We start from the raw sequence: 57671 nt of genomic DNA, 5'->3' as shown, positions 1-57671 counted from the left end.
TGAGAATTATATTGAAGGCGACTGTAACCGTCTTGCACGCAGTGCGGGCTTTGCAGTAGCTAATAAACCCGGCGGCACAGCCTTTAACCCCCTTATGATATTTGGCGGTGTAGGCTTGGGAAAAACACACTTGCTGCATGCCATAGGCAACCATATTAAACAGCTTAATAAGAATAAGTTTGTTCTATATGTATCGGCTGAGAAGTTTATCAACCAATTTATTGAATCGGTTAGAAACAACAACAACAGCGATTTCATCAACTTCTACCAATACCTTGATGTATTGATTTTAGATGATGTGCAGTTTTTTGCCAAAAAAGAAAAAACTCAGGAAATATTCTTTCAGATTTTTAACCACCTGCACCAAAACGGTAAGCAGATAATATTGAGTTCTGACCGTCCTCCAAAAGATTTGAAGGATATGGACGAACGCCTGTTGTCTCGCTTCAAGTGGGGATTAAGTGCTGATTTGCAAACTCCTGACTTTGAAACCCGCGTGGCTATATTAGAGCATAAAATGTATGCCGACGGTATATCATTGAGCCACGACGTTGTGGAATATGTTGCCCATAATATAGACAACAACATCCGCGAACTGGAAGGTGCATTGGTATCATTGCTTGCACAAGCCTCTCTTAACCGCAAAGAAGTGGATATTGAGCTGGCCAAGCAGATGATGAAGAACTTTGTGAAGAATGTATCGCGTGAAATTTCAATCGATTACATTCAGAAATTGGTATGCGATTACTACGGCATATCCGTTGACCAAGTGAAATCAAAAACCCGTAAACGCGAAATTGTTCAGGCTCGCCAAATATCAATGTTCTTTGCCAAAGACCTTACCAAGGCTTCGCTAAAAAACATAGGTATGCACTTTGGTGGTCGTGACCACAGTACTGTGATACACGCTTGCCAAACCGTGAATGATTTGATTGAAACTGACAAAAAATTCCGCGGAGATGTTGAAGAAATCTCTAAACGGATTAAAATAAACACCATGTAAGTGTTTATTTATAAAAGTATAAGAATGCTGCCCCGCAAAGGCAGCATTTTTTATTTTTGGAATATGGAAACCCTACCCCCTATTAAGCACGTGGCTACTATTAATGCCCCTATTGAAAAAGTGTACGAAACCCTTACCACAGGAAAAGGCTGGGACGGTTGGTTTACAGACGGGACTGTTTTGGATTTGGAAACCAAAAGAATACAACTGGTTTGGACAATGAACGGCCCCTACAAAGCCAACGGAATTGAAACCGGTCCAATACTTAGTGCAATACCTGATAAAGAGTTTTCCTTTAAATGGCACGAGGGCTCACACGATACGACGGTGACATTTACACTTGAAACCAAAGACAATAAAACAAAGATTACAGTAACTGAAACAGGCTACCTGCCTACCGATAAAGGCATGTGGCAATTATTGGATTGCGCTATCGGTTGGGGCGAAGCCATCACCCTGATGAAGTTTTATTTGGAACACGGAATTAGGTACGACAGCGGTTGGTAATTAATCTGTCTAAGTCGTTACTGTGCCTGCTTAGTTAAGCGAAAGTTGCATCGTACCGTCGCTGTTTACCTCAAAAGTAATGTGCTGCTGCAAGGTGGTAGCTAACGAAATGCCTGTATAATCGGCAGAAACAGGGAAAATCTTGTGGTTACGGTCGGCCAATACCACCGTTTTTATCTCAGCCGCACCGCCTTTAAAAAAGGGGTAGATGGCAAACACCATCGTGCGGGCAGTATTAAGCACATCGTCAACAATTATAGCATGCAGGCCTTTAATATCAGCCATATCAATACTTATAGCCGTGGTATGCTCACTGGGTTTTTCTTTTTCAATCTCAATCTTAGCCACTGTTACCGTTAAAGGCGATATAGCCCTCAATTCAGCACCAATCTTCTCGGCCAGCAAATAACCGTGCTCGGCAATACCGGCCACAATTAGCGCGCTTTGCTCCACGTGTTGCTCATATATCTGATAAGCAATACGTTTAATCTTCCTTTCAATTTGTTCGTGGGTAAGGATTACCATGCCTAAAATCTTAAAAACAATATTACACAAAATAGGCAGTCCCCGCAAAAGCCCTTTTGGTTTTAGTTTAAAAAAAGTGCATTTTGCACCATTAACCTTACAACTAACTGAAGAAACTATTACAGGCTTATGAGCAAGCAGAACGAAAAATGGGGTAGCCGATTAGGACTTATTCTGGCAATGGCAGGGAACGCTGTGGGATTGGGAAACTTCTTGCGATTCCCCGTGCAGGCTCTTAATAATGGTGGTGGGGCATTTATCATCCCTTATTTGGTTTGTTTTATATTAATGGGTATCCCTTTGTTGTGGATTGAGTGGAGTATGGGACGTTTTGGGGGCAAATTCGGCCACCACAGTACTCCTTTTATCCTTGACAGTATGGACAAACGTAAGTTCTGGAAATACTTCGGGGTATTTGGAATCTTCACCAACGTTGCAGTTGCTGCCTACTATTGCTATATAGAGTCGTGGACAATGTCGTACGTGGTGCATTCGGTTACCGGCACTTTTGATGGCAAACCGATGACTTGGGTAGCCGGATTTTTTAATAACTACCTTGATATTTCTACCAGTACCACAGGCATTCCATACGAAGCTGTTATCTTCTATATCCTGTGTTTAGTACTTAATACCTATATCTTATCACGTGGATTAAGCGGAGTTGAAAAGGTTGCCAAAATAGGTATGCCGCTCCTAATTCTTTTTGGTGCTTTCCTTGCCTTTAGAGGGCTAACCTTAGGCACTTCAGGTGCATCTGCCGAATATCCAAATGCAAGTGCTATTGATGGTTTAAATTACTTATGGACACCGCAATACGGTAAACTAACCGACTTGAAAGTTTGGCTAAGTGCTGCTGGACAAATATTCTTTACACTTTCAGTAGGTATGGGTACTGTACATTGTTACGCGGCATACTTACGAGCTAACGATGATGTGGCTCTTAACGGTATCTCAGCAGGTTTCACAAATGAGTTTGTTGAAGTTATTTTAGGTGGTGCTATAGTAATACCCATTGCAGCCGGTTACTTAGGCTTGGATTGGGTAAAAGAAAATGCTGGCTTTGGAATGGCCTTCCAAACCATGCCTTACTTGTTTGAAAAGTGGGGACCGATACTTTCAGCCTTGGCTGGTGTGTTTTGGTTTGGGTTGCTGTTTTTTGCCGGTATCACCTCCTCCCTTGCAATGGGTACGCCACTAATGGGCTTTTTGCAGGACGAATTTGCCGTAAGCCGAAACAAATCGGCAATGGCCTTTGGTTTATTAGTATTGGTAATGGGCTTGCCTACCGTACTGTTGTTTACAAAATCGGCCACAGGAGGGGTTAGTCTTATTGCGTTTGATGAATACGATTATTGGGCGGGTACGGTATCGCTGGTGGTATTTGCCATGGCCGAAACCATCTTATTCTCTTGGATATTCGGTATTAAAAAAGGTTGGGCAGAGATTAACGCAGGAGCGGATTTAAAAATCCATATTGTATTCAAATACATTATAGGATACGTTACCCCTGTAATGTTGATTATAGTTTTCTTTGGGGCATTAATCACTCCTGAAGGAAACGATTGGGGTGCAGCTTGGCAAAGCTTTACATCTGGTGGCGGCTGGCCGTTGGATAACGGTTCAGTACTTAGCATGCTAACCATGACTGGTTTGAATGAAAAACTTGCTGCTGCTACTGACCCTACAACCATCGAAACTCTTAAAACAGCTAAACTATATACATACATAGCCCGTTTCTTATTAGTGGGTCTGTTTGCAGGTATTAGCTGGTTGGTATTTATTGCCTACCGCAAAAGGCAACGTGCTGAATTAAAAACTGCTTAAAAAGAATTTTATGAATACAGAAGCATTGGTGATAATGATTTCATCGCAGGTAATTATAACGGCTTTTACCGTATATTTCTTTTATAAGGTGTTCAAGAGTCCTATTAATAAAGACTAACACTTTACCGGTAATGAAAAGAATAGTACAGCTTGTAGCAGTATTGCTTTTTACGCTAACCCTAAATGCGCAGTACACCGAAAGGTTTCCGCTTTCGGATGAGGTTAAGGTTTTTAATAAAACTAACAAAATAGCCTCTGTTACCGCTGCTGTAACTTCTGATACTAAAACATCAACACTGTTTGAACAGTTTGATAAAAACGGCATGCTGGTCTATAAACGCCAATCGGGAAGTAATATCCGCTCCTACACTTATAAGTATGATAAGAAATTACGCCTTACCGAAATTATAGACAGCACCAACGATTTAGTATTCAATAAAATTACTGCCGGGTTTATCACGTTTAAGTATCACGATAACGGCTTGCTAAAAGAGCGTAATCTTGACGGAAAAAAGATTGAGTTTGTGTTTGATAAAACACAAAACAAGCTGGCCGAAAAATACCCTGATGAGGAGGAAAGCACTACGGTGCTTGATTACTACTACGACTCAGTATTACGTTTGGTAAAAGAATTTGCCAAAGACGAAGAAGTGGAAGAAACCATATTTATTGAATACGATAATCTGGGCAGGGAAGTAAAAATGCTTTTAGTTTCCAAATACACCGGTGGTTACGATAGTATTACCACCATTACTACCTACAATGCCCAAGGGTTGATTGAAAAAGAAAGCCGTCATAAAATAAACGGAGCTATGCTGTTTAACGACGATGGCACGGTGGAGGAAGGCTCTTTAGAAGTTTCTGTAACCGATAGTTACTGGGCATACGAGTACGACAATAAGGGAAGAAAAACCCGCATTACTGCCTTTGAAGGAACATCAGTAAAACCGCTATACGAAGAAACCCATACTTTTGCGACCGCCAATAACATTGAAACCGAAACCATTATTACAGTTAGCGGCGCATCTAACCGCTCTGAAGAGGTGATTATTTACAACGGCCCCAAAGGTTTAAAGGGAGAAAGTACCTTAAAAGACACTCGCTTGGGTAACACAAAAGAATCTTCAACCAAATACACATACACCTTCTATTAATCTCTCCTAAGTTTTAACCTCGTTGTTTGATTTACACCATGAACTTTCAAATTATTTTGAAAATTCGATATTATTGTTTTACTTTGTTATGTGAAACACGAAGAAGCCAAACAAAAGTTTATACAAGGCTGGGGCAGCTTGGGTACCAATTGGGGTATTAACCGCACAATGGCGCAAGTTCATGCGCTGTTGCTTATATCTCCTACCTCATTAAGCACGGAACAGATTATGGAAGAACTGCAAATCTCTCGCGGTAATGCCAACATGAATGTACGTGAGCTAATCAATTGGGGATTGGTTCGCAAGGACTTAAAGCCGGGTGAGCGTAAGGAGTTTTTTTATGCTGAAAAAGACATTTGGAAGGCTGCTATGCAAATTATTAAAGAGCGCCGTAAGCGTGAGTTAGAGCCGCTGATGCAGGTATTGGGCGAGATAAAAACGCTGGACAAAGACGATGACAGTGCCGAAGCAAAAGAGTTTACCAAAATGATGGGCAATATTGAAGACGTAATAGGCAAAGCCGACGGGGTACTTGATAAACTTGGCCGCGCACAAGACAATTGGCTGATGGGAACAATGATGAAACTTCTTAAGTAATAACTGATGAATTTTAAGTTTGCTGATATATGGGTACAAGTATTAGTAGTTATTGCAACTATTGTTGCCCCCTTTATTATTAAAGATAGTTTAGGAGCACTTATAATTTGTTGCGCTATCTTTTACTTAGGCATGGGCATTTGGCAGTTAATCAGTACCCTTGTTCATTTCATTAAGCCACAGTTGGTTCGTTTTCCTCGATTACGCAAAGTATATCACTTATTACTGCTTCCTGCTCTTGTATTGTGTGTTATTTTACCACTTGGCGACATGAGCAATTTTACTGTATTTACGGCAATGACAACCGGTTTCCTTATGGCTGCTTTTTATTTCAGCATCACCATTGCTGAATTTAGAAAAATGAAAAAGGAATAATTTTTTTATATTACATTTCAAATTTTACTGAAAATACAAAAATAAAATTTAACAACATGAAAACTCTTAAAGTTATTGATTTCTCAATCCAAGCATTGATTATAGCAGGTAGTATTTTATATATACTCGTAAGCCAAAACTTTTTCGGACTTATCCTTATCTATATAGGATTAGGAATATACCAACCTCTTAGCTTCTTTATTCAGTTCATGACATACACAAGCGTAACAAAGCCACGACAACGTTACGGCTTGAGTGTACTGGCATTTTTTGGACTTCTATTTGTTACTCACTACGTATTGAAAATTGATAACGAGATATTTACGCTCACATTTTTCGGTATTGCAGCGGGCATCCTTGCAGTCTATTATCTGCTTATAAGTTATGAAGAAACGTTTGAGAAATAATGCAACCGGGCTGAACCAACCACGTTAAAACATCTTACTGCGTTTCACAAAAAACGGAATCAGTATTTGCATAAAATCCTTGTTCACATCGGCCTCAACAAACTCAATACGGTATTGGGCGCAACGCTGGCGCAACTGCATCATATAATCATTCACTTGCGCCAAATAAGCGTCCTTCACCTCATGGGGTTGCAGCTTCACCTCTTGGCCGGTTTCTTTATCAATAAATATGTACGGACGGTTTTCAAACTCAAAGTTCAACTCGTGTTTGCCGTCGTTCACATGAAATAATATCACCTCGTTTTTACTGAATTTGAGGCGTTGCAAGGCTCTAAAAAGCTCTTCACTGTTTTGTCCGGCCTGAAACATATCGCTAAACACCACTACCAATGATCGGCGGTGTATTTGGTCGGCAACGGCAGTAAGTGCATTGGCCAACGAAGTGTTGCGGTTTAGTTTTTCTTTCAGCAACAACTGCTCTAATTGCGCCAGCATCAACTGATGGTGCACGGTTGACGATTTGCATTGCGAATGAAACTCTAACTCTTGCGCAAAAAGGCTAAGCCCGAAAGCATCGCGTTGTTGCCTCAGCAAACTCATCAATACCGCAGCAGCGTAGATAGAAAATCGTATTTTGCTCATCCCCTCTTCGGGGTAATACATACTGCTGCTGGTGTCTATCACTATTTGGCAACGCAGGTTGGTTTCCTCCTCATAGCGTTTCACAAACAGTTTTTCAGTACGGGCAAATAATTTCCAATCAATGTGGCGGGTACTTTCGCCCTTGTTGTATAATCTGTGTTCGGCAAACTCTACCGAAAACCCGTGAAAAGGGCTTTTGTGCAAGCCCGTTATAAAACCTTCAACCACTTGCTTGGCAAGCAACTCAAGGCTTCCGTATTGTTCTAACTCTTTTTGTGTGATTACTGCCATGTGTTATCGTTGTATAGGGTAAGTTATCCAACTCATCCCCATGGTATCGTTTTCTTGTGCTGTAAATTTTAGTGTACCTTCAAACCTATTATTTTCTTTGCTAAAAGCTATATTATAATAGCAAAGATTTCCGCCGCGCCCTCTGTAGTTCATTACAAAATCATAAATACCTTTTTTGGGTTTTAAAGTAAACAGTTGAGATACCCACGTTGAAGCCGTTGTATAAGGCTTGCTTAGTGCCGAATCTAAATCAGTCTCTTCTAATACCACTGTATAATTGATTAAGCTATCCGCTTTTTCGTTGTATCCAAACAATGTACTAAAACAAGATATACAGCCCATTTGCTCGTACAAAGCAAACTCGTGTTTTTTACCATCGCCATTGTAATCGTCTAAATACAAAACATCAGCCCTGCCATCTTTTATACTATCACCGCCCAAAGCATGGTATTTTAATTGACCCAATTCAGACTTATATTTTGGATTGGCAATACAAAAGGGAATTGTAAAACAATCGCGTATGCCCTCCCACGATGCCCCGTATATAGGTATTGTGTTTATTATTTTCTGATTTTTAATATCAATTAACGAAACCCTTGCCCTGCCTTGAAAAAAACCCTTACCCATTGTAACCGATGGACAAGAATAAGGCTCACTTTCAAAACCAACCCTGCCACTATCTACCCACAAGATAAATGCCCTGTTGGGATAGCCTAATATAGTTTGTTGCTCAACAATCAGTGCTTGAGACGACAATCCTAACTTTTTTGCCAATGGTTTGCGAGCCAAAATATCCTGTTTAACGATTTGAAATACATGAAACGATTCGTTTTGTAAATAATATTCGATAGAGGGGTCTTTTTTTAATAATTGTTTGGCCGTTTTAACATCCAATACCGAATCGAAATTCAAATGCAGGTTATCAAACTCGCAATAGGTAATAGCCTGTATTTCGTCATCAGTCAAGTTATTTACCGTATTAACAGAATCAGCGCGAGGACCGGTTTCTATGGATACCGTATTTTCACTTTGCTTTGTATGGCAAGAAAATAAAGTTAAACTAAATATGACGAAGGTAATAGCGCGCATCATACTGCTAACGAAAATACAAAGGTTTTAGTTTCTTATACAGGTTTGGTCGATAAAGTAAATGTTCGGATACTACAAAGAATTGTTTGGCGTTTCTAAAGCATGAAAACTTACCTATTAATCATTGTTGCTGTATGCTTGTTTACAACAAGTTGCAAAAAAGAAACTACGCACACACAAGCACCTGTTAAAGACCTTACTATTGGTGCTGATCTTGCTGCTTACCATATTTTTAAAAAGGGCTCGTATTGGGTTTATAAAGATTCGATAAGCCAACAAACAGATACTATAACTGTTATTAAGAGCCATTTAGGAATTAAAGACGAAAAGGAATTTGATTCGGATACGCTCATAAGGTATCAGGTAGGCGGGGTGGTTTATTCACACAGCAGTTCTTTAAAAAACAGTGTTTATAGTATTCATGGTCCCACATATCATAATTATACCTCTGAGGTTAACACGGCAGGAATATTTATGGCTTTCCCCATGCTTACTACCAAGGTAATAGGATATGATGGTAAACTACATTTACCCCCTACTGAACAAGCTGTTTCGGTGGGAACATTTTCGTTCCCTTTGGGAATTGAAACCGATTGGATTGCTTTTGGTACGTCTGATTATAATCAACATACAAATAGGTTTACCTACCAAAAATTTGTGTTGGCAAGGGATGTGGGAATTATCAAACGGTCGATTAAGAACGATACACTCCATGTTGTTTGGGAGTTGGTGGATTATAAAATAGCCCAATAGACAAAACAAAAAAGGGGAGCTTTAGTAGCTCCCCTTTTTAATTAATTGCGTTACTTATTATCCCAATTGGGCATCTAGTTTAGCCGTTAGTACGTTTTTGGGTACTGCGCCCACTTGGCGATCAACCACAAAACCGTTTTTAAAGTATAGCAGGGTGGGTAAATTTCTTACCCCAAACTGTGTAGAAACAACAGGGTTATCATCTACATCCAATTTGCCTATTACGGCTTTGCCTGCATATTCGTGGTGCATTTCGGCCAAAAAAGGTTCTATCAACTTGCAAGGAGGGCACCATTTGGCGCCAAACTCTACCAGCGAAGGAACATCGGCATGCAACACCAGTTCTTCAAAGTTACTGTCGGTTATTTCAATAGCTGCCATTTATGCAGGATTATGCCAATTGGGCATCTAACTTAGCTGACAAAATGTTTTTAGGTACTGCACCTACCTGACGGTCAACCACTTCACCACCTTTAAAGTATAACAACGCAGGTATATTGCGTATGCCGTATTTAACGGTTACGTTGGGGTTGCTATCCACATCAAGTTTACCAATAATGGCTTTGCCTTCGTATTCTTTCGACATCTCTTCAACCAAAGGACCCACCATGCGGCAAGGGCCACACCATTCTGCCCAAAAATCAATCAATACAGGTTTGTCTGAGTTCAAAACAACTTCCTCAAAGTTGCTGTCGGTTATTTCAATTGCCATGTTATTATATATATGTTTTAAAAATAAGGTTCTAATCTTTCTTAGAACATTGCTATAGTTGCAAAGTTCATTCCACATCACAAAATTGAAGTATTACCCCAACGTTACCAAATCGTAGTTATGCACTTTTGGGGATTGCTATTGCATTTTTTGTTGGCTCATACTAATAAGGCAGTACACTGAATGCTGCTCTTTTGCAGCGCATATGCCCGTTATTTCGACAGGTATAAAACCTGTCGTTATTGAGAGTGTTCCCATTTATTTTACTTCTGCTGAACAAGCAATAACATTAGCCTGAATATAAAATTCAGGTCTTTTGAAGGTATTGTCCCGAATGGTTTAAAACCATTCGGGACAATATATCGAACAAGGAGCAGGCGTTATGCCCATCGTTAGAGCGACAGGTATAAAACCTGTCGCTATTGAGATAGCCGCCTTTAAACAAAAAAAGCGGAGCTCATAAGCCCCGCTTGTGTAACCTATTCCTTAAAAACCTGATTAACGAAGAAGTATGTTAAAATCCCTTCCGTTGGGCAAAGTAACTGTAGCTACTCTATCGCAAGCGCCGGTACCGTAGTTAATACTTGCACTACCGTTGCGGCTTCCTTTGCGTACATAATCAATAATACCGCTTACAATGTTGTGGCAGCTAAACTCAACACGCAACGAGGTGCGGATGGTGCAAGTAAACTCGTCGCCTTTGGGGCCAACGGTGGTTGTGCTGCCATCAATCAAATACACATCGTCCTGTAAATTACGGGGGGTATTAAAGCCGGCTATCCAAGTGCGGGTACGGCTGGCTATGTGGGTAATAGTACCCCTGCCACCTGATAGAATTACTGAACCGTTTACCGATATATTAAATGTAGGCTGACCTTGTGGGTTAGTTCCGCTGTTGGTAACGGTACGTGTCCCTTTTACTTCGTTATCATCTACAAAATAGTTATCAAAAGTAGTGGTGATAACAGTACCCAGGTCGCGGTAACGGCCGGTATAAGTAACAATTATTTTACCTCTGCGGGTTTTGTTATCGTTACATAAACAGTTAGTAGTACCGAAATCAACGGTTATTTTACGAGGGGTTGAGGTTGAATCGTGCGTAACAGTAGCACATCCTGTTTTATACGATGATAAATCACCCTCACTGGCTTCATCGGCAATATTACCCGCATCGGTATAGTTGGCTTCGCTAAGTGCCATGTGTTCGCTCATTTCTTTTTCGGTAGTATAATCTTCTTCTACCTTATCTTTTTTGCAAGATGCCAAAAAGGTTGTAGCAGCTGCGGCTACCATCATCAATACTAAACTTACTTTTTTCATATTGGCAGTTATTAGTGGTTTTATACTTTACTTTTTTACAATTATTACCCGGTGTAATTTTATAGTTTGACGGGGCAACTTTTAAATGGTTTGAATTTTTTTCCAAACTTTTTTCCAAATTTTGATGACACACATACCCATTTAAACAGACATCACTATTAATCAACACTTTGCTTTAAAAAACAACGCTTGAGTTTTTTAAACCTTTTTAGTTACACGTAATAAATAACTGCGTAAACGTTTTGTGTATCTCTAAAATTGCTTTGTTTGTAGTATGATTTCGATAACCCTGCTGATTATTATAGTTACTGCGGCACTAAGCATAATGTCCTTTGAACGTCCCGACAGGATGGATAAGATGATTTTTAATGCTTATATAATAAACCGACACAAAGAGTGGTACCGTTTCATTTCTCACGGCTTTATACACGCCGATTACCCTCACCTGATTGTGAACATGCTTACGCTTTACTTTTTTGGTGAGTTGGTTGAGAATACGTTTGTGGGTTTCTTTGGACCAATTGGTAAGCTGCTGTACATTTTTCTTTACCTATCGGGCATTGCAGTGGCATCGTTATATTCATTCAATAAACACAAAAACCATTCGTGGTATAATAGTTTGGGTGCTTCGGGCGCGGTGAGTGCGGTGCTGTATGCTGCCATTCTTATCAACCCTATGATGGGTATTTATATGTTTTTTATCCCAATACCTATACCGGGCATTATATACGGGGTGCTGTATTTGGTGTACTCATCGTACATGAGTAAACGCGCACAAGACAATATTGGCCACGATGCCCACTTTTACGGGGCAGTGTATGGCTTTTTACTACCCATTTTGTTTAAGCCTGCTTTATTGGGGCATTTTATCATGGAGATTCGTTATGCAATAGGACTTTAGTTTATTAGTATTTCAATAACTATATTGTTATACTAATTGCGTAAGACCCTATTAAAGAAATAAATTCAAATAATTTAAAACAAATTACACAATATTTAAACGAAATATCTGATTAAGATGATAACTTGCATTAGTATTAGTTAACTATCTATGTGCAAGTCTTTTACCATTAGTTTAACTCTGCTTCTCTCTATATTATGTGGTTGTTGTACCCCAGAACCATATATCCGGTCGATCAAAGTACTCAATGATGGTGACAACAGTAATCATGTAGATACCTGTATAATAGGTCAAAAGTATAATCTTGAATACGTAATTGGTAATAAAAAGACATCAAGGGGAAACGCATTAGTTTCATATTACATCAATGGAGAAAAAGAAAGCTCTGGAAATGAAGTCATTAAACCCAAAGGTAAAGATGATACTATAACTAATATGTCTTTTGACTTAAGCTCCTTTCCTGTTGGAAAATTAAGGATAAAGGTTGAAGTTAAACATAAAAACAAGATATCGAACAAAGAGATCATTGTTTTTTTGAAAGAAAAAGAAACTATAATTTCCCCTGACATAGACTCTACACCCAAAACCGTCGAGGTGCCTAAATTAATAGAAGGACCAGATCCATCAGGGAGGAGCACAATTTCTCTGATAAATATAGAATTACGATCTCAAAAGAATAGCTATCTTATTAAAAACGACCCTGTTCAGTTTGTTTTCCGCTTACAAGCAAGTAGAGATTATGACTCCATCGATAAGAATCTTGCTTTAACAATTTCTCAAATTGACAGTTCAATTATCATCACTAAATCAAACTATTTTATTGGCCATTTAGCACCGACTGAACTATTTAAAGACTCCACATTATTTTTTATTCCAAGTTCCTATCAAAATGATACTATCTGGTTTGATTTTAACCTTAGTAGTGATAACGAAATCACAAATAACTCAACCCTTAAAAGAAATCAAGCATTACGAAAACATTTCTTATTGGGTACAAGAATTGTAAACTTGAGCATCTATGAATAACTTAATAACAAAAAAAGACGTCGTTAAATCTATCTGGGCATTCATAATAGGTTTTTTTGGGTATATATTTTATAATGGCTTATTGGATAATTACCAAATAGCAAACGATAATGATTCTCTTCGACAATCTACCGATAAAATTAAGGCAAACCTTAGTTTGCGTAACGATGAGTTAAATGAATTAGGTGAAAATCTTGGATTACAGCAGGACACGATTTTTACCTTATCCACAGAAATAAAAGAATTAAGAGATAGAATAAAACAAAAAGAATCTTACATAAGTAATTATGAAGGTAAGTTATCACATATTGACGACTCTATAAAAAGTCTTGAAATAGATAAAGTAAATATTCAAGCACTAATTGACTCACAAAAAAGAAAAAACTCCTCTGTTATTGAAGAGAACTGTGTTAAAGAGATTTCATTAAAAAACACACTGGATTCATTGAAAATGATTAATAAAAATAACTTGCCTTGTATAAAATTAATAGATTAAATTATGGGGATGGATAATTTAAATTCACCGAAGTCCAACATAAGTTCTAATAACATTTATTGGGTCTTTATTATTCAAATTATTATAATCGGAACCCTATTTTATGTTCAACTATCTGTGATAACACCTTTAAAAACAAACTTAAATGATATTAAGTATAGCCTATCAGAATTATATGAAGATACGAAGAATGACATAAAAACCTTGAATATTTCAATAGAGAATTCGAGCAAGAAATTTTATAATGGGTCATTAATTATTATTGAGAAAGATGACTCTATTAGAATATATGAAGGTATCATCAGGAATTTACAAAAAAAGATTAATTCTTTAATAGAAAAAGAACAAGATTATACACCTGAACTTACTGCGCTAAATGAAACTGTCACGCTACTAAGACTTTATTATTTTAAGCTTATTGAAAACGATCGATACAAAACTGTAATAAGTGATCGTTCAAAGGAAAACTGCACAGAAAAAATCAAACGTCTACAAAATGCCATCAAAAATGAACAAACACAACAAGATCCGCTACTAGGATTTATTGATGCGTATTCTGTTCATCCTCCTGGAGACAATATAACTGAAAAAGCTATATATGGAATATCTGATCATATAGGAATCAAAGTATCAACAGAAGGATGCTTAAGGAGCAAATTATTCATTATTATTAGAAGTCCAAAAGGCAACTATATTCCTGGACAAAATACAAAGAAACGCAGAGCGAAAATAAAAATGCCCGACCAAACCAAACCAATAGATGTTTCATATGCAATTGAAATTGATTTCAAGAATGGAGATAATAGAGGCAAGTATTTTTTTAGTGCTCCGTTAGATTTTAATTCTGCTGGGACATACACAATGTATCTCGTTAACAACATTGATGGAAGAATCTTATATCAAAGAGACTTTAGACTGGACTAAAGTCTTAATATATTAATACGATTCAACAGCTATATATACATTACTGTTGCGACCTTTATCATCGGCGCAGGATATTTTTATCCGCCCTGTTTTTGGAGTAAAAAACACAGGTTGGCGTGCAGGTGTTTTCATGTAAAACTTATCATCCACATACCAGTAAATAAACTTTACATCTGTAGGAGTATGCGCACTCAGCATAATTTTTTGCGGTTCGGCGGCCTCTACTAGATATTCAGTCCCGTCAGAGGGAGAAGTGATTTGTGGCGCATTATCCCTAAACACCCGCAGGCACTGTGGGTTGTGTGGCGGAATTTTGGGATAGTTAATTTTATTTAACTCATAATAACTTACCAGCTCGGGCGCAAGGTTATCATACATTTTGCGAACAAACCCATTTGAAGGCTGGCAATTGGTGCAATAGCTGATAGTTGAATCAGCATTTACGGCTACCCACTTTTTGTGGTTGCAGGTTACCGATGGAGAAATACCCGGTATAAACACATCCTGCACTAAATCGGTGCAGTAATCAGCGGGTAAATCACCGGTTTGGCTGCATACCAAGCGTAAATCAATTTTGTTTGGGGGACTGTACCAATGAACCGACGAATTGTAATCGAGTTTATTAAATATCTCAAAAAGCAACGGAGTAGCTATATCCGCTCCTGAAAGTTCGGGTACTCCCCTGCCCGAAAAATTACCTACCCACACACCAATAGTATAACGGCGGTTATATCCCAAACTCCAAGCATCACGACGGCCGTAGCTGGTACCCGTTTTCCACGCAATTTTGGGTAAGTGAGGGCTGCTTTGGAAATTGTTAGGCAAATCGGGTCGGGTAATTTGGGTAAGCACATTGGTTACCATGTAAGCTGCCTCGGGCGAAACCACAGGAACTTTCAGCGCTACAGTATCGCTTGCCATGTAATTAAGCGGCGAATACACCCCATAATTAGCAAAGGCACTGTACAGTGCGGCCATTTCCTCCAGCTTCACCCCGCAACCGCCCAATATTAGCGACAAGCCTAAGTTTTTCTTTTGTTGTTTAATGGTGGAGAAACCCGCTTTCACTAATTGCTTGCTAAAATCATCAACGGTTACTTGATCGAGCAGTTTAACAGCGGGTATGTTTAGCGAGAGTGCTAATGCTTGCCCTACGCTGATACGACCGTGAAACTTTTCATCATAGTTCTCAGGCTCATACCCCGAAATATTAAGCGGTACATCGTTCATCATGGTGCGGGGTGTAGCTACCCCTTGCTCAAACGCACGGGCATACAAAAAGGGCTTTAGGGCACTACCGGGTGACCGAACGGCCACAGCCCCGTCAACCTGTCCACCGTCCAACGGATTGTTAAAATCAGCCGAACCAACGTAGCAGATTACTTTGCGGGTGGTATTATCCACCACCATCACTGCGGCATTGTGTATCGAAAGGGTACGCAAACGGTTGATGTAATTGGCGATAATGTTTTCAACCTCTAACTGGCGGGTGTATTTTATTGCTGATTTAAGAATAGGCACGGTAGGACTTGCCTCCTTTAACCTGCGCGAAAGATGCGGAGCATAATGAGGAGCCGGTCTTCGGTGTGCATCAAAAGGCTCTACCATTGCATCGTCAATTACCTTTGCATCAAATACTCCTTCGGACTTGAAACGTTGCAACCACTTGTTGCGCTCTTTTTCAATGGCGAAATTATTTACCCCTAATGATAGGCTTACAGGTCGGTTGGGAATGATGGCCAATGCCGTAATTTCAGACACACTAAGGTGGTTGGGCATTTTACCCAAATACAGCAGAGTAGCCGATTTTACCCCCTCGATATTGCTACCGTAAGGCACAAGATTGAGGTACATCTGCAAAATCTCTTTTTTGCTATACATCCACTCTAATTGAAACGCCCTGAAAATCTCTATGATTTTATTTCCGTAAGTGCGTTTGGCAGGATACAACAGCCGTGCTACTTGCATGGTGATGGTGGACGCTCCCGATGTACGCCTGCCTTGCGTGAGGTTGTTATAAAACGCACGCCCCATGGCAAAGGGGTTTACCCCAAAGTGATAATTGAAGTACTTATCCTCTTTGTAAACAATGGCTTTTGAAAGCTCGGGGGTAATTTCGTTCAACTCGGTATAAAGCCGCCATTTTTCTTCTTTGTTCAAGTATGCCGAAAGTACTGTTCCATCATCAGCCACTACTAACTGCGAGTAATCAACGTTTACTTTAAGGGGGAAAATAACGTGTAAAGCAAAAAACACCACAAACGCAGAGGCAACTGCTATGGCTGGCCACCTAAACCAACGTTTACCCCACAGCCAAAGGGCTGCTTTTTTTAATGGACGGATAATGTTGCGAACAGAGGGCATGGCTGGTTGCACTAATAACGACTACAAAGCCAAACTTAGTTTTTAGTTTTGGTTTTATGCAATGAGTTTTTAGAAAATTTAAAGAATACTTTCCCACCCTGACTTTCTGAGCGTTGCGAAGAACCTTATACAACTGTGTTAACAAGGCGGGATAAGATGCTTCCTTCGTCAGCAGGACAGTGGCAAGTGCGGTTGCCCATCCTGAGCCTGTCGAAGGGTGCGGTGGGTGAGACACCCCCTTGTATTCCCCCTTTATAGGAGGAAGGCTTACCCGCAGCCAGTGCGGTGGTTTCCCTCCTTCGGCATGGCTTGTGGGCTGGTAAGGAGGGACTAAGGGAGGTGTGCAAACGGATTGCTTTGTCAGCCGAAGACGGCTTCCGCGCAATGACGATAGACATTCGTGTGTGGCAGTTCCCTGAGCCTGTCGAAGGGGTGCGGTGGGTGAGCCCCCCACTTGTGTTCCCCCTTTATAGGGGGAAGGCTTACCCGCTGGCCGTGTGAGTTTTTTTCCCCCCTTGTACTGGCCTTTTTTAGATGTGGATTACCAATAACTGATAACCAATAAACTAAAGAAGCGTGTTCCCGCCTTTGCTAAAGGGTATTTTACCCAAGTGGCGGTAGGCTTTTTCAGTAGCCTCACGACCACGGGGAGTGCGATGCAGGTAGCCTTCTTGTATCAAAAAGGGTTCGTACACTTCTTCTATCGTGCCGGCCTCTTCAGAAACGGCCGTAGCAATGGTAGTTAGCCCAACAGGACCTCCCTTAAACTTATCAATAATGGTAAGCAAAATACGGTTGTCCATCTCGTCAAGGCCATGGCTATCAACGTTCAACGCCGCCAAAGCCATTTGGGCAATTTCCATGGTTATTTTCCCGTCTCCTTTTATTTGGGCAAAATCTCGGGTACGGCGCAATAGCGCATTGGCAATACGGGGGGTTCCCCTGCTGCGGCGTGCTATTTCAAAAGCCGCATCGGGTTGTATGGCTGTATTTAATATTCCTGCCGAACGGATAAGGATTGACGACAACAACTTTGAGTCGTAATACTCCAAGCGGGCGGTAATACCAAAACGCGCGCGCAGCGGCGAAGTTAGCAATCCTGACCGCGTGGTCGCTCCTATCAACGTAAAGGGACTTAAACTGATTTGCACCGAGCGGGCATTAGGGCCGCTTTCCAGCATAATGTCAATTTTATAATCCTCCATTGCTGAGTATAGATACTCTTCAACAACGGGGCTCAAGCGGTGTATCTCATCAATAAAAAGTACATCCCCTTCTTCAAGGTTGGTAAGCAATCCTGCCAAATCGCCGGGTTTCTCCAATACTGGGCCTGATGTTACTTTAATTCCGGCCTCCAGCTCATTGGCTATAATGTGTGAAAGCGTAGTTTTACCCAATCCCGGAGGGCCATGCAACAGCACATGGTCAAGTGCCTCACCGCGAAGGCGGGCAGCTTGCACAAACACCTTCAGGTTTTCCATCACCTTCTCCTGTCCCGTAAAATCGTCAAAGGTTTTGGGTCGCAATACCTTCTCAATCTCTTTCTCGGCAGATGAAAGACGTTCGTCGTCGGGGTTCAGATACTCATTTCGCACAATTCAAAATTACTATTACCGTTGGATTAAACAAAGTCGTGATTGGTGGTTGGTGATTAGGGATTAGCAACTGGGGGTTAGGGAGTTTTCACTGCCAATCTATATTCTCAGCCCAATGCAATCCGTGGGGTAAATTTTTGTTAGAAAATTCTAAGTGTAGCACCCGTCTTCGGCTGCCTTCTGTTATTCTTCTTGATGAATGCATTAATAAGGGCTTCATAGCCATTACTCCCCCGCTGCTTACATTGCAAGTTATAGCTTCCTCTGTGTTTACTTCTTCCAATCTAACCACACCTTTTGAATGAGAATTGGGTATTACCCGCAACGCTCCGTTGTTCTCATTGGTTTCGTCAAGATGGATGCGTAATGTTACAATGTTCTCTAAGTATTCAAGCTGAGGTTGTACTGAATATCCGTATTCTTTGGGCAACCAATTAATAAATCCTTCAGTGGTGTTTTTGTCTGTAACAGATATTGTAATATCCTGATGCCAAGCCACAAACCAATTTGACCCTTCGGGCTTATCAAAATACACCCCCTTTATCAATGAGTACTCGGGAGCTATGCTGTTTTTAAACCGAGTAAACCCTTCCGTAAACACCAAAGGAAGCAAATCGGGGTGATTCCCAAACAAATTACGGATGGCGAATAAGTTTTTGCCATCGGGTGCATTTATTCGGTCAAAATAGGTTTGCAAGCTTCTAATCTCTTCCACGCCAAACACCTTGTCAAAAACCTCAAAGCCTTGTGTATCAAGCAACCTTGTAGCATTCATCAATACAAAGATAGGGGTTTATTGGGCGTAATGTTCCCAACCGTAAGCTACCTCTCCTACTATTCCTAATCCCCAACCACCCTCAACAGCAAAAAAACTCCTGTCACGCATTGATATTATGCCCGTTCTGCAAGTATCTTCGCGCACTTATGCAGTTAGAAAACAACCGATACACCTTGGGTGGGGTAGATTTGCTGGCGGTATGCGAGCAATATGATACACCCGTTTATGTTTACGACGCTGCGAAAATCGTTTCGCAGTTTCACAGGCTTGTTAACGCTTTTGATGGTACTAACATAAAGATAAAGTACGCCATGAAAGCCCTGAATAACATAAATGTGTTGAAGTTGTTGAAGAAGGAAGGCTGTGGCGTTGATGCCGTGTCTATACAGGAAGTATGGCTGGCTAAAAAAGCAGGTTTTGAACCCCATGAGATTTTATACTCGCCTAATTGTGTGTCTATCGAAGAGATACAAATGGCTGTAGACGAAGGCGTACGTATCAATATCGACAATATTTCTATTCTTGAACAGTTTGGTAATTTATACGGCAACACCGTTCCTGTGTGCATCCGTATCAATCCGCACATTATGGCGGGCGGAAATGCCAAAATTTCAGTAGGCCATATCGATTCTAAATTCGGTATCTCTTTTTACCAAATGCGCCACGTAGCCCGTGTGGTAAAGTTGCACAACATTAAAGTAGAAGGCTTGCATATGCACACCGGCAGCGAGTTTTTGGATGCGGGAGTGTTTTTGCAAGGTGCTGAATTGTTGTTTGAAGCAAGTGCTGATTTTCCTGATTTGGAGTTTATTGATTTTGGCAGCGGGTTTAAAGTAGCTTATAAAGAAGGCGACGTAACCACTGATATTGAGGATATTGGTAAAAAGATAACCAAACGCTTTGCTCAATTTTGCAATGAGTACGGTCGTGAGCTTGAGCTTTGGTTTGAACCGGGCAAGTTTATGGTGAGCGAATCGGGGTATTTTTTGGTGAAATCAAATGTGATTAAGCAAACCACCAGTACAGTATTTGTTGGGGTTGATAGCGGACAAAACCATTTGATACGCCCTATGTTTTACGATGCCTACCACCACATTACCAACATTAGCAACCCAAGTGGTACGCCCCGCATATACAGTGTGGTGGGCTACATTTGCGAAACGGATACGTTTGGCTGGGACCGCAAGTTAAATGAGGTGCGCGAAGGAGATATCCTTGCATTTCACAATGCGGGTGCTTATTGCTATACCATGAGTAATAACTACAACAGTCGTTTTCGTCCTGCGGAGGTGCTGATATTAGACGGAAAAGCCCACTTGATACGCCAACGTGAAAACATTGAAGATTTGATGAAAAACGTGGTGGAAGTGGAGATATAAAGTAGTTTCGAGTTTTTAGTTTCCGGTTTTTAGTTCTGAGATTGTTTATTCAATCTTTACTAAAAACCGGAAACGTAAACTTATATCTCTATCCTATGTTCGGACTATTTAACAATAAACGCCCTAAACTTACCATTACAGCTGAAGATAAAAAGTGGGTGGAGGATAATTTATTGTGGTTAGGCGAGACCTACGGATTTGAAAGAGTTCTTAAAACACCCTTCATTTATCCGCATTATGAAGAGTTTCCTTACAATAACCTGAGAAAGGAAGAGCAATTTATTCCGTTCTTCAAAAAACTCTGCGACATTTTTGGGGTAAACCCCAAGGATATTGAGGTTTTAACCTTCTGCAACGATACTACCCAGTGGGATGAAATGATTCCTAATAGCAAAAGTGCCGTCAAAACAAATAGTAAACCCCGCAAAATTACCAAGCACAAGCTATTAATTACTGATGACGATTTTGAGACGATTGAACGTACAGTTGCTGTAGTGGTTTATAATTTGGCCTTGTTCAAATTGGTTAAAGATGGCTACCATAAGAAGGGTGCTAATAATGAGGATGACAGTTTAGTTGTTTTAACAGCCCTGTTCTTTGGTTTCGGGGTGTTTTTGGCGAATGGGAATTTTCTGCAAAAAGGACGAAAAAAATCAATTATTACAACATTTCCCGAACAAGCAATAGCGTATATAAACGCACTGATATGCTACATTACCAATACCGAATTTGAAAAAGTACACAAACTGCTTAATAAAAATACCAAGCTTGCTTTTAAACAGAACTATGAGTATTTAAAAAATACTGGCGATACTGTTTTGGATAAAGCAACACTCAATGAAAACATTACCCTAAACAAGCTGTATGAGCTTATAGATAAATTAGATGCAGAAAAAGACTACAATGCCCTGATAGTTGCTTGGGATGAAGTGTTAAAAATACAAAACGAAGAATGGGAGCCGTGGAATAATCTCGGATACGCAAAGTTAATGCTTGGAAGGTTTGAAGAAGCCATTAAAGACTTTACCCAAGCTCTTTATTGTGATAATTGTGCTGCTTTTCCTTTTAATAACAGAGGTTTTTGCAGGCTACAAACAGACGACTTGGTTAGTGGATACTCTGATATCGTTTCTTCTCTTAATTTTGACGATAGTAATTCATACGTCTGGAGGACATTGGGCATTTATTATTTGTTGAAGCACGAATATGCCGATGCACTTGAAAATCTGGAACAGGCTTTAACAATGGACGATAGCACTGATTTAATTCACTTCTATTTAGCAAAGGCCTATGCTGCCGTTGGTAATACCGATAAACAACAATACCATCAGCAAAAATCAATCGAGTTGAACGAAACAACAGACGAGTTTCTGAAAGCTAATAGGATTTAGTCTTTCTTACTGCCCTTCTCCATCAGCTCCCATACATCTTTGGGGGTAACACCAATGTGTGATAGTCGCAAACGTTTGCGGCACAAGAAACCTGTGGGCAACTGCTCAATATTAAACATACGGTTTAGCCTGCGGTTGCTGATTCCCATTGTGTAGGGTACTGCATCCAGCACCTTTATGGCATTAAGGGTTTTGTAATAATCGCCGTAGTTTAGGGTAACTACATTCAGGCAATTACTGTATTTGTTATGCAGTTGGCGTAAGATGGCTGTATCTTCTTCTATATTGGGATTTTCAAGGCTGTAAAAGTAAACATACAACCCCTTCTTACGGTATTTCTTAATCTTCTTAACCGTTTTAGCATCGGTTAGGTAAAACTCAAACTTGGGTATTTTTTTACCAATCCGCAGTGCCTTTCTAGATTGGGCGTTTTCATCCCAATAAAACTTCATGAACCTGCCCGCGGGATCAAGTTCGGTCACCTTATACACTTTAAAATTCCACTCAAACTCAGCATCCTTCATCCCATCCTGAAACACAAACCTATAATCGTCTATAAAAACACTATCTCCTTGTTTTGCCACATAAATGCGGTCAAACTCAGCGTTGGTGTATAATCCGTCGTAGTTTCCGTCATACAAGCCTATCCTAAAGGTGTCCGTTCCGTTTATGTAGGTAGTGCCCTTCATATTCATGCGGTTTTCCTTAAAGCTGTAGTCAATGCCTGCAAATACCTTATTGCCTTGGTTGCGTTGGTAAAACTCATCCATCAACTGACGGTATTTGGCATCCTTATCCATCGGAAAACGGCTCAATCTCACTTTATACACAGCACCATCGGCAGCAGGATTGGCAAACTCAACGTCTAAATATTCTGTAAAATAAGGAATTGATATGGCCGGACCGTCGTCGGTAAAATCAAGATTGTTATTACGGTCGACGTATAACTGGGCTATTTTATCCCAACTGCGGCGATAATTACCAATCAGCAGGGTAATATACCCCCTGTTGGTATTGGATGGCAGACCGGTGTAATAAATAAACCCATAGGCAGTATCTACACAGCCTGTCATATCGGGTAGTTTTTTCAATGTGAATTTATCAAGGGCTTTTTTTCCGGGTGCACCAAATTTTTCGTACTCTTCAATTTCAGGCGAGGTGTACCTGAATATAGGGACTATTAACTTGCCTTTGTGATAACGCTCATCATAAGCTGTTTCAGTAAAATTTACCTGCACTATGTCCTGACTGTGAAGCGCAAAAGGCAGTATTGCTGCCAGCAGTGATACGAGTTTTTTAAGCATTGCTACAAATTTATAAAAGCAAGGGGTTAGTTGGTTACTTATAAAACGGTATGCCGCCCAATTAGGTATTTCTTTAAAAAAATTTAGCTGTAAAAATACTGTTGACATAGGGCTGTCAGTTGCGGTATTGAAGTTTGTACCATCAACTAATACAAATACTATGAGTACATTAATTAATCTGATGCTGAAAGAGATGGAGCACGAAGCCGAAACAACGCGCAAAATGCTGTCAATTGTTCCTGCCGACAAGTTTGCATGGAAACCCCACCCAAAAAGTATGTCGCTGCAACAATTAGCAACGCACGTGGCTGAATTGCCCACTTGGGTTGCAATGACCATTACTACCAGCGAACTTGATTTTGCGGTTAATCCTTACCAACCTGTGCCTCTTAGCAGCACTGAAGAGCTTTTGGCCTACTTTGAGAAAAGCCTTATTGAAGGTAAAACAGAGCTTGAAAAAGCGGATGAGCAAAAATTATTAACTGAAATGTGGACACTACGTAATGGAGATGAAATTTACAATACCGACACCAAGTATGAAGTAGTACGCATGACTTTTTGCCAAATTGTTCACCACCGCGCACAATTAGGAGTGTTTTTGCGCCTGCTGAATATACCCATCCCCGGCAGCTATGGCCCAAGTGCGGATGAAATGCCTCCGATGTAATAAACTATGAAAACAAAAAAGCCCTGAAGAGTTGTGTCTTCAGGGCTTTTATCTTTATATCAGTACCATTAATAATAGAAAAATGAATAGAACCCTCGGCTACCGTTGGGGTGTATCCCCTCAATGGTTACCTGTCCTTTCACTCGTTCAAAATCTTTTATAAAAGTAGTAACATCGGTATACTCTACCTTGTTTAAGGCAACAAAGATAAACCCTTCGGGTATGCCCATATTACGGATTCGTCCGCTGCGTATGCTGCTTACCCTGTAGCCGCCTTTTACTTTGTATTTCTCACGCTCCAGTTTTGAAATAGGCTCAAAATCAGCTCCTAAAATGGTAGAGGTAATGCTCTCCTTTTTAGTAACTTCAGTATTCCCATCACGGTTCGTTAGCGTTAGTGAATATTCCTTTTCAGTCCCTTTACGGTCAACAATAAGCTTCACTTTATCACCGGGACGATGGTAGGCTATTTGCTCATCAAACTCGGCTTTGCTGTTAACTGTTTTGCCATTTACCTTCATTATCACATCTCCCTCTTTCACTCCGGCTTTGTCGGCAGGTCCGTCGGTTTGCAATACGTTCACATACACCCCGTTGTCCTGTTTCAGTTTTTCGTACAAATCACCATCTATGTCGCTTACGTCCATTCCCGTAAAGGCGCGTTGCACATCACCAAAATCAATCATATCCTTCACTATTTTGGCTACAATGTTTGATGGGATTGCAAAGCCGTATCCGTTGTATGAGCCTGTTTTACTAACAATGGCGGTGTTTATACCTACCAATTCACCCGATACGTTTACCAATGCGCCCCCGCTATTACCGGGATTAATGGCAGCATCGGTTTGTATGAACGATTCTATCGGAAACTGATTGTTTACAATATTAATATTACGGCCTTTTGCACTCACAATACCCGCAGTTACGGTACTTGTAAGGTTAAAAGGGTTACCCACTGCCACAACCCACTCTCCTGTTTTAAGGTTCTCAGAGTTTCCGAAGTTGATTTTAGGTAGATTTTTGCCTTCAATCTTCAATACGGCAAGGTCGGTACTGGGGTCGGCTCCGATTACTTTGGCTTTAAAATTACGTTTGTTGTTGTTTAACACCACTTCTATTTCATCTGCCCCGTCAATCACGTGGTTATTGGTTACAATGTAACCGTCATTACTAATTATTACCCCTGAACCTGAGCTGGATACGGGTCCCATGCTTCCGAAAGGGTCCCACCCGAACCAATCGTCCCACAAGCTGCGACGCTGATTCATGTTTGAGGTAGTTTTAATAAACACTACCGCCGGAGTAGCTACTTCACTGGCTTTTACAAAGTCGGATTGATTGAGTGCAGCACCTTTGTAGGACACTTGGGTGGCAGTATTGTCAAACCCCTCAGAAAAAGTGATTGTATCTTTCTTTTGCGTTAATGAAAAAACCCATGCACCCGCAAAACCGCTAAGCATTGCTGCCAGTGCAAAAACTGCTAACTTCTTCATACTATACTATTCCTGTATTTTGTTATCACAAATTTATAGTTACTTATCAAATTCTGCGCCGAAGCGGCACTACTGCACAAAAAAGCCCTGCGGATGCAGTTCCGCAGGGCTGTATGAAAAAATTCAGCAGAAGTTGTTAATACTTAAGTGCGTTAGGGTTTGTAACTATCTCAGCCGTAAAGCCCAATCGCAATTCAGGTGTCACAGGGTCGTTGCTCACTACTGTGATGTATTTTTCTTGCGGGCCTTCCCTACCTTCTGAGTTAAAACGTCCTCTTAATATCGTGCTTTCGCCACGCTTCAGTTCTTTCTTATCAACGGATGATACCGTGCAACCGCACAAGGTGTTCACACTACGGATAATCAGCTTTTCTTGTCCCATGTTGGTAATTGTAAACTGAAAATCAATAGAATCACCTTTTACCAGTTTACCCAAGTACATCATCTGCGCATCCACCTGTATTTTAGGAGCCTTATCCAGTTGTTTCTTCGTCATTTTAGGAAACTTCTCCTTGATAAGGATTTGAGCATAGATGGGAATGTTACTGGTAGCAGGCGAGTCTAGTGTGTTCATGTAAAACACATAGTTATGTTCGCCCCAACGGCCTGATGCTTTGGTGTCAAATTTTACTTTCATCAACGCTTCTTCTTTTGGACGAATGCGGTGACTGGGTGTTTCAAAGTTTATGTAATAAGGGGCATTGGTCATGCTGCTTATCCAAATATCTTTATCGCTTTGGTTGTATAGCTTAATTTCGGCTGAATCAATATCTCCTGAATAAGCAGTTCCAAACGACAGAAAGTTATTATTCATTCGGATTCTGCCTTGCTCTATGGGATATATGTCCCAAATTTCAATCGGACGGGGAATTACCGTGCCGCTAAACAACAACGTCATGTGTATCGGTGCTCCGTTAGTCTCAATATAAACTACTTTTTCAAACGGACCGGGCATATTTGCCGGGTTAAACTTAGCACGAACAAAGCCTGTATCACCGGGGTAAATGGTATCTTTTGTCCAATCAGGTTCGGTGCAACCGCAAGAAGGTTTCACTTCAGTAAGAAACAACGGCTTATTACCTGTGTTTACAAACAAATAATCGGTTGAAACAGGGCCGTCAACTTCTTTTATCTCACCAAAATTATGGCTGCTTTTCAAAAAGCTGGCTATGGGTTGCGCCATCAACGCCGAAAACGGTATGGCTAATAAAATAAATGCTGCTAAAAACTTCTTCATCATCCAATCTCTATCAAAAAGTATTCCCGTATGGTTTATAAGCAAGATGTGATTTTAACACATACCGTTGCTTTTTTATCGTTCAGTTTAGAACAATAGAGCCATACGCCTGTAAATCAAACTATTTCATCAATTTGCTGTAATAATAAACTCGGTACGGCGGTTTTGGCGACGACCTTCTTCGGTTTTATTGTCCGCAACGGGTTTAGCATCTCCATACCCTTTGTAAGTAAGCCTGTCGGCAACTATTCCATTGGCTACTAAGTAATCATATACCGCTTTTGCACGGTTTTGCGAAAGTGTAATGTTCTTTTGTTTATTACCAGTGTTATCTGTGTGACCACCCAGTTCAATCTTCATTTTAGGCTGTGCTTTCAATAAGGCAATCAGCTTGTTAAGCTCTGCTTTCGATTGCTCCTTCAAATCAAATTTGTCGGTATCAAAAAACACGTTTTTAAGAATCACCTTCTCTCCTACTCTTATCTTGTGCAAAGGCACGGAGATAATAAACGGCTGGTCGCTGGGAAACTCTTTCAACCCAAAGTTCTCGGAGAAAAACAAGTAGCCCTCTTTGTTTACGTTCAACATATAGTTTTTGTTGGGTTGTAACACCATCAAAAACTCACCTGTTTTTATATTACTGCGTGATGTGATAAGGGTTTTGCCGGTTTCAAGGTCTATCAACTCTGCATTGGCTTCCAGCTTAGCATTCGTTTCAGCATCATAAATCACCCCTTTTGCGTAGCTGGATGCTTCAGGACGTGCTTCGGGGTACAACTCAAACTTATAGATATCCAAACCACCATAACCTCCCGGCATATCGCTGGCAAAGTATGCCCATGTACCGCTGCGATTTACTATAAAACCTATTTCATCAGCAGGGGTATTAATGGGATAACCGATGTTGGTAGGTTTTGCCCAGTTCCCGTCTGCATCGCGTTTGGTATAAAAAATATCACCTTGCCCCAAACCCGGCCAACCGTCAGAAGAAAAATACAATGTCTTGTTGTCAGTGTGTATGAAGGGGGTGTATTCATCGCCTTCAGTGTTAATGTTTGGGCCTAAGTTCTCGGGCTCGCTAAAGCGGTTATTTTCAAAGCGTGTTACCCAAATATCCATACCGCCTAAACCACCGGGACGGTTGCTGGCAAAATAGATATTAGCCCCATCATACGACAATGAGGGTTGCGACTCCCATGCCGTAGTATTTACAGGAGCTTGCATATTTATAGGGTTCTTCCACTGGTCGCCGTCTAACCTTGAGAAGTATAAATCACAACTTCCCTTCGTATCAGGGCGGTTACAAGCGGTGTAAAATATGTATTGCCCGTCGGTTGAAATTGATACTGTACCTTCATTTTCGTAGGTATTTACAGGAGCACCCAAGTTGCGGGCTTTTTGCCACACATTGTCTTTTAGTACACTTTCGTAAAAATCCTCGCTGTAACCTTCGGCATATCGGGTAAAGTATAGTTTTTGCTCATCGGCAGTTACCCCGGGGAAATACTCCATTGCTTTGGTATTTACGTTGGGTCCCAAGTTAATGGGCTTAAACGGAACTGGGTTACTGGTACTGCTCTCCGCAAAATCACAAATGGCCAACAGGTTGGCTACTTCTTTTTTAAACTTTTCAGAGTATGGGTAGGTTTTAAAGGTCTCTAAGTTTTTACGCGCTTCGGCATATTTTTGGGCTTTTACTTGTATGCGTCCTTTCTCATAAAACGCTCGTATGTAATCCGCATTTATCAATAACACTTTATCAAACGCTTGTTCAGCCTCCGTATATTTTAGCAGTGCTGCCAATATATCACCCTTCAGCATCCACGCATCAATAAACTTTTCGTCTTTTTCAAGGGCTTTGTTAACTGTTCCCAGAGCCATTTCAAATTGTCCGGCCTTAAACTGATTAATGGCTTGGTCCTTAAGTTCTTTTGCTTTTTTGTTTTTTGTACCCGAATCGGGCAAGGGCTGTGCTTGGGCTGCACACGAGAAAAAGAAAAAGGCAACCAGCGTAAACAGTATTTTGTAGGGTGTTTGTAACATCAGTATTTTAAACTCTTTTCAGTAACTATAACGATAAGAGTGCCAAAATAGTGATTTTTTAGTTGTCAGTTTTTTGTTTACCGTTTTCAGTTGGTATTTATTGCAATAACTGAAAACCAAAAACTGTACACTGAACACTAAGGAATATTCATGTATTTATGGGTTTGCAGCGATATACGCCACTGCGGATTGGCCTTTACATACTCAATAATCAAAGGCAGCATTTGAGCACTTTTATCCCACTCAGGTTGCAGATACAATTTACACGAGGAGTTTACCAATTGCTCGTATTGTTGGGCAAACTCAAAATCGTGTTTGTTATAAACGATTACTTTCAGCTCGTTGGCTTTATCAAGAATTGAGGGGTGTGGTTCTTTGAATTTTTTGGGTGAAAAGGTAACCCAGTCCCACTGCCCACTATACGGGTGTGCCCCCGATGTTTCAATGTGTGTTTTTATTCCTTTGGCTTGTAGTGCTTGGGTAAGCGCATCCAAGTTGTGCATCAAAGGCTCGCCGCCTGTTATCACAACAGTTATAGCGTTTGCTTCAACAGGCCAACTTATGATTTCTTCAATAGAATATTTCGGGTGAAGTTCAGCATCCCAGCTTTCTTTCACATCGCACCAAAAACAACCCACATCGCAGCCGCCTAAACGAATGAAATAGGCTGCTACTCCGCTGTGTGCACCTTCTCCCTGTATGGTGTAAAAATGCTCCATTACGGGCAATTGAACCGCCGTATGTAGCATAGTTTCCATTATGGGTTTAGGTTTTTATAAGCTTGTAAGGTGTTTTTTAATAGTCCGATACGGGTCATTAAGCCCACGCCTCCGGGAACGGGGGTGATGTATGACGATACAGGAGCCACTTCATCAAAAGCTACGTCGCCTTTTATTACATATCCACGGGGATTGGTAGCGTCGTCAACACGGGTAATACCCACATCTACCACCACAGCTCCGGGTTTTACCATGTCTGCTTTCACAAACTCGGGGCGACCAAGGGCTACTATCAGAATATCTGCTTTGCGGGTGTATTCTTCGATGTTTTGAGTTTTGCTATGGCAAACGGTTACGGTGCAATTACCGGGATATGCAGCACGAGCCATCAATGCACTCATGGGTTTGCCCACAATATCGCTGCGGCCAATTACCACACAATGTTTACCCTCGGTAGGGATTTTGTATTCTTCTAACATCAGCAACACTCCATAGGGAGTGGCAGGGTAAAAGGCATCCAGCCCTTTAAACATCAGACCTACGTTGTAGGGATGGAAACCATCCACGTCTTTTTGGTAACTGATGGTTTCAGTAACTTTTAACGGGTTGATGTGTTTGGGCAGCGGCATTTGCACAATTAACCCATCGTATTGAGGGTCGTTATTAATGCGCTCCACTTCGGCCAATAACTCATTTTCGGTTACAGTATCTTCAAAACGGATAACAGTGCTGCTCATGCCCAGTTGTTCGCAATCTTTGGCTTTGCTGGCAACGTAGGTTTCGCTGGCACCATCATGGCCAACCAATATAGCTACAAGGTGGGGGGTGCGTTTGCCTGCGGCTTTTATAGCATCCACTTCAGCCTTAATATCTTCTTTTATTTTAGCGGCTACTTTTTTTCCGTCGAGTATCTGCATCGTGTTTATTTGTTATTGGTTATCTGTTAACAGTTATTGGTTATCGGGTTGAAATGTTCAAACCCGATAACCGATAACTAATAACAATTATGCTGAGGCAACTGCTTTTTCTCGGCGTTTGCGCTCGTTTTCGTCTAATATCAATTTACGAAGGCGAATGATGCTTGGTGTTACTTCCACACATTCATCTTCTTGTATGTATTCCATTGCTTCTTCCAATGAAAACTGAACTTTTGGAGCTACACGGCTGCTATCGTCTTTACCCGAAGCACGCATGTTGGTCAACTGCTTGGCTTTAACAAGGTTTACGCCCAAATCCATCGGGCGGGTGTTTTCGCCTACAATCTGTCCTTCGTACACAGTTTCGCCCGGATCAATAAAAAACATACCGCGGTCTTGCAGTTTATCAATCGAGTATGCGGTAGCAGGCCCCCTGTCTATTGATACCAATACACCGTTGATACGGCCGGGTACCACACCTTTCCAAGGTAAATATTCACTGAAACGGTGCGCCATAATAGCTTCACCGGTGGTTGCAGTTAGCATTTGGCTACGCAAACCAATCAAACCGCGAGAAGGTATTTTAAACTCTAAGTGTTGTTGGTCGCCTTTGGTATCCATAATCAGCATTTCGCCTTTTTTCATGGTCACCATATCAATCACCTTACCGGCAAATTCCATAGGTACATCTACCACCAAAATCTCGTAAGGTTCGCATTTTACTCCGTCAATTTCCTTTACCAATACTTGCGGTTGGCCTACCATAAATTCGTAGCCTTCGCGACGCATGGTCTCAATAAGAATTGACAAGTGAAGAATACCGCGTCCGTAAACCAAAAAGCTATCGCTGCTGCCTGTTTCTTCAACACGCAATGCTAGGTTCTTTTCAGTTTCCTTCATCAAACGGTCGCGCAAGTGGCGCGAGGTAACAAACTTACCATCCTGACCGAAAAAGGGTGAGTTGTTAATCATAAACATCATGTTCATGGTTGGCTCATCCACTTTTATCATGGCAAGTGCTTCGGGGTTTTCAAAATCGGCAATGGTATCACCAATACCAAAATCTTCTAACCCTACTACTGCACAAATATCTCCGGCAAATACCTCTTCGGCTTTTTTGCGACCAAGTCCTTCAAACGTTTGTAGTTCTTTAATACGGGCTTGAATAACCTTTCCGTCAGCTTTCATCAACTTCACAGGCATTCCTTCTTTAATCATTCCCCTTGTTACTTTACCAACGGCAATACGTCCCAAGAAGCTGCTGAAATCCAACGAAGTAATTTGCATTTGCAAGGTACCATCGGCAATTTTAGGCTGCGGAACGTGCTCAAGTATAGTATCTAACAAGAACGAAATATCTTCGGTAGGAGTTTTCCAATCAGGACCAAACCAGCCTTGCTTAGAGCTACCGTAAACCGTTGGGAAGTCCAACTGCTCTTCAGAAGCATCTAATTGGAAGAATAATTCAAATACAGCTTCGTGTACTTCATCGGGGCGGCAGTTAGGTTTGTCTACTTTATTTACAACCACAATAGGGCGCAAACCCAACTGTAGTGCCTTTTGCAATACAAAACGGGTTTGGGGCATTGGGCCTTCAAAAGCATCCACCAACAGCACAACACCGTCGGCCATTTTCAATACGCGCTCTACCTCACCACCAAAATCCGCGTGACCAGGGGTGTCAATAATGTTTATTTTTACATCTTTGTAGCGCACCGATACGTTTTTTGAGAAAATGGTGATACCGCGTTCGCGCTCCAAATCATTATTATCAAGTATCAATTCTCCCTTTTCCTGATTATCACGGAACAGGTTGGCTTGGTAAAGTATTTTATCAACCAACGTAGTTTTACCGTGGTCAACGTGGGCAATAATTGCTATGTTTCTTAGATTCATTAAGAGGGGTTGAAAAATTAAAATTTCGCAAAATTAGCATAAAATAAGCACTTTTGCTGCTTTATTAAGGTTAAGTTTATGAGCAGGTACATATATATCAGCATCGTTTTAGCGTTGGTTGCCATATTGGCGGGGTGTAACGGCAATGATGCCCGCATAAAAGAATATCCAAAGAAAGTTGTGGGCAGATGGATATTGCAAAAACAAACTTCAGTGGTGAATGCATTGGAAGAAGGTGCTGAAAAAGATACGATTGTAGTACTTGAAGACAGGCAATACCGCGAATTGAGTCTTAAACCCGCTGAAATTGAGTATGGCCCTGAAGGGGCATATTTGCTGGTGTTTAAAGATTATGCCGACCAAATTAAACTGCGCAAGCCGGGTTTGTGGATGTTTAACCACGATACATTGGTATATATGCAAATGGATAGCACGGTTGAAAACAAATATGCGGCTGTGCTTACAGATACTACTATGACCCTCAAGGGGTTTATTGATTACGACGACGACGGGAAAACCGATGACGCTTACGAAGGGTTTTACCGAAAACTAATACGATAACGATACTTTGAAACTTCAGATTTATACAGATGGGTCGGCGCGGGGAAACCCGGGACCTGGCGGATACGGGGCTATTTTGGTATGGGGCAAAGTTCGTAAAGAACTATCGGCGGGTTATAAGCTTACCACCAACAACCGCATGGAGCTGATGGCTGTAATTGTGGCCATTGAAGCTCTTACCAAAGAGGGGCTGGAAATTGATATATATACCGATAGCAAATACGTATGCGATGCGGTAGAAAAAGGCTGGCTGTGGGGCTGGATTAAGAAAGGTTTTAAAGACAAAAAGAACCCCGATTTATGGATGCGTTTTGCAAACCTGTATAAGAAGCATACCATACGGTTTAACTGGGTGAAAGGCCATGCAGGCCACCCTGAAAACGAACGATGTGACCGGCTGGCCACTGAGGCAGCAGATAACAATGCTGTGTTGATAGACAAGGGGTATCTGGATGGAAAATCTTAGATTATAATGACAATAGGATACTGTTTTAATAATAAAAAAATAAAATACCTTTGCCCATGATGAAAAAAACGGCTGTTTTAGTAGTAGCGGCAGTTGCCATGTTAGCAACCGCTTGTAAGAACAACAAAGAAACCGGTAACGGTGGAAAAAGCGATAGCGGTAAAACTGCTGCGGTATCACTTACCCCTGAAGCTGAACGCGATTTAAAGATTTTTAGGAAAGCTTGGGAAATGGCTGACCCATATACTGCCATTTATGCACTTAACTCATACCTGATGGTGGATAGCACCAACCTTGGTATAAAGGATACCTTGGCTAAACTATATGTTGAGACCAACCAACCGATTGCTGCTCTTGTTATTATTAAAGATTATTTGAAACAAAAGCCTACAGACACTGCTATGCTGGTTTTGAACGTAAAACTTGCACAAGCAATGGGACAACCCGAAAAATCAGCCGATGCGAGCAAAACATTGATGAGTTTGTTCCCTGAAGAGTTGACTTATAAGCTGAATTATGCCCACTCATTGTTAATGAGCAACAGTACTGCCTTGGAAGGCGAAAAACTATTGAAAGAGATTCTTGACGACCCTCGCTCGTTACAACAAAAAACTGCTTACAATACCGTTGAAAACGGACGCCAAGTATCAAAAGAGATGAGTATAAAAGTTGGCGCACTTATGTTGTTGGGTGAAGCTTACGGGGCTAACGGCGACCTTGATAAAGGCGAACAATACTTCCGTGATGTTTTGAAAGTAGACCCTAAATTTAGCCCTGCTGCTGAAGCTATTTTACAAATCAAGAAAATGAGGCGATAAGCCCATCTAAACTATACGAAAACAGCCCGAAAGTGTAATGCTTTCGGGCTGTTTTGTTTTATAAATGTTTCATCAGTTTTAGAGATGAGATGCTGAAACGAGTTCAGCATGACGGGAGGCAACGGCTGCCAGTCATACCGAACTTGTTTCGGTATCGTATTAATCATTAACGGTTAACACAGAAAAGATGCCGAAACGAGTTCAGCTTGACCTCTATCCTCTCGGCTTCCAAGGGATTTCCTGCGCACCTGTTTTGTGGGCTATATACCTGCCCAATACAAACAGGTAATCGGATAGGCGGTTAATGTATTTTAACGCATCAGGGTTCACTACTTCGGTTTCAGCCAAATGTGTAATTAAACGTTCGGTACGACGGCATACGCAACGCGCCACATGGCAATTAGCCACAACGGTTGAACCACCGGGTAAAATAAAATTTTTCAGCGGGGGCAATTGTTTGTCCATTGCATCCATTTCGGTTTCTAATGTTTCTACCTCGCCAACTTCAAAATCAGGTAGTTTCACGTTGGTTTTTGCAGGGTCGGTAGCTAAGTGTGAGCCTATGGTAAACAAATTGTTCTGCACCGCATCCAGCACAGTTTGCACACCCTCTTCATCAAAACCGGCACGCACCACTCCTATCCACGAGTTCAATTCATCCACAGTTCCGTAGCACTCAATACGCAAATGGTGCTTAGGTACACGCGTGCCGCCCAAAAGACTGGTCTCTCCGGCATCACCGGTACGGGTATATATTTTCATACGCTTTATTTAACGTTACTTTTCTTTAAATGCTTCATTATGGTTAGCAGCCCATCGTTCGTGCCCTTATAAAAATCTCCTTGAGCATAATTGGGTAAAAACACTGTATCCACAATTTGCTGGGTTTGCTCATCGCTCAATACCATCTCAATACCTTCTGCATTTTGTATGTACATCTGTTCCCAACCTTTAGCTATCCCAATCAAAATGCCGTTATTCTTACCTTTCTTTCCTACCCCCCACTTATTGGCCAATGCAAACGTTGCAGCATATAAATCGGTCATTTCAGCCCCTACCATACTTGTATCAAGCGTTACTACAGCAATTTCTACAGTTGTTTCTTTTTCAAAATCATCAATCAGTTTGTGTAGTTTTTTTGCTTCGTCGGCAGTAAAAATCTTATCGTAATCATTTACCCAACCTGTAGGTACTAGTTCTGATACTTTACCCGTATCAATTACACGAAGTGTGTTTGAATTCTCAAGCGAAGTCGCTGTGTTTTCGGTTACTTCTTCCACCTTAACTTTTTCGGGCTGGCAGCTAACAGCCAAAGCCAGTATAGCCAATACTAGTATTATGTATGCGTGTTTCATGCTTCTATCCGCAAATCTATCAAACAAAATATGTTTATTTTGTAGTTGATAGTGTATGACGGCTAAAAAGAACAACAAAACGGCATTAATAAAGCAGGTAATTTTATACGGAGTGCTTTTGGGTGTTGTGGCTGCCGCTATGGAACTGCTGAAATTTAATCTGATTGTTGTTGAGAATACTTTTGAAGTTTATGCTTTGCTGGTTGCATTGTTGTTTGGCGGCGTTGGTATTTGGGTGGGAATAAAGCTATTTACCAAAAACAAACAACTTATTGTTGTTGAGGGTAGTGGCACACCGGGATTGGTGGATGAAGAGAAAATTAAGGAACTGGGTATAAGCAAGCGTGAACATGAAGTACTTGAGTTGATTGCCCGCGGGCATACCAACCAAGAGGTTGCGGAGTTATTGTTTGTATCGCCTAATACGGTAAAAACCCACCTTGCCAATATTTTTGCAAAGCTGGATGTGAACCGCCGCACACAGGCCATCCAACGTGCAAAAGACCTGAATATTTTGCCTTGAGCATTCTGATACATTTGTATGAAAAGCCTTATAAACACTAAAAATCACCCATACGGGTGATGCATGATAGGTGTACTTTAAAGTTGATTTGCTGCCAATAAACCAATAAAACATTCGTATGAAAAATGTACTTATCCGCTACAGCATTATCTCAAGTATTATAGTTTGTGTACTAATGCTCTTTTCTTTCCCGATGATGAAAAATCCTGAGAACTATTCTCTGGCTGAAATTTTCGGATTCACTTCCATTTTGCTGTCTTTATCAACCATATTTATTGCTGTAAAAACCTATCGTGATAAATACAACAACGGCAAGGTGAATTTTGGGAAAGCGTTTTTAATCGGGCTATACATTACATTGATTGCAGGCGCAATGTATGCACTCACGTTTACGGTATATAACTCAGTAAGCGGAAATCCTTTTGGAAGTTTTTACCGCGATTACAGTATGAGCGAAATTGATAAACTAAACCTTGAACCATTGCAAAAGCAGGCCAAAATTGCTGAACTTGATAAAAACATTTCGATGTTTGGCAACCCCATGGTAATGTTTTTAATGGGTATGTTTGTTGAGTATGTTCCGATGGGCTTAATTGTGTCGTTGATTTCAGCAGGTGTAATGCGAAGGAAGTAACAATCTTAATAGAAAATACAAATAGCGCGGGGCATTTGCCTTGCGCTATTCTATTTTTTTAGAGTATGTGTAAGCATCCAACAAGGGAGTACCCGGGGTGCGGTTTACGGCACGACTGATGGGCAGCCCTTTATCTCCGTAAGCAATGGTAGTATCACTAAAAACTTCCTCAAATTTCAAATCGCCGTTCTCGTAGTAATACTCTACTTCCTTTACTGAATGAGTAAGCAGGTTACCCGTAGTTTCATCATACGTTAGCGTATGGGTAGTTACCATTTTTGCCTGCGTTGAACTGAATGTGTGAACAAATTTTGTTATCACTGCGCTTACCAATTGCTTTTTAGCGTTGTAGGTATAAGCGGCTGTTTCATCCCACAGCTTACCCGATGTTTTATCGCTTACAGCGTGGCGGTAACCGGCCAAATTATCAAAACGGTCGTACTTGTATAGGGTAGAATCAAAATGGTAAATGGTTTTAGAAAAGCCTGTATGTTTTTTAATCTTTATGTTCTTCTCGGGCAACCCGTTCTTATAAAACGACAAGTACTGTGATGCCGTGTCAGTTTCGGATGCAAGCACATATTTAACAGTATCCCACTGCCATGCAGGGTCGGTAATGGTAATTTTTTTATACCCCTTTTTTCGGTCGGGTACCAACTCCATGCTATACTCTTTCTTGTCTTTGTTGTAAACAAATTTTAGCACCTTGCCCCTACGGTCGTACTCATACTTGTAATACGTTTGGACTTTGCCCTTTTCGGTCAGGTAATATACCAGCTTTCCTTTATCGTCATATTTAAGAGTGCTTGCTCCTATTTTCTTCTGCTCACCGTCCTCCTCGTCCTCTTCAAAGGCAACAATTTTAAGCAGCTTATACCCTTCCTTTTTCAATAAGGCTTCTTTGCTGTTATCAGGGTTTGTGGCAGCTTTCCAAAAGTTATAGGTATCGTCAAACTGTGCGTTTGCAACCCCAAAAGCCAATACAAATACTCCTAATAATATAATATGTGTCTTCATGCTACCCCTTAGCCAATCAGCACAAATTAGCAAAAAGTTGGCAGTACGCCCAAAAAACCTATGCAGGAAAGTATAAAAATTACTTGGTATAAGTGTACACCCGCTGAGTTACCACACCCGGGTTGACACTGCGTGAAGCTCCAATCAACAGACCCTCAGGTGAGTATGTATAACCTTCGTCGATAAAGTTAGTATCAGTGTTTATTGAGCCACCGTATCTGTAGTTTTTCTTACTTACATATGAATGGGTAACCACCCTGCCACTCTTGGCTGAAACGGCATAAGTGTATTCCTCTTCCAATTCAGGCAGCCACTTTCCGGTTTTTTCATCCACCAGATTTGACTCTGACGAGTAATGCTTTACTATAGCTTTGGTTAACACCCCTTTTTTATTGTAGGTGTATTCTCCTGTAGAAACAGCAATTGTATCGCCAAACTTATTCAACTCAATAAATTTAAAACTACTCAAATTGCCTTTCTTATCGTAGGTATAGTAAGTAGTGTCGCTATAAAAGAATCCCTTAGCATAGTTTGCCTCCCTATGTACTCTTACATGCTTTTCTAGTTTACCTTCTTTGTTAAAGTAGTGGTATTGGGTATCCAGCGGGCTTACTGATGTAAAAAGGTTTTTAACAGCATCCCAGCGGTTTTTAATGGTATCCCTGTGTTTAATTTTAATGCCCTTTTTATCGTATTCAAAATCAATCCAAAAACCGGGTGCGCTGGTGTATTTAGTTACCCTGCCTTTTTTATCGTAAGCATACTCGGTATATCTGTTGCCTCCGTCCGTTTCTGAAATGTATGCAACACGTCCATCAGCATCGTAACGGTTAAAAAGTACGTTTTGGAGGGTTTCTGCTGTATCATCAGCATCGGGCTCGTAACTCACCACATTAACACTTTTAAGCCCCGCTTTTTTAATTGCCTTCGCATTATCGTTATTGGGATTCATTGCTGTATTCCAAAACGTATAATTAATATCATACTGCGCATTAGCAGCAACAACAAAAAGGAGTAAGGTACTAAATAGCGTAAGTTTTTTCATGTGAAGTGTGTTTACACGCAAAGAAAAGAAAAAATTGGCGGTAACAGCAAGTTAAAGAATTGCTAAAAACAGGCTTGTAAAATTTACCTAACTTCGCGCCCATGCGTTACTGCAATAACATACTTGAAACCATAGGCAATACCCCTATGGTAAAAATAAACAACATTACGAAAGACATTCCCGCCCTTGTGCTGGCTAAGGTTGAAACGTTTAACCCCGGTAACAGTATCAAAGACCGTATGGCGGTGAAAATGATTGAAGATGCCGAAAAAAGCGGCGTATTAAAGCCCGGCGGTACCATAATAGAAGGCACCAGCGGAAATACAGGGATGGGGCTTGCTATTGCTGCTGTAATAAAAGGCTACAAGTGTATTTTTACTACTACTGATAAACAATCGAAAGAAAAAATAGATGCCTTGAAGGCGTTGGGTGCTGAGGTGATTGTATGCCCTACAGACGTTGACCCCGAAGACCCCCGCTCGTATTACTCGGTATCGAGCCGATTGGTGAATGATATTCCTAACTCTTGGAAACCTAACCAATACGATAATCCATCGAACGCAAAGGCACACTACGAGCAAACAGGCCCTGAAATTTGGGAGCAAACCGGAGGTAAAATTACTCACCTTGTGGTGGGTGTTGGTACCGGAGGTACTATCAGCGGTACTGCTAAGTACCTGAAAGAAAAGAATCCTAACATACAGATATTGGGTATTGATACTTACGGTAGTGTGTTTAAGAAATATAAGGAAACCGGCATTTTTGATAAGGACGAGATATACCCATACATTACTGAAGGTATTGGCGAGGATTTTCTACCTGAAAACGTTGATTTTAGCCTGATTGACCATTTTGAAAAGGTTACCGATAAAGATGCTGCCATTTTTACCCGCCGCATAGCCCGCGAAGAAGGTATTATGGCCGGAAACAGTGCCGGTTCTGCAATGGCAGGTATCGTGCAGATGAAAGACCGTTTTAAAGAGGGTGATGTAGTAGTGGTGATTTTCCACGACCACGGTATCCGTTATTTGGGCAAAATGTTTAATGATGATTGGATGCGCGACAGGGGCTTTATGCAAGAGAAAAACCCTAAAGCCATTAACCTGATTGAAAGCCACCAAAACCTAAAACTGGTTACTATTGAAGCCGAAGCAAGTGTTGAGGACGCGTTGAAGCTGATGCAGAAATACGATATATCACAAATACCTGTGGTACGCGGCAGTGAGTTTGTAGGCTCGCTGAATGATAACAACCTATATGCCCGCTTGATTGATGCTCCTGAGTTGAAGCACGTGAAGATTGAAGAGGTAATGCAGCCTTCTTTCCCGTTTGTTGACCCTCAAGCAAGGCTTGAAGAAGTATCAAAACGTATCACGCGCGAAAACAGTGCTGTGCTGGTACGCGATTGGGGCGGCAATATTCACATCATCACCAAGTATGATGTGATACAAGCTATATCTTAAAACACAACTGCCTGCCCTATGGCGGGTAGTTGTAATTCACCATTTATTATTCCATCCGTTTTCAGGCGGTTCAATATCCTTACGGGTTCACCGTATGGCTCGTCCGATAGGTCAAACGTGCCGTAGTGCATGGGTAGCATTGTTTTTGCGCGGGTTTCATTAAAGGCCGTAACAGCATCCTCGGGGCTCATGTGCACCGGCTCCATAAACCAACGCGGCGAGTATGCCCCACATCCTAAAATACTAACATCAATATCAGGGAATAGTTGGCCTACTTGTTTAAAATGGCTACCGTAGCCTGAATCGCCCCCAAAATAAATGGTTTTACCACCCCCACGTATTACAAAAGCGCCCCACAACGAAAGATTGGTATCATTGAACTCTCTGCGTGCCCAATGGCGCGTAGGCAAATAAAACACCTCTACTCCTTCGGTTTTGTATTGCTGGTGCCATCCGGCCGGCTCCACATTTTTAACCACCCACTCTTTAAGCAAGGTCTCAAGTACTAAACCTGTTAATACTTTAGCTTTTGGATTGAGCTTTGACACCAACTTCAAACTGGCTTTATCACAATGGTCGCGGTGGTCGTGTGAGAGTAAAATGTAATCGATACCCTTTAGTAAATTAGGGTCAAACGGAAATGGACTCAACCTGCCTATTAATGGTAGCTTACCAAAAATTGGGTCGGTGATAATGGAAACCCCGTTAATGCGAATGAAAAATGTAGCGTGCCCCAACCACACCACCATGTTTTCATTGGTGGTTAAAAATGAAGGTGAAGCGATTACTTGGGGTAACAATTTATCGCTCTTTTTTTCATCTTTCTGTGGGTTTTTACCCAATTTCCATTTCAACAAATCATTGAAGCTGGGCCAAAACGGATGTTCAATGTTCTGAAAACCACGTTTTCCAAAAGGCGTACCTTGCCACTCATCAGCAGGCAGTATAGTATGCAAATCAGGATTTGCAAGATGTTTTATTACACTCATTTTTTGCTTAAAACCTTACCCCCACATTAAAACCAAGCACTCCGTCGGGTTCAACAAGGCTTTCACCATTATTGCGATCCGTTAAGTTTGCAATACCCAGCCCACCTACAAAACTCATATAAAAACTTTTAGTAGGTTGCACGTAAAAGCCGTTATTAAATATTATACTCACGGCATTGTACTCTGATTTAGGTTCACCAAAAAAGCTGAAAAAATTCTCTTCCCATTTACCCAAACGCAAAGCAGGTCCTAAAAAATATTTAACCTTGCCGTGTCCCGCAGGATAAAAATTAAAATCTAACCCTGCTGTAAATTTTCTATCGTACCCAAGCACGTCGTTTTCAATATCGGGTATATGGTAGTTTACACTAATCTTAAGCCCAAAAATACCTGCCCTATCAAAAATCCGTTCATAGCCCACGTTAGCATTCCCTATAAAAAAGTTCATATAATTAAGGCTGAGTATACTTCTACCCAACGATTTGGCATACTCTTTCTTCTTTTCCTCTTCTGTTTTCACAGGTGGCGGAGTAGGCGGGGCTTCAATCACCTCTACTTCACCGTCCTCATGCTCAATCAGCACCACATCAGCTTTGTTGATGCGGTATGTGGGGCCGTTCTGCCGTTTAAACTTCTTGTATATAATTTCTATGGGTGTAATCTCTAATATCTTTACGGTGTCTTTCCCGCCGTCGCGCTTAAATATTATTTCCTGCGCGTTTGCGGCAATTGCAATTGCACCAAAAACAAATAGGAGTAAAATCTTAGTCATATGCATACTTATATATTCTTAAAACCTGTACCCTAAATTAATTCCTATCATACCGTCAATTTGATTAAACTTTCTTGAAAACTGAGTACCTGCCTGATAGTTTACATACCTAAACCTAGCCATACCTACAGCGGCATTAAATGTAAAGTTAAAGTTTGATGATGCATTTACTGAAATACCGTTATTAAAGAATAGCGATAAATAATCAAACTCCGCAGGATAATTATAATACTTTTTAGCAATACCGTCCCAATACACATTATCATAAACACTTAGCATACCAAAGCGTAATGCAGGGCCTATGAAATACTTAATTCTCCCCTGCCCTGACGGATAAAAATTAACGTCTCCGCCCATTGTAAACCTGCGGCGGTAGGTAATAATATTAGGGTCGTTTTCACCCTTCAAAATGCTGCCGTTAAGGGTAAATTTAAAGCCTACATTACCGTCTTTGGTTATACGTTCATAAAACAGATTAATATTACCATTAATGGTATTCAGTATGTTAATCCCTATAATGTTTTTACCCAACGATGCTATGTATTCAGGGTCGTCTTCATATTTCTTTTTAGTTACAAAACGCGGCCCCAACACATCCCCTTCTTTAACTTCGGGGCTAGGCTTTGTTTCTTTTATCACCTCTATCCTGCCATCGGCAAATTGCACCAGCAGTACCTCGCTCAATGGCAAGCGATACAAAGGCCCCTCAAGCTCATTATACTTTTTATATTCAACCGATGTAGCGGTTATTTCTTGCACAGATACGGTGTCTTTTTTACCATTTTTCAAGTAGAGAATATCCTGACTAAATGCAGGAATAGAAAATAGTAATGCGATAATAATAAGGTACAGTTGGTTTGCTTTCATAGTTGTTTATATACAGTTTTTTAGAACCTTACCCCCAAATTTAATGTAAGATAACCATACGGAAACACATTTGATTTATAAATACCGGGACCCAAACCAATTTGAGTTCCTATGTAAAACGAATTTCCGGCATTAAACACAAATCCGTTATTAAATAGTATTGACACGAAAGGTCTTGCAGGATCAATCCCGTTTTCATGATAATCAACATAGCCGTAGCGTATTGCAGGGCCATAAAGATATGTTACCCATTTTTGTGCGGCAGGATAAAAATTTACATCAAACCCAAGCAATTGCATAGATACATCAGTGTCTTCACTCAATATACTGCCTAAAAAAGATACCTTATATCCTATTCTCCCTTCATTACGCAAGCTCTCGTACCCTAATTGAACATTGCCCAGTATCATACTGAAGATATTTGCCGTAATAATATTACGCCCCATGGGCAGTAGGTATGGTTTGGGCTTTTTATTTCCGTTTGAACCTGTGCTGTCCAGCACTTCAATTTTTCCGTCCTCAAATTTTATAAACAAAAGCGCCGACTTTAATACAACATAAAGCGGTCCGTTAAGCCTTTTGTATTTCTTAAAAGAGATGGTTTCTGTATCCCGTTCAACAATTTTAACCGTGTCGTTGTTACCGTTTTTATAAAAGATAATATCCTGCCCGCTTGCCTTTCCTATGGCTACTAACACAAACAATACACATACTAATAGTTTCTGTTTTATCATAGGCATTAGTTCCAATGCACATCTTCGGGGTAATTTGCCAACTGGCGGTAATTCCCCCCAAGACGCATCACTGTTTTGCGCCAAAATTCGTTGTCGCTTTCAGCATCAAACAACAAGCTTTCAACCCCATTGGCTACTATCCATGCTTTTTCTTCAATCTCCATTTCAAGCTGCCCCATGGCCCAACCGCTATAACCCATAAAAAACCGTATTTCGCTTTCGTCTACATAGTTTTTACGTATCAAATCAGCCAATTGTCCTGCGTTACCTCCCCACCACAAATTGGGGCCAATTTGCATTGAGTCATCAATTTTATTACCCAGTTTATGCACAAAGTGTAATGTATCAGGCTGCACAGGGCCGCCCAAATACACACGTGGCGCAAAGCCGTAATCATTTGCAAACTCAGGCATCAAATCATCTACCGTAAAGTCTGACGGACGGTTAAGAATAAACCCAACCACACCCTCTGCCTCGTAGGCGGTAATAAGCACTACGCTGCGTTTAAAATTATCATCGCCCAAAAAAGGTTCGGCAATTAATACCTTACCGGCCCCCGGCGATACCAGTTTATACTCTATCATACCTTTAGACTATTTAACGTCGTAAACCTGCTGCATGTTATAAAAAAACTTTTGTTTCTTTTACACTGTTCGTACACTTTTCGGTAAAAAAACAAATGGCAGCATTTAAGTAAAAGAGTACAACTTTTAAGCCGTCGTTGCATGCTTTTCGGTTCATTTTGCTTTTTATGCACTTCATCGTATAAAATCAATCGTTTAACGCCTATTTTTTAGGGTCGGAAAAAAATCAATATACTTTTGCCTAACCATTAATTAACCCCCTGAACCGTGGACTATACTGACCAAATGGGGCGCACAGTTTCCCTACCTAAAAGGCCCCTGCGCATCATATCAACAGTGCCCAGCCAAACAGAATTACTGTTTCATTTAGGACTTGAAAAAGAAGTTGTTGGCATTACTTGGTTTTGTATCCACCCCTCTGACCATTTCAGGGCTAAAACTAAAATCGGAGGCACTAAAAAGCTGAATTTTGAACAAATAGCGTTGCTTACACCCGACCTTATTATTGCCAATAAAGAGGAGAACGACCGGGCGCAGTTAGAAGAACTGGCCAAACTTTACCCCGTTTGGATTAGTGATATTGAAAACCTTGATGATGCGTTGATGATGATTGAAATGGTGGGCGAAATAACCGAAACGGGTGAACAGGCGCATGAACTATGCGGTAGTATAATTGATGCTTTTGCACAACTTCCCGCGGCTGAGTATAATCGTCGTGCGGCTTACCTTATTTGGCGCAACCCTTGGATGGGCGCAGGTAACAGTACATTTATACATAACATGCTTGATTTGTGCGGATATAATAATGTGTTGCACAGCTTTGCCACGGCTACCTATAATCCTGAAACCGATAGTATGCGCTACCCCCGCGTTGAACTTGAGGAGTTGAAAGAACTGGCTCCTGAAGTGGTATTGTTATCATCAGAGCCGTTTCCGTTTAAAGAAAAACACATCGAAGAAATAAAACAGGTACTGCCCTTGGCCGAAATAAAACTTGTAGATGGAGAAATGTTCAGTTGGTACGGCAGCCGCTTGCTAAACAGCCCTGATTATTTTGCCTCATTAATGCAGTCGCAACCTGCTTTGGCTATGGCCTGATAATCTCTTTACGCTTGCCCGACTTTGTTTTGTTTATATCTTTTTGTATCTTGTAAAAAAAGGTTTTTGCAATTTTTTTAAAATTTGTAGACTTGGTGCAATACTTTTAGAGCCTAAAACGGGTTCTGATTGTTACAAATACAAAGTAAACACGAATGGTTGATAAGGGGTTGTGGTTTTCACCTGAAATTATAGATGGGGCACCTGATGCTTATGCCGCGATTGATGAAAACGGCACAATCGTCATTTTTAATGGCCTTGCACGAAAAATTTTAGGCTGTAGTAAAGAAGATGTGATTGGCAAAAACCTCGGGGCATTCCTACCTGTACGCTATAAGCAAACTTACCAGAACTTTCTTACCCACTTCTTTTCATTAGACTTTAGCAAAGAGGCTGTTACCTATAAACGCCGTATATACGGACTTAATAAAACAGGCGAAGAGATTATTGTTGAAGTTAATATGGTAGGTCTTGATACCTCCCAAGGTCGAATTGCGGTAGGACGAATTACAGACTTATCAGAAGAAATAAAAAACAAAAGTGCGCTGAAGGAAAGCGAAGAACAATATCGCTTGCTGGTAGAAGGCAGCCAAGAGTTGATACAAAGCGTTGATTCTGACGGAAAGATTTTGTTTGTAAACAATACTTGGAAGAAAACGCTTGGCTATACAGATGAAGACATTAAAGACATGAATGTTTTTGATGTAATAGCCGAAGAAAGCCACCAGCACTGCATGAATGAATTTGAGCGGCTGAGAAAGGGCGAAGCAGTAAACGATACCGAGCTTGTTTTTATAGCAAAAAACGGAAAACGTATATATGCCGATGGAAACTCGATACCACGCTTTGTAAAAGGTAAAATGGTTAGTTCTCAGGGTTTTTTTAGGGATATTACCGAGCGGACACTGGCTAATATTGAGCTTGAAAAATCAAAAGCAACTATTGATTCTTTGTTTCAAAGCTCAAACATTGGTTACCTGTTCATGGATACCACGTTTACCATTCTATCCTTTAATACAATAATGTCGGCTTGGGTGCTGTATGAAACAGGAAACAAACTGAAACAAGGCTTAAAATACCCCGATTTATTGCTTGGTGAACGGCAACAAAGAGCAAGAAATGCTTTTGAACGCGCCCTAACCGGACAACGAATAGAGTACGAGGCTCCGGGAGATACTTTTGAAAACAAAGAAACACTTTGGTTTTACATCAGTATAAACCCCGTGCGGCACAGCGGCAGTAATATTATTGGAATTAGCGTAACCTGCATTGATATTACCGAACGTAAACAAGCTGAACTTGAATTGCAACAGATTGCCAACGAGATTATCCAACGTAATAAAGACCTTGAGCAATTTGCGTATATCGTATCGCACAACTTGCGCTCTCCCCTATCAAATATCATGGGGGCTGCCAATGTGATGCAATACGAAGACATTACTGATAATGATAAGCTGCGCTTACTGCAAGGCATTTACACATCTACCAGAAAGCTGGATGATGTAGTAGTTGACCTGAACAAGATTTTGCAAGTAAGTCGCAACATTAGCGAAAACAGACAAAACGTAATATTATCAACAATGATTGATGATATTAAAGCAAGTATCAATCATTTAGTTGAAGCTGAAAATGCACAAATAACTACTGATTTTACAAAAGGCAATGTGCTGTTTACCCTAAAAAGCTATCTGCATAGCATTTTCATCAACCTTATCACAAACAGTATTAAATACCGTCGCCTTAATGTAGCTCCCGTTATAACCATAAAAAGTAACCAAGTTGACAAACGCTTTGAGATTATTTTTACCGATAACGGAATTGGTATTGATACCGATAAGTATAAAGACCGGATTTTCGGGTTATACAGGCGTTTTCATGAAACCGCAGAAGGCAAAGGTTTGGGCTTGTTTATGGTGAAAACACAAGTGGAGGCTCTTGGCGGAAAAATTACCATTGAAAGCGAGGTAAACAAAGGCACTACGTTTACCATAGTGTTTGAGCAATAAGCCGATACAACTCTTTCACAATTTGCTACACTTGGCAAAGTATGTTCAAAAAACCTGTTAGCAGTAAGTTAACATTTGCCCTTTACCCCTATCTTTGCACCTTCTTTTTTTAGCCATGACAGAAAAAATCCTCATCCTTGATTTTGGTTCACAATACACCCAACTGATTGCGCGCCGTGTGCGTGAATTGAATGTGTATTCTGAAATACACCCTTTTAATCACATACCTGAAATTGATAGCACCGTAAAAGGTATTATCCTTTCGGGCAGCCCGTTTTCAGTGCGTGATAACGCTTCACCCCGTGTGGATTTAGACATGCTTACTGCCAATGTGCCCCTTTTGGGTATTTGCTACGGTGCTCAATTGCTTGCCCATGAAAAGGGCGGCGATGTGCAACCCAGTAACCACCGCGAATACGGACGTGCACATCTGCAATTTGCTGAAAAAAACCCATTGTTTGACGGAATGGATAACGGCAGTGTGGTTTGGATGAGCCATGCCGATACAATTACAGCCCCCCCTAAAGACGCAGTTCTTATTGCTAATACCGATAGCATACCCGTTGCTGCCTACCAATTAAAAGACAAACAGGTGTGGGGTATTCAGTTTCACCCTGAAGTAACCCACTCTGAGCAAGGCAAAGTATTGTTAACCAATTTTGTACACAAGATTTGCGGTTGCAAAGACGATTGGACGCCTACCCATTTTATCGAAACTACGGTAAATGATATCCGTCAAATAGTTGGTGATGATAAAGTGATTTTAGGTTTATCAGGCGGTGTGGATAGTACTGTGGCTGCGGTGTTGATTGAAGAGGCTATTGGCAACCAATTGCAATGTATTTTCATTGATAACGGATTGCTGCGCAAAGATGAGTTTGAAAGCGTGCTTGAGGCTTACAAAGGCATGGGACTGAACGTAAAAGGTGTGCGTGCGGGTGATTTGTTTTTGAATGAACTTGATGGCATTAGCGAACCTGAAAAGAAACGCAAAACCATAGGCAAAGTGTTTGTGGATGTGTTTGATGATGAAGCCCAAAAAATTGACGGTGCCCGCTGGCTGGCACAAGGTACCATATACCCCGATGTGATTGAAAGCGTATCAGTAAAAGGTCCTTCGGCTACCATTAAAAGCCACCACAACGTGGGCGGTTTGCCTGAGAAAATGAACCTAAAGATTTTAGAACCCCTTCGCAGCTTGTTTAAAGATGAAGTGCGTAAGGTGGGTTATGCTTTAGGTATTGACAAGAATATACTTGAACGCCACCCCTTCCCCGGACCGGGCTTGGCCATTCGTATTTTGGGCGAAATTACCCCTGATAAAGTACGCATTACCCAAGAGGCCGATGCCATATTCATTAATGAATTGAAAGCGAGCGGCTGGTATGAAAAAGTATGGCAAGCAGGCGCTATTTTCTTGCCCGTTAACTCAGTAGGTGTAATGGGCGACGAGCGTACCTACGAAAATGTTATTTGCCTTCGTGCTGTTATCAGTCTTGATGGTATGACTGCCGATTGGAGCCACCTACCATACGAGGTATTGGGTCGCGTGAGTAACAACATCATTAACCGTGTAAAAGGTATTAACCGCGTTGTATATGATATAAGCAGCAAACCTCCTGCTACTATTGAGTGGGAATAATAGCCGCATTGATATTTATTAACGGGGCAGTCTTAGTATTAAGACTTCCCCGTTTCTTTTACACATTCACTATAAAAAACAAACGCCGTGCAGCAAAAGCTACACGACGTTTTTTGAACCTACCTTACCTTTGATAGTATTCTCTTAAAACTCTACCTCAAACTCTAATACAGCTGCACCACGGTGCACCTTAAGAGTAGTTTTGTCTCCTTTTTTGTGTTGGCTTAGTGCATTCATGTATTCTTTCATGCCTTTTAACTCAACCCCTCCCAAAAACAAAAGAATATCTCCTGCCTTCACGCCTGCCTTATCGGCAGGTTTACCGGCAGTAACACCGTCTACCTTCACGCCGGGGCCTTCAAACACATAATCGGGCATAATACCCAATGTTACTTTAAACGATACACGGTTTTCATTATCACTGTTTTTTGTTTTTGTAAACTCAGGTTTTGGCATTGCAGCCACGTTATCGCAAATACTCGCTATGTAACGTAGCACTTCTACCGTACCGTCGTAGTTTATCAAGTGGGCATCATCCTCAGGGGTGTGGTATTGCTTGTGTTGTCCGGTAAAGAACGACAATACGGGCACATCCTTCAAATAAAAGCTCGTATGGTCTGTAGGGCCTGTTCCTGATGAATCAATACCAATAGCTAAGGTGTTGGGTTTTAACGTTTGCACCATATTGCCCCATACTGGACTGGTACCTACCCCGTACACCATTATTTTCTTAGTACTGTCGTTAAGACGGCCTATCATATCCATGTTTATCATGCACTGGGTGGTAGCAGCGTTAAAAGAACCGTACTCGGTAAATTTTTTTGAGCCTACTAACCCTTGCTCTTCGGCTGAAAAGCAGATAAACATAAAATTACAGTTCTCTTTGGTTTTGTTTTTAGCAAAATACCTTGCCAATTCTATCACCCCGGCAGTTCCTGATGCATTATCATCCGCGCCGTTGTGTATTTTACCTTCGGGATTAGCATCGCGGCTGCTGCCTACATGCCCCATTCCCAAGTGGTCGTAGTGTGCACCAATGATAATAGTGTTTGCAGCACCGTTATCTAAAAATGCCACTACGTTTTTACCGTTCTTTTCAACCGCTCCATCCTCGCTGTGAGGGTTTACTTTAAACTTAAAACTAAAGTGGTGAAAATAAGTTCCGCTGTCGCCCATAGGCTTCAACTTCAAACTTTTAAACTGCTTTGCAATGTACTCAGCAGCAAGCCTTTCACCCTCTTCACCAACACCTCTGCCCAAATACTTATCGCTGCTAAGGGTTTTTATGTGTTTTTTAACCTTCTTTTTTGATATGCTTTGCGCCTGTATTGCTACAGCTGCGAAAACCATCAATAAAAAGGCTGCAATTTTTATTATCCTCATCATGTCTTTTTGTTATACCTACGAAATTTTTAACCGTTTAGTCTTCCCAATCTGCAATAAACAGGTTTGTATCGCGGGTACCGCCATTGTTACGGTTGCTGCTAAATACAATCCTCTTACCATCAGGAGAGAACATTGGGAACGCATTAAAAATACTTTCGTTGGTAATTTGCTCAAGTCCGGTACCATCGTCATTAATCATGTACAACTGAAAATCGTACCCCCTGCTGCTGTGGTGGTTTGATGAGAAAATGATTTTTTTACCGCTTGGGTGAAAGAAAGGAGCCCAGTTAGCTTTGCCCAAGTTGGTTACTTGTTTCAAATCGCTACCGTCTACATTACAGGTATAAATTTCCATGTTGGTGGGAGCTACTAAGCCTTGTGCCAACAAATCTTTGTATTCTTTAATTTCTTCTTCGGTTTTTGGGCGTGATGAACGGAATACCAAACGTTTTCCATCAGGTGAAAAGAAAGCACCACCGTCATATCCCAATTGGGTAGTGATTTGCTTTACGTTCTTACCGTCTGCATCCATTGTATAAAGCTCCAAATCGCCGCTACGGGTGCTGGTAAACACAATTTTCTTACCATCAGGAGATATGGTGGCTTCGGCATCGTAACCGGGGGTATTAGTAAGCTGTTGCTTAATGTTACGTTTTAGGTCGGCAACAAAAATGTCAAACTCAGGGTAAATTGCCCAAAGGTATTTGCCATCTGCGCGGTGCTCAGGAGCTGGAGGGCATTTGTCATGTTTCAAGTGTGTACTTGCGTAAACAATTTTATCATCCCCACCCATAAAATAAGAACAAGTAGTACGGCCCTTACCGGTACTTAGCATTTTAGGCATATATGTGCTGTCTTTTGCAGCCTCATCTATCTTCATTAGGAAAATTTGGTCGCACTCTACACCCCATTTTTTAGCATCACTCTGAAAAGTAAGCATGGTACCGTCAAAGCTAAAGTAGGCTTCAGCGTTGTTGCCGCCATAAGTAAGCTGACGAATGTTTTTAAGATGTTTTTCTGTTTTAACGCTATCCTTAGCCATACTGTCTGTGGCTGAAGAATCATTGGTGTGTTGGTGACTGTTTGGATTTTTGCAAGCTGCAAAAGCCACTACTGAAAACGCAATAAGTGCGGGTATTATACGCATGTTATAAAGTGTTGTTTTATCTGGCGCGAAGATATTATTTTAGAATGGTTCTAAACAACCAAAATTGATATAAAAACACAAAAAAAGGGGGCATTTTCTGCCCCCTCAAAATTTAACCAATATGAATTTCAGCCTATAGCCTTTGTAAGTCAAACAATGGGTTTCCTTTTATTCCTTTTTCGTCATAAAAGTCAATAAACCTTAGCTTATAGTAGTATCCTGATACCGTTTTAACAATGTAAATCAAATTTGGATTCACCGTAAAACGTCCGGAAGTCTGGTTGTAATATTTCCAGTCAAAACCAATCACATCTGCATCGGCAGTGTATTTAAGTCCCAACGCATAATCCAAAGTAATATCTTCAAACTTCATTTTAGTCTCTTCGTATGCTGTCACACCGTTAGGGTTTAGCAATACACCTGTTACCTGATAAGGTAAAGGCTCAGGACCTTGGTCGTGGTAAACGTGTTGGTAGCGGGTAAATACAATGTCCCAAGTTCCTTTTTCAGGCTCCAAGTCAGTTTTTACCTCACCGGTAGCAATGTTAAGGTATGAGTAGTTGTACTTAGCATCTTTAGGAATGAAGTACGTTTTTTCATCAATGCTTCCGTCAAGATTACCCACTTTCACCCAAAAACCTGTGTTATCAGCTTTTTGTACTTGAAAGCGTTTGAAGTGTGCCGTACCCGAAGTTTTAGTAGGGTCGGTATTAATGATATATAGTTTACCTTTTGAGGTTCCGTCAGTATTGCTCCACCAAGTACCTATACCGGTTGAGTCAAGGTGACCGTTAGGTGCATCGTATTTAAATTCGTGTCCGCTAACAATGGTATAACCTACTGCAAAATCAGTTTCAGAAGTTTCGTGTGCCCTAAAACCTTTGCCGCCATTCATACGAATGTGCAAGCCTTTTTCTGTGTTTTCAAAAGCAAAGTCCCAATCAGCAAGGCTACGCACCATAAAATCTTGGGTGTGTATGTTAAAGTATATGATTTTATCATAACTCTCGCCCATTTTCACCTGCTTTTGGGTTACGTTTCCTGCCGGTTGAAGAACAAAACGTTCGTCTTCCTTCCAACACGATGACAGTGTTACCAAAACTGCTGTTAATATGCCAAGCGCTTTAATCCTCATTATCGTTTGTCCTGCTTGAATAAGTGAATCTTAATGTTTGTAAAAATTGTACGCCCCATTCCTATTCCCATTGAGTTACCTCCCCCGCTATGTGCTCCTCCGGTTGGTGCGTTATAACTGATGCGAATTACGTTAAAAATGTTACGACTGCCTATGACCAGGGTCACTCTTTGACCTAAAAATGACTGTGCTACCGATAAATCGGCCATAGAATAGTCTTGAATGTAAGTTTGTATGACATTTCCCCCTGCATCTAACATATAACCGGGTACTCTTCCGTTGTATTTATAGAATAAACTGATGGAAGTTTTTGACACGGGAACGGTATAAGTAACGTTTGCTTTGTACTCTTGGGTAGTACTGTATTTTGAAACATTAGGCCCGCTTATCAGGTTTTTATTGGCAATGTATGATGCCCCTAATTGCAGGCTAATATGTTTGGTTTTGAACTCTGTATTAAGGTTGGTACCGGCATTGGTAAATGCTCCTATATTCACATAGCTGTATAGCTGTTTAGCAGGGTCAACCACTGCAAGTGATATCATATTGCGGATATCGTTGTAAAAGAAAGAGGGTTCAAAACGTATGCTGCTATTTTCGCCTACTGTGCGGGTATATAAAAACGATGCGTTGAAGTTGTCTGAAATTTCAGCTTTCAGGTTATCATTGGGTTGTATGTTATGGTTCACATCAACAAAAAACAAGCTCAACTCTTTTAATGAAGGTGCTCTGAAACCCCTTGCATACGAAGCACGCACACTAAGATTTTTGTTTATGTCGTATTTGGTATTGAATGACGGGGTTATTGGCGCACCGTATTTGGTGTTGTATGACGCACGTACACCGGGGCGTATCACTAAACGCCTAAGCGGTTTATACTCAACCGTTGTATATCCGGCATAATCACCAATAGATTGGCTGGTACCTTCTATCCTTCTGCCTGTACCGGTTTCAATATTAATATCATACCCCACTTGCACAGTGGCATTTTTACCCCAGCCAACGGTGTAGATACCACGCGAAAGCCATAAATCAAACGTAGAAGTATCGTGGTCGGTAGAGCCTTGTGTTTGTACATTTTCTAGCGTAACTAAGTTTTTACGCATTTGTATGTTGTGACGACGGAACCACGAGTATGAGTTAATTAACTGTATATGCCCGCCGTTTTTAAGCTTAATATTTGAGAATAACGAGTTATTAAACCTGCGTGTATAAAAATAGTTATCAAACGCATACACGCTGTAAGGACCAACAACAGGTTCGCCTTTGTTTAGCAGCAACTCATCAAAAAAGGTTGATTGTAACCTGTGGGTGGTATTTTTAATACTAAACCCTACAATTACATCGGCAAAGTATTGTTCTTTGGGTTTCCATGCTTGCGCACGTTTGTAGGTACCTAACTCTTCGTAACCGTCAAAAAAGTTACGCCCGCCCGATACCTGTACACTTGTTTTTTTAGGGGTGCTAAACGCCACACGTCCGTCAAGGTTATATTGCCCTGCGCTTTCGTAATAGCTGTTCACATTCCCTTCTATACTATTCTTAGTAGTTTTCTTCGTAATCAAATTAATCACCCCGCCCAACGCATCCGTCCCGTACATCACACTCATCGGCCCCTCTACAATTTCAATCTTTTCAATATTGTTCAGGTTTATTTGCCCTAGGTCAATATTACCATCCATGCGGCCAATCATCGGCACGCCGTCAATCAGTATTTTCACATTCTGCCCGCCAATTCCTTGCAGGCTCATGCTACTGCCCAAAATATTATCACGTTTCAGGCGTATGTTCAATTCATTACTTAATACATCGTTCAAATTCACCGCACCCTGCCCCTCTATCCGTTTCATATCAATCACCCTAATTTTCGATATGGATTTATCAATGTGCGTAGGTTCAAAAACGCCTGTAACCACTACTTCACTCACTTCAGCCTCAAATGGATACAGTTTAATTTTCAGGGTTTTTCCTGCAACAATTTCAACACTGTCTTCAAAAGCCTTAAAACCTTCGGCTTGTATTTTCAGTAAACATTTTCCGCCAAAATCTAGCTGCACCATACCTTTAGCATCTGTATAGTACAATTTGGCTCTGTTATACTCTAATCCCTTTTCAGCTGATATAGGCACCACTCCTACCGATGCAAAATCGACAGGTTTCAACGCTGTGTCGCCTATTTGTATAAAAAACTGGCCTTTTGCAACTGTTGTGCAAAAGGCCAGTAGTATAAGTACCATTACTCCCGTTCCCAAACGCTTTGCAGCGTGTTTTAAAACATAGCTTGTTATAAGTTTGGGTGTTGTCATGCTTAAGATACGTGACTTTGGGGTAAATGGTTTTTATTTTAGTTTTTAATCAATTTTTGGGTAATGTTGAAACCACCGTTTTCAATGCTCATCACATAAACACCGGCAGGTAATTGCTCAATGTTTACTTCGCTGGTATAAAAACCGGGAGCGTTTTCTAACGTGTGTGTGGCTACTACTTTACCGGCCATATCATAAATTTTCAATGTATTGCTCACTGAGTTTGCACGGTTTTCAAACACAACGCTAACTGAAGTAGCAGCAGGGTTTGGATATACACCGAATGAAGCTACAGTTGCAGCAGGGTTTACTGAAAGACCCGGTTGTACTTTGGTTTTGTTAAATACTGATTTACCATTGCCTGTACCGCCAAATGCTGTAAAGTATATTTTCCATACTGAACCGTTTTGCAATTGAACGAAATAAGCCAATGAATCAATCAACACCCAAGAAAAAGTGTTGTTATCAAAGAATTTCCAGTCAGAACCGATAATGTTTCTAAACTCTTTGTAATCACCTGCTGTTAGATTGGCTACATCATACGTTAATTTATCAATGCTCCTTTTCTCAGCTACTTTAACGCCTTTGTTAGTAAGAACACCCATTACAGGGTAGTAGCTTCCGGGTGCAGGCATTGAAATCCACTCGTGGTAACGAGTAAACAACAAATCCCAATCTTTAACGCTATCAGGCTCGTGAGCTACATCAGCACCATCAATTATTGAATAGTAATCCAACAATTTTGCATTGCCGTTGCTGGCTACGATAGAATCAACTACTTCGTTAGTTCCATCAACATCAGCGTATTTAAAATGCCATACGCCAAAGTTTTTATCCATTATAAACAACTTCTTGTACACTTTGTTAGATCCGTTAGTGATTTCTAACAGGTATAACGAATCTCCCTCAACAACCTTGGTCACGGGATTGTAAATTCCCCAAGAAAAATCAGGGAAAGTTCCTGCAGCACGGTTAAAAGCACCAAACTCCCAAGAAGTATCAGTGTTTTGGTATTCTAACCAACCTTTCCAGCCCGAAGTATCAAAAGTGCTCCATGCAGTTTTATCACCTTTTGGATACAAATACAATTTGGTGCTGCGTTGTGCAGTTGATGAGCTTACCGAATTAATAAAAATAGCATCGGTGCGGAAGCCTGTGCGGAAAGCAAGGTCCCAAGTGTTGTTGGCTACCTTTTTAACTTCGCCGCTTGCAAAACTGTAATAAACATCATTGCCATAACCGGCACCCATTAAAACTGAATCGGCAATTTGCGCTGAAACGTTCATAAATGGAATAATTGCGAATAATGTACAGATGGTCTTTTGTAGTTTGTTCATCTCTATACGATAACTTTTAGTATGCCGCAAATGTACCCTTACGGTCATTATTTAGAAAGATTATAAACTAATATGACGGTAATATGACAGAAGTTTGACAATAAGAAAACGTAGTAACTACGTGGCTTGTGGCCCGTTGCCGTTGTCTAATGATCTGCGCGATAGCCCGAAAGCGGCCATCAGCACACCAATAAGCCCTACTACAAAGGCTGTAACAAATAACACCGTAAAATCACCGTCGGCTCCCACCAAACGGCCACTAAGTGCGCCAAAGAATGCAATGGCAAATAGATTGATGGATTGTTGTATCGTAAAATCGGTACCGGGACTAGTTAGCCGGCATTTATCCATCATAATTGTAAATACTGTAACGGTTGCTAAACCGGATATGAAACCGTTTATCATTATTACTGCATAGATAATATATGTATCGGCATCACCTTTTAGTAAGAAAAAGCCAAGCAACGACAGAACTTTCAAGCTGCCAAAACCTACCAAACTGTTTTTACGACCCCATTTTTCTACCAAAACTCCGGCCAGCACTGCTCCGGCTACTGAGGCTGAATTACCCCAAACGCTTACTATGGATGCTATTTCGGTTTTGGTGTACCCCATATCTAAAAACATTGAGGGTAAAAGGGTACTTGCCAACATTTGGTTGGCCATATAAATTACCATTATCAACAACCAAAATCCCATCCCTTGCATTTTAAAATACGATTTCACATTGCTAAACCCAGCAGTAGAAGGTTTGGGTGGGTGTATGGTTTCATCGTGTTTGTATAATAACACCGGAATAAACGGAATAAGGAAAAACAACACAAAAGCCATCATGGCCCAATTCCATCCAAAACGGTCAAAAATTATCAGTATCAATGCCCCGCCCAATACTTCACCCACATAGTAGCCCCCCATTTGAAAGGTATTCCCTATCCCGTGTTCTTTCTTGGGTAAAGCAAGTACGGCAAAGGCATCTATAATAATGTCTTGTGTAGCGGCAACAAGGCTGAATAAAAAGAAGGCTCCTAACACAGGTTGTATGGCTTCGGGAAACTGAAAGCTGGCTGTGAGTCCTAGCAAGGCTGCGCCCAATACCTGAAAAAATAAAATGGCTTTGCGGATTTTGGGGAAACTGTTGGCGCACCACTTATCTACCAAGGGAGCCCATACAAACTTAAATACCCATGGCAACAACAACAGACTCATAATGGCGCTAAGCGATTTATAGTCGATGCTTTCTTCTTTAAGTAATAGCTGAAATCCTGTTTTGATAAAAGAAAACGGAACCGACTGAACTATGTATAAGCTTGCTAATACAACGTATTTGCGCGATAATTTCATCAGTAGTTAACTCCGTTCAAGTGTTTATGAGCGCGCGAAAATAGTTTAGAATTAGTTTAAATAAAAAGGTTTCGATAAGTATTTCGTAAAGTTCTTTCACAACTTAAAAAAGCCCC

55 protein-coding genes (1 of these 55 only partly in view) are annotated in these 57671 nt (G+C 40.9%); 24 read left to right on the top strand and 31 right to left on the bottom strand.

Translation table 11 applies throughout. The annotated features are described in order from the left end of the window. Together dnaA and F9K23_10730 are read left to right on the top strand one after the other, a co-directional pair. Positions 1–1003 carry the 3' portion of a chromosomal replication initiator protein DnaA gene (gene dnaA / locus F9K23_10735; GenBank protein ID KAB2915723.1) on the top strand. Its footprint begins 431 nt before the window's first position, so the window shows 1003 of its 1434 coding nt (coding positions 432–1434); its start codon lies beyond the left edge, outside the window; it ends in the stop codon at positions 1001–1003. Then, complete coding sequence (locus F9K23_10730; GenBank protein ID KAB2915722.1) at positions 1004–1510, top strand: SRPBCC domain-containing protein; 507 nt, start codon at positions 1004–1006, stop codon at positions 1508–1510. It abuts the gene before it with no gap. 30 nt (positions 1511–1540) lie between these two features. On the opposite strand, the gene F9K23_10725 is transcribed toward F9K23_10730, so the two are convergent. Then, complete coding sequence (locus F9K23_10725; GenBank protein KAB2915721.1) at positions 1541–2035, bottom strand: phosphoribosyltransferase; 495 nt, start codon at positions 2033–2035, stop codon at positions 1541–1543. A gap of 129 nt (positions 2036–2164) precedes the next feature. On the opposite strand from F9K23_10725, the gene F9K23_10720 reads away from it, so the two are divergent. The 5 genes from F9K23_10720 (at position 2165) to F9K23_10700 (ending at position 6392) form a co-directional block, all read left to right on the top strand. Next, complete coding sequence (locus F9K23_10720; protein ID KAB2915720.1) at positions 2165–3859, top strand: sodium:calcium symporter; 1695 nt, start codon at positions 2165–2167, stop codon at positions 3857–3859. 131 nt (positions 3860–3990) lie between these two features. Next, complete coding sequence (locus tag F9K23_10715) at positions 3991–5013, top strand: hypothetical protein (GenBank protein KAB2915719.1); 1023 nt, start codon at positions 3991–3993, stop codon at positions 5011–5013. 90 nt (positions 5014–5103) lie between these two features. After that, complete coding sequence (locus F9K23_10710) at positions 5104–5610, top strand: transcriptional regulator (protein KAB2915718.1); 507 nt, start codon at positions 5104–5106, stop codon at positions 5608–5610. Between the two features lie 6 nt (positions 5611–5616). Next, positions 5617–5985: a hypothetical protein gene (locus tag F9K23_10705; protein ID KAB2915717.1), complete on the top strand. Its 369-nt coding sequence runs from the start codon at positions 5617–5619 to the stop codon at positions 5983–5985. A 56-nt stretch (positions 5986–6041) separates the two neighbouring features. Then, positions 6042–6392, top strand: a complete 351-nt coding sequence (locus F9K23_10700) for a hypothetical protein (GenBank protein ID KAB2915716.1) — start codon at positions 6042–6044, stop codon at positions 6390–6392. Between the two features lie 24 nt (positions 6393–6416). Here F9K23_10700 and F9K23_10695 read toward each other — a convergent pair whose 3' ends face one another. Then, on the bottom strand, positions 6417–7325 hold the full coding sequence (locus tag F9K23_10695; protein ID KAB2915715.1) for a DUF58 domain-containing protein: 909 nt from the start codon (positions 7323–7325) through the stop codon (positions 6417–6419). Between the two features lie 3 nt (positions 7326–7328). Next, entirely contained in the window at positions 7329–8417 is a 1089-nt protein-coding gene (locus F9K23_10690; GenBank protein KAB2915714.1) for a hypothetical protein, read from the bottom strand. A gap of 99 nt (positions 8418–8516) precedes the next feature. Here F9K23_10690 and F9K23_10685 point away from each other — a divergent pair, with 99 nt between their 5' ends. Next, the gene (locus tag F9K23_10685; protein KAB2915713.1) at positions 8517–9167 is read left to right on the top strand and encodes a hypothetical protein; all 651 of its coding nucleotides are present in this window, start codon (positions 8517–8519) and stop codon (positions 9165–9167) included. A gap of 57 nt (positions 9168–9224) precedes the next feature. Here the strand turns inward: F9K23_10685 and trxA (F9K23_10680) are convergent, their stop codons facing one another. The 3 genes from trxA (F9K23_10680) to F9K23_10670 form a co-directional block, all read right to left on the bottom strand. Then, positions 9225–9548 carry a thioredoxin gene (gene trxA, locus F9K23_10680; protein KAB2915712.1) on the bottom strand — a complete coding sequence of 108 codons (324 nt, stop codon included), beginning with the start codon at positions 9546–9548 and terminating at the stop codon, positions 9225–9227. Positions 9549–9558: 10 nt separating this feature from the next. Beyond that, complete coding sequence (gene trxA, locus F9K23_10675) at positions 9559–9879, bottom strand: thioredoxin (protein KAB2915711.1); 321 nt, start codon at positions 9877–9879, stop codon at positions 9559–9561. Between the two features lie 498 nt (positions 9880–10377). Then, positions 10378–11199: a hypothetical protein gene (locus F9K23_10670; protein ID KAB2915710.1), complete on the bottom strand. Its 822-nt coding sequence runs from the start codon at positions 11197–11199 to the stop codon at positions 10378–10380. A 274-nt stretch (positions 11200–11473) separates the two neighbouring features. Here F9K23_10670 and F9K23_10665 point away from each other — a divergent pair, with 274 nt between their 5' ends. From F9K23_10665 to F9K23_10650, 4 genes are all read left to right on the top strand, one after another. Continuing rightward, positions 11474–12100 (top strand): rhomboid family intramembrane serine protease, encoded by a 627-nt coding sequence (locus F9K23_10665; GenBank protein KAB2915709.1) that lies wholly within the window; start codon positions 11474–11476, stop codon positions 12098–12100. A 150-nt stretch (positions 12101–12250) separates the two neighbouring features. Beyond that, positions 12251–13126: a hypothetical protein gene (locus tag F9K23_10660; GenBank protein ID KAB2915708.1), complete on the top strand. Its 876-nt coding sequence runs from the start codon at positions 12251–12253 to the stop codon at positions 13124–13126. After that, complete coding sequence (locus tag F9K23_10655; protein ID KAB2915707.1) at positions 13119–13622, top strand: hypothetical protein; 504 nt, start codon at positions 13119–13121, stop codon at positions 13620–13622. Before F9K23_10660 ends, F9K23_10655 begins: the two co-directional genes overlap by 8 nt. 3 nt (positions 13623–13625) lie before the next feature. Beyond that, positions 13626–14546 (top strand): hypothetical protein, encoded by a 921-nt coding sequence (locus tag F9K23_10650; protein ID KAB2915706.1) that lies wholly within the window; start codon positions 13626–13628, stop codon positions 14544–14546. A gap of 12 nt (positions 14547–14558) precedes the next feature. Here F9K23_10650 and pbpC read toward each other — a convergent pair whose 3' ends face one another. The 3 genes from pbpC to F9K23_10635 form a co-directional block, all read right to left on the bottom strand. Further along, positions 14559–16910, bottom strand: a complete 2352-nt coding sequence (gene pbpC, locus F9K23_10645; GenBank protein ID KAB2915705.1) for a penicillin-binding protein 1C — start codon at positions 16908–16910, stop codon at positions 14559–14561. A 566-nt stretch (positions 16911–17476) separates the two neighbouring features. Next, a complete protein-coding gene (gene ruvB / locus F9K23_10640; protein ID KAB2915704.1) occupies positions 17477–18505 on the bottom strand; it encodes a Holliday junction branch migration DNA helicase RuvB in 1029 nt (342 codons plus the stop codon). Between the two features lie 88 nt (positions 18506–18593). Next, positions 18594–19280, bottom strand: a complete 687-nt coding sequence (locus F9K23_10635; GenBank protein ID KAB2915703.1) for a phytanoyl-CoA dioxygenase family protein — start codon at positions 19278–19280, stop codon at positions 18594–18596. 149 nt (positions 19281–19429) lie between these two features. On the opposite strand from F9K23_10635, the gene lysA reads away from it, so the two are divergent. After that, positions 19430–20662 (top strand): diaminopimelate decarboxylase, encoded by a 1233-nt coding sequence (gene lysA, locus F9K23_10630; GenBank protein ID KAB2915702.1) that lies wholly within the window; start codon positions 19430–19432, stop codon positions 20660–20662. 95 nt (positions 20663–20757) lie between these two features. Next, on the top strand, positions 20758–22053 hold the full coding sequence (locus F9K23_10625; GenBank protein KAB2915701.1) for a tetratricopeptide repeat protein: 1296 nt from the start codon (positions 20758–20760) through the stop codon (positions 22051–22053). Here F9K23_10625 and F9K23_10620 read toward each other — a convergent pair. Continuing rightward, positions 22050–23357, bottom strand: a complete 1308-nt coding sequence (locus F9K23_10620; GenBank protein KAB2915700.1) for a hypothetical protein — start codon at positions 23355–23357, stop codon at positions 22050–22052. The two genes, F9K23_10625 and F9K23_10620, sit on opposite strands and share 4 nt — an antisense overlap. 160 nt (positions 23358–23517) lie before the next feature. Between F9K23_10620 and F9K23_10615 the strand changes: the two genes are divergently transcribed. Further along, positions 23518–24024, top strand: a complete 507-nt coding sequence (locus F9K23_10615; protein ID KAB2915699.1) for a DinB family protein — start codon at positions 23518–23520, stop codon at positions 24022–24024. Between the two features lie 68 nt (positions 24025–24092). Here the strand turns inward: F9K23_10615 and F9K23_10610 are convergent, their stop codons facing one another. The 6 genes from F9K23_10610 to typA form a co-directional block, all read right to left on the bottom strand. After that, complete coding sequence (locus tag F9K23_10610) at positions 24093–25517, bottom strand: PDZ domain-containing protein (GenBank protein ID KAB2915698.1); 1425 nt, start codon at positions 25515–25517, stop codon at positions 24093–24095. A gap of 136 nt (positions 25518–25653) precedes the next feature. Continuing rightward, a complete protein-coding gene (locus F9K23_10605; GenBank protein KAB2915697.1) occupies positions 25654–26799 on the bottom strand; it encodes a DUF1573 domain-containing protein in 1146 nt (381 codons plus the stop codon). A gap of 84 nt (positions 26800–26883) precedes the next feature. Continuing rightward, entirely contained in the window at positions 26884–28797 is a 1914-nt protein-coding gene (locus tag F9K23_10600) for an OmpA family protein (protein ID KAB2915696.1), read from the bottom strand. 137 nt (positions 28798–28934) lie between these two features. Beyond that, positions 28935–29516 (bottom strand): 7-carboxy-7-deazaguanine synthase QueE, encoded by a 582-nt coding sequence (locus F9K23_10595; protein ID KAB2915738.1) that lies wholly within the window; start codon positions 29514–29516, stop codon positions 28935–28937. Positions 29517–29554: 38 nt separating this feature from the next. Continuing rightward, entirely contained in the window at positions 29555–30433 is an 879-nt protein-coding gene (locus F9K23_10590) for a bifunctional 5,10-methylene-tetrahydrofolate dehydrogenase/5,10-methylene-tetrahydrofolate cyclohydrolase (GenBank protein KAB2915695.1), read from the bottom strand. 87 nt (positions 30434–30520) lie between these two features. Continuing rightward, complete coding sequence (typA, locus tag F9K23_10585; GenBank protein KAB2915694.1) at positions 30521–32329, bottom strand: translational GTPase TypA; 1809 nt, start codon at positions 32327–32329, stop codon at positions 30521–30523. A 78-nt stretch (positions 32330–32407) separates the two neighbouring features. Here typA and F9K23_10580 point away from each other — a divergent pair, with 78 nt between their 5' ends. The 3 genes from F9K23_10580 to F9K23_10570 are packed head-to-tail and all read left to right on the top strand — an operon-like array spanning position 32408 to position 34174. After that, positions 32408–32890, top strand: a complete 483-nt coding sequence (locus F9K23_10580) for a hypothetical protein (GenBank protein KAB2915693.1) — start codon at positions 32408–32410, stop codon at positions 32888–32890. Positions 32891–32897: 7 nt separating this feature from the next. Continuing rightward, on the top strand, positions 32898–33356 hold the full coding sequence (gene rnhA, locus F9K23_10575) for a ribonuclease HI (GenBank protein KAB2915692.1): 459 nt from the start codon (positions 32898–32900) through the stop codon (positions 33354–33356). Positions 33357–33412: 56 nt separating this feature from the next. After that, positions 33413–34174 (top strand): hypothetical protein, encoded by a 762-nt coding sequence (locus F9K23_10570; protein ID KAB2915691.1) that lies wholly within the window; start codon positions 33413–33415, stop codon positions 34172–34174. A 213-nt stretch (positions 34175–34387) separates the two neighbouring features. On the opposite strand, the gene F9K23_10565 is transcribed toward F9K23_10570, so the two are convergent. Both F9K23_10565 and F9K23_10560 read right to left on the bottom strand, forming a co-directional pair. Continuing rightward, positions 34388–34936, bottom strand: a complete 549-nt coding sequence (locus F9K23_10565; GenBank protein KAB2915690.1) for a cob(I)yrinic acid a,c-diamide adenosyltransferase — start codon at positions 34934–34936, stop codon at positions 34388–34390. A 5-nt stretch (positions 34937–34941) separates the two neighbouring features. Then, the gene (locus tag F9K23_10560) at positions 34942–35529 is read right to left on the bottom strand and encodes a TPM domain-containing protein (GenBank protein ID KAB2915689.1); all 588 of its coding nucleotides are present in this window, start codon (positions 35527–35529) and stop codon (positions 34942–34944) included. Between the two features lie 148 nt (positions 35530–35677). On the opposite strand from F9K23_10560, the gene F9K23_10555 reads away from it, so the two are divergent. After that, the gene (locus F9K23_10555; GenBank protein ID KAB2915737.1) at positions 35678–36052 is read left to right on the top strand and encodes a DNA-binding response regulator; all 375 of its coding nucleotides are present in this window, start codon (positions 35678–35680) and stop codon (positions 36050–36052) included. A gap of 118 nt (positions 36053–36170) precedes the next feature. Beyond that, positions 36171–36686, top strand: coding sequence for a DUF4199 domain-containing protein (locus tag F9K23_10550; protein KAB2915688.1), 516 nt, complete (start codon positions 36171–36173; stop codon positions 36684–36686). 45 nt (positions 36687–36731) lie between these two features. Here F9K23_10550 and F9K23_10545 read toward each other — a convergent pair whose 3' ends face one another. Together F9K23_10545 and F9K23_10540 are read right to left on the bottom strand one after the other, a co-directional pair. Further along, a complete protein-coding gene (locus tag F9K23_10545; GenBank protein KAB2915687.1) occupies positions 36732–37703 on the bottom strand; it encodes a hypothetical protein in 972 nt (323 codons plus the stop codon). Between the two features lie 79 nt (positions 37704–37782). Further along, positions 37783–38748 (bottom strand): RHS repeat protein, encoded by a 966-nt coding sequence (locus tag F9K23_10540; protein ID KAB2915686.1) that lies wholly within the window; start codon positions 38746–38748, stop codon positions 37783–37785. Positions 38749–38849: 101 nt separating this feature from the next. On the opposite strand from F9K23_10540, the gene F9K23_10535 reads away from it, so the two are divergent. Then, positions 38850–40211 carry a pyridoxal-phosphate dependent enzyme gene (locus F9K23_10535; protein ID KAB2915685.1) on the top strand — a complete coding sequence of 454 codons (1362 nt, stop codon included), beginning with the start codon at positions 38850–38852 and terminating at the stop codon, positions 40209–40211. On the opposite strand, the gene F9K23_10530 is transcribed toward F9K23_10535, so the two are convergent. From F9K23_10530 to F9K23_10510, 5 genes are read right to left on the bottom strand one after another with little or no spacing between them, the layout of a single operon-like run. After that, the gene (locus F9K23_10530; protein KAB2915736.1) at positions 40208–41191 is read right to left on the bottom strand and encodes a Zn-dependent hydrolase; all 984 of its coding nucleotides are present in this window, start codon (positions 41189–41191) and stop codon (positions 40208–40210) included. The genes F9K23_10535 and F9K23_10530 overlap by 4 nt on opposite strands. Positions 41192–41207: 16 nt before the next feature. Further along, complete coding sequence (locus tag F9K23_10525) at positions 41208–41972, bottom strand: hypothetical protein (GenBank protein KAB2915684.1); 765 nt, start codon at positions 41970–41972, stop codon at positions 41208–41210. Positions 41973–41990: 18 nt separating this feature from the next. Next, positions 41991–42839, bottom strand: a complete 849-nt coding sequence (locus F9K23_10520; protein ID KAB2915683.1) for a hypothetical protein — start codon at positions 42837–42839, stop codon at positions 41991–41993. A 20-nt stretch (positions 42840–42859) separates the two neighbouring features. Then, complete coding sequence (locus F9K23_10515; GenBank protein ID KAB2915682.1) at positions 42860–43573, bottom strand: hypothetical protein; 714 nt, start codon at positions 43571–43573, stop codon at positions 42860–42862. Positions 43574–43578: 5 nt separating this feature from the next. Continuing rightward, entirely contained in the window at positions 43579–44157 is a 579-nt protein-coding gene (locus F9K23_10510; protein KAB2915681.1) for a YqgE/AlgH family protein, read from the bottom strand. A gap of 285 nt (positions 44158–44442) precedes the next feature. On the opposite strand from F9K23_10510, the gene F9K23_10505 reads away from it, so the two are divergent. The 3 genes from F9K23_10505 to guaA all read left to right on the top strand — a co-directional run bounded on the left by F9K23_10505 (position 44443) and on the right by guaA (position 48903). Beyond that, positions 44443–45255: an ABC transporter substrate-binding protein gene (locus F9K23_10505; GenBank protein ID KAB2915735.1), complete on the top strand. Its 813-nt coding sequence runs from the start codon at positions 44443–44445 to the stop codon at positions 45253–45255. A 155-nt stretch (positions 45256–45410) separates the two neighbouring features. Next, positions 45411–47261, top strand: a complete 1851-nt coding sequence (locus tag F9K23_10500; GenBank protein KAB2915680.1) for a PAS domain-containing sensor histidine kinase — start codon at positions 45411–45413, stop codon at positions 47259–47261. Positions 47262–47376: 115 nt separating this feature from the next. Further along, complete coding sequence (gene guaA / locus F9K23_10495; protein KAB2915679.1) at positions 47377–48903, top strand: glutamine-hydrolyzing GMP synthase; 1527 nt, start codon at positions 47377–47379, stop codon at positions 48901–48903. Between the two features lie 144 nt (positions 48904–49047). Here guaA and F9K23_10490 read toward each other — a convergent pair whose 3' ends face one another. The 6 genes from F9K23_10490 to F9K23_10465 all read right to left on the bottom strand — a co-directional run bounded on the left by F9K23_10490 (position 49048) and on the right by F9K23_10465 (position 57555). Continuing rightward, positions 49048–50289 carry a M20/M25/M40 family metallo-hydrolase gene (locus F9K23_10490; protein KAB2915678.1) on the bottom strand — a complete coding sequence of 414 codons (1242 nt, stop codon included), beginning with the start codon at positions 50287–50289 and terminating at the stop codon, positions 49048–49050. A 34-nt stretch (positions 50290–50323) separates the two neighbouring features. After that, the gene (locus F9K23_10485) at positions 50324–51436 is read right to left on the bottom strand and encodes a hypothetical protein (protein ID KAB2915677.1); all 1113 of its coding nucleotides are present in this window, start codon (positions 51434–51436) and stop codon (positions 50324–50326) included. A gap of 133 nt (positions 51437–51569) precedes the next feature. Continuing rightward, a complete protein-coding gene (locus F9K23_10480; GenBank protein KAB2915676.1) occupies positions 51570–52571 on the bottom strand; it encodes a hypothetical protein in 1002 nt (333 codons plus the stop codon). Further along, positions 52571–54877: a TonB-dependent receptor gene (locus F9K23_10475; GenBank protein KAB2915675.1), complete on the bottom strand. Its 2307-nt coding sequence runs from the start codon at positions 54875–54877 to the stop codon at positions 52571–52573. Before F9K23_10475 ends, F9K23_10480 begins: the two co-directional genes overlap by 1 nt. 38 nt (positions 54878–54915) lie before the next feature. Continuing rightward, positions 54916–56262, bottom strand: coding sequence for a T9SS type A sorting domain-containing protein (locus tag F9K23_10470; protein ID KAB2915674.1), 1347 nt, complete (start codon positions 56260–56262; stop codon positions 54916–54918). A gap of 69 nt (positions 56263–56331) precedes the next feature. Continuing rightward, the gene (locus tag F9K23_10465) at positions 56332–57555 is read right to left on the bottom strand and encodes an MFS transporter (protein ID KAB2915673.1); all 1224 of its coding nucleotides are present in this window, start codon (positions 57553–57555) and stop codon (positions 56332–56334) included. Positions 57556–57671 lie beyond the last annotated feature (116 nt).

The sequence above is a fragment of the Bacteroidota bacterium genome (assembly GCA_008933805.1).
In the GTDB taxonomy this organism is placed as follows: domain Bacteria; phylum Bacteroidota; class Bacteroidia; order UBA8524; family UBA8524; genus SB11.
This window is presented reverse-complemented; position numbering and strand designations above follow the sequence as displayed.

What these genes read in the sequence shown, in the direction of transcription:
- trxA (KAB2915712.1), bottom strand. Translation starts at nt 9,548, where the DNA reads ATGGCAGCTATTGAAATAACCGACAGTAACTTTGAAGAACTGGTGTTG.
- F9K23_10665 (KAB2915709.1), top strand. Translation starts at nt 11,474, where the DNA reads ATGATTTCGATAACCCTGCTGATTATTATAGTTACTGCGGCACTAAGC.
- F9K23_10715 (KAB2915719.1), top strand. Translation starts at nt 3,991, where the DNA reads ATGAAAAGAATAGTACAGCTTGTAGCAGTATTGCTTTTTACGCTAACC.
- F9K23_10655 (KAB2915707.1), top strand. Translation starts at nt 13,119, where the DNA reads ATGAATAACTTAATAACAAAAAAAGACGTCGTTAAATCTATCTGGGCA.
- F9K23_10725 (KAB2915721.1), bottom strand. Translation starts at nt 2,035, where the DNA reads ATGGTAATCCTTACCCACGAACAAATTGAAAGGAAGATTAAACGTATT.
- F9K23_10580 (KAB2915693.1), top strand. Translation starts at nt 32,408, where the DNA reads ATGAGCAGGTACATATATATCAGCATCGTTTTAGCGTTGGTTGCCATA.
- F9K23_10465 (KAB2915673.1), bottom strand. Translation starts at nt 57,555, where the DNA reads ATGAAATTATCGCGCAAATACGTTGTATTAGCAAGCTTATACATAGTT.
- F9K23_10515 (KAB2915682.1), bottom strand. Translation starts at nt 43,573, where the DNA reads ATGATAAAACAGAAACTATTAGTATGTGTATTGTTTGTGTTAGTAGCC.
- F9K23_10685 (KAB2915713.1), top strand. Translation starts at nt 8,517, where the DNA reads ATGAAAACTTACCTATTAATCATTGTTGCTGTATGCTTGTTTACAACA.
- F9K23_10590 (KAB2915695.1), bottom strand. Translation starts at nt 30,433, where the DNA reads ATGCAGATACTCGACGGAAAAAAAGTAGCCGCTAAAATAAAAGAAGAT.
- F9K23_10505 (KAB2915735.1), top strand. Translation starts at nt 44,443, where the DNA reads ATGGGGCGCACAGTTTCCCTACCTAAAAGGCCCCTGCGCATCATATCA.
- F9K23_10470 (KAB2915674.1), bottom strand. Translation starts at nt 56,262, where the DNA reads ATGACCGTAAGGGTACATTTGCGGCATACTAAAAGTTATCGTATAGAG.
- F9K23_10480 (KAB2915676.1), bottom strand. Translation starts at nt 52,571, where the DNA reads ATGAGGATTAAAGCGCTTGGCATATTAACAGCAGTTTTGGTAACACTG.
- F9K23_10525 (KAB2915684.1), bottom strand. Translation starts at nt 41,972, where the DNA reads ATGACTAAGATTTTACTCCTATTTGTTTTTGGTGCAATTGCAATTGCC.
- trxA (KAB2915711.1), bottom strand. Translation starts at nt 9,879, where the DNA reads ATGGCAATTGAAATAACCGACAGCAACTTTGAGGAAGTTGTTTTGAAC.
- F9K23_10475 (KAB2915675.1), bottom strand. Translation starts at nt 54,877, where the DNA reads ATGACAACACCCAAACTTATAACAAGCTATGTTTTAAAACACGCTGCA.
- F9K23_10625 (KAB2915701.1), top strand. Translation starts at nt 20,758, where the DNA reads ATGTTCGGACTATTTAACAATAAACGCCCTAAACTTACCATTACAGCT.
- pbpC (KAB2915705.1), bottom strand. Translation starts at nt 16,910, where the DNA reads ATGCCCTCTGTTCGCAACATTATCCGTCCATTAAAAAAAGCAGCCCTT.
- F9K23_10545 (KAB2915687.1), bottom strand. Translation starts at nt 37,703, where the DNA reads ATGAAGACACATATTATATTATTAGGAGTATTTGTATTGGCTTTTGGG.
- typA (KAB2915694.1), bottom strand. Translation starts at nt 32,329, where the DNA reads ATGAATCTAAGAAACATAGCAATTATTGCCCACGTTGACCACGGTAAA.
- F9K23_10700 (KAB2915716.1), top strand. Translation starts at nt 6,042, where the DNA reads ATGAAAACTCTTAAAGTTATTGATTTCTCAATCCAAGCATTGATTATA.
- F9K23_10535 (KAB2915685.1), top strand. Translation starts at nt 38,850, where the DNA reads ATGCGTTACTGCAATAACATACTTGAAACCATAGGCAATACCCCTATG.
- F9K23_10720 (KAB2915720.1), top strand. Translation starts at nt 2,165, where the DNA reads ATGAGCAAGCAGAACGAAAAATGGGGTAGCCGATTAGGACTTATTCTG.
- F9K23_10520 (KAB2915683.1), bottom strand. Translation starts at nt 42,839, where the DNA reads ATGAAAGCAAACCAACTGTACCTTATTATTATCGCATTACTATTTTCT.
- F9K23_10560 (KAB2915689.1), bottom strand. Translation starts at nt 35,529, where the DNA reads ATGAAACACGCATACATAATACTAGTATTGGCTATACTGGCTTTGGCT.
- F9K23_10635 (KAB2915703.1), bottom strand. Translation starts at nt 19,280, where the DNA reads ATGAATGCTACAAGGTTGCTTGATACACAAGGCTTTGAGGTTTTTGAC.
- F9K23_10595 (KAB2915738.1), bottom strand. Translation starts at nt 29,516, where the DNA reads ATGGAGCATTTTTACACCATACAGGGAGAAGGTGCACACAGCGGAGTA.
- guaA (KAB2915679.1), top strand. Translation starts at nt 47,377, where the DNA reads ATGACAGAAAAAATCCTCATCCTTGATTTTGGTTCACAATACACCCAA.
- F9K23_10615 (KAB2915699.1), top strand. Translation starts at nt 23,518, where the DNA reads ATGAGTACATTAATTAATCTGATGCTGAAAGAGATGGAGCACGAAGCC.
- F9K23_10705 (KAB2915717.1), top strand. Translation starts at nt 5,617, where the DNA reads ATGAATTTTAAGTTTGCTGATATATGGGTACAAGTATTAGTAGTTATT.
- F9K23_10500 (KAB2915680.1), top strand. Translation starts at nt 45,411, where the DNA reads ATGGTTGATAAGGGGTTGTGGTTTTCACCTGAAATTATAGATGGGGCA.
- F9K23_10570 (KAB2915691.1), top strand. Translation starts at nt 33,413, where the DNA reads ATGATGAAAAAAACGGCTGTTTTAGTAGTAGCGGCAGTTGCCATGTTA.
- lysA (KAB2915702.1), top strand. Translation starts at nt 19,430, where the DNA reads ATGCAGTTAGAAAACAACCGATACACCTTGGGTGGGGTAGATTTGCTG.
- F9K23_10610 (KAB2915698.1), bottom strand. Translation starts at nt 25,517, where the DNA reads ATGAAGAAGTTAGCAGTTTTTGCACTGGCAGCAATGCTTAGCGGTTTT.
- F9K23_10565 (KAB2915690.1), bottom strand. Translation starts at nt 34,936, where the DNA reads ATGAAAATATATACCCGTACCGGTGATGCCGGAGAGACCAGTCTTTTG.
- F9K23_10620 (KAB2915700.1), bottom strand. Translation starts at nt 23,357, where the DNA reads ATGCTTAAAAAACTCGTATCACTGCTGGCAGCAATACTGCCTTTTGCG.
- F9K23_10670 (KAB2915710.1), bottom strand. Translation starts at nt 11,199, where the DNA reads ATGAAAAAAGTAAGTTTAGTATTGATGATGGTAGCCGCAGCTGCTACA.
- F9K23_10690 (KAB2915714.1), bottom strand. Translation starts at nt 8,417, where the DNA reads ATGATGCGCGCTATTACCTTCGTCATATTTAGTTTAACTTTATTTTCT.
- F9K23_10695 (KAB2915715.1), bottom strand. Translation starts at nt 7,325, where the DNA reads ATGGCAGTAATCACACAAAAAGAGTTAGAACAATACGGAAGCCTTGAG.
- F9K23_10600 (KAB2915696.1), bottom strand. Translation starts at nt 28,797, where the DNA reads ATGTTACAAACACCCTACAAAATACTGTTTACGCTGGTTGCCTTTTTC.
- F9K23_10490 (KAB2915678.1), bottom strand. Translation starts at nt 50,289, where the DNA reads ATGATGAGGATAATAAAAATTGCAGCCTTTTTATTGATGGTTTTCGCA.
- F9K23_10485 (KAB2915677.1), bottom strand. Translation starts at nt 51,436, where the DNA reads ATGCGTATAATACCCGCACTTATTGCGTTTTCAGTAGTGGCTTTTGCA.
- F9K23_10550 (KAB2915688.1), top strand. Translation starts at nt 36,171, where the DNA reads ATGAAAAATGTACTTATCCGCTACAGCATTATCTCAAGTATTATAGTT.
- F9K23_10510 (KAB2915681.1), bottom strand. Translation starts at nt 44,157, where the DNA reads ATGATAGAGTATAAACTGGTATCGCCGGGGGCCGGTAAGGTATTAATT.
- F9K23_10660 (KAB2915708.1), top strand. Translation starts at nt 12,251, where the DNA reads ATGTGCAAGTCTTTTACCATTAGTTTAACTCTGCTTCTCTCTATATTA.
- F9K23_10540 (KAB2915686.1), bottom strand. Translation starts at nt 38,748, where the DNA reads ATGAAAAAACTTACGCTATTTAGTACCTTACTCCTTTTTGTTGTTGCT.
- F9K23_10650 (KAB2915706.1), top strand. Translation starts at nt 13,626, where the DNA reads ATGGGGATGGATAATTTAAATTCACCGAAGTCCAACATAAGTTCTAAT.